Annotated in this window: 59 protein-coding genes and 1 tRNA gene (2 of these 60 only partly in view); 31 read left to right on the top strand and 29 right to left on the bottom strand. The window is 72.9% G+C overall.

Annotated elements, in window-relative coordinates:
* From ACFPCY_RS38165 to mce, 3 genes are all read right to left on the bottom strand, one after another.
* Positions 1–327: the 5' portion of an AI-2E family transporter gene (locus ACFPCY_RS38165; RefSeq protein ID WP_378263835.1), read on the bottom strand. The gene continues 1,077 nt to the left of window position 1, outside the view; 327 of the gene's 1,404 nt are visible here — the first part of the coding sequence; its start codon is at positions 325–327; its stop codon lies off the left edge, out of view.
* A 152-nt stretch (positions 328–479) separates the two neighbouring features.
* Positions 480–1,829, bottom strand: coding sequence for a DivIVA domain-containing protein (locus tag ACFPCY_RS38160; RefSeq protein WP_378263833.1), 1,350 nt, complete (start codon positions 1,827–1,829; stop codon positions 480–482).
* A 381-nt stretch (positions 1,830–2,210) separates the two neighbouring features.
* On the bottom strand, positions 2,211–2,669 hold the full coding sequence (gene mce, locus ACFPCY_RS38155) for a methylmalonyl-CoA epimerase (RefSeq protein ID WP_378263831.1): 459 nt from the start codon (positions 2,667–2,669) through the stop codon (positions 2,211–2,213).
* 83 nt (positions 2,670–2,752) lie between these two features.
* Here mce and ACFPCY_RS38150 point away from each other — a divergent pair, with 83 nt between their 5' ends.
* Entirely contained in the window at positions 2,753–3,955 is a 1,203-nt protein-coding gene (locus tag ACFPCY_RS38150; protein WP_378263829.1) for an acetyl-CoA C-acetyltransferase, read from the top strand.
* Between the two features lie 142 nt (positions 3,956–4,097).
* Positions 4,098–4,265, top strand: coding sequence for a hypothetical protein (locus ACFPCY_RS38145; RefSeq protein ID WP_378263827.1), 168 nt, complete (start codon positions 4,098–4,100; stop codon positions 4,263–4,265).
* A gap of 80 nt (positions 4,266–4,345) precedes the next feature.
* Here the strand turns inward: ACFPCY_RS38145 and ACFPCY_RS38140 are convergent, their stop codons facing one another.
* Together ACFPCY_RS38140 and ACFPCY_RS38135 are read right to left on the bottom strand one after the other, a co-directional pair.
* Complete coding sequence (locus ACFPCY_RS38140; protein WP_378263825.1) at positions 4,346–5,065, bottom strand: DUF4230 domain-containing protein; 720 nt, start codon at positions 5,063–5,065, stop codon at positions 4,346–4,348.
* An 89-nt stretch (positions 5,066–5,154) separates the two neighbouring features.
* Entirely contained in the window at positions 5,155–5,913 is a 759-nt protein-coding gene (locus tag ACFPCY_RS38135) for a DUF2127 domain-containing protein (RefSeq protein WP_378263823.1), read from the bottom strand.
* Positions 5,914–6,017: 104 nt separating this feature from the next.
* On the opposite strand from ACFPCY_RS38135, the gene ACFPCY_RS38130 reads away from it, so the two are divergent.
* The gene (locus ACFPCY_RS38130) at positions 6,018–6,350 is read left to right on the top strand and encodes a DUF3817 domain-containing protein (protein ID WP_378263821.1); all 333 of its coding nucleotides are present in this window, start codon (positions 6,018–6,020) and stop codon (positions 6,348–6,350) included.
* On the opposite strand, the gene ACFPCY_RS38125 is transcribed toward ACFPCY_RS38130, so the two are convergent.
* Together ACFPCY_RS38125 and ACFPCY_RS38120 are read right to left on the bottom strand one after the other, a co-directional pair.
* Positions 6,289–7,836, bottom strand: coding sequence for a hypothetical protein (locus ACFPCY_RS38125; RefSeq protein WP_378263819.1), 1,548 nt, complete (start codon positions 7,834–7,836; stop codon positions 6,289–6,291). The two genes, ACFPCY_RS38130 and ACFPCY_RS38125, sit on opposite strands and share 62 nt — an antisense overlap.
* Positions 7,829–8,992: an ATP-binding cassette domain-containing protein gene (locus tag ACFPCY_RS38120; RefSeq protein WP_378263817.1), complete on the bottom strand. Its 1,164-nt coding sequence runs from the start codon at positions 8,990–8,992 to the stop codon at positions 7,829–7,831. Before ACFPCY_RS38120 ends, ACFPCY_RS38125 begins: the two co-directional genes overlap by 8 nt.
* 505 nt (positions 8,993–9,497) lie before the next feature.
* Between ACFPCY_RS38120 and ACFPCY_RS38115 the strand changes: the two genes are divergently transcribed.
* Positions 9,498–10,463 (top strand): tetratricopeptide repeat protein, encoded by a 966-nt coding sequence (locus tag ACFPCY_RS38115; protein ID WP_378263815.1) that lies wholly within the window; start codon positions 9,498–9,500, stop codon positions 10,461–10,463.
* A gap of 420 nt (positions 10,464–10,883) precedes the next feature.
* Entirely contained in the window at positions 10,884–12,287 is a 1,404-nt protein-coding gene (locus ACFPCY_RS38110; protein WP_378263813.1) for an NAD-dependent malic enzyme, read from the top strand.
* Positions 12,288–12,462: 175 nt separating this feature from the next.
* Here the strand turns inward: ACFPCY_RS38110 and ACFPCY_RS38105 are convergent, their stop codons facing one another.
* On the bottom strand, positions 12,463–13,152 hold the full coding sequence (locus tag ACFPCY_RS38105; RefSeq protein WP_378263811.1) for a hypothetical protein: 690 nt from the start codon (positions 13,150–13,152) through the stop codon (positions 12,463–12,465).
* Between the two features lie 173 nt (positions 13,153–13,325).
* Between ACFPCY_RS38105 and ACFPCY_RS38100 the strand changes: the two genes are divergently transcribed.
* The 4 genes from ACFPCY_RS38100 to ACFPCY_RS38085 all read left to right on the top strand — a co-directional run bounded on the left by ACFPCY_RS38100 (position 13,326) and on the right by ACFPCY_RS38085 (position 17,228).
* Entirely contained in the window at positions 13,326–13,901 is a 576-nt protein-coding gene (locus ACFPCY_RS38100) for a YqgE/AlgH family protein (protein ID WP_378263809.1), read from the top strand.
* 17 nt (positions 13,902–13,918) lie between these two features.
* Positions 13,919–14,173, top strand: coding sequence for a DUF3039 domain-containing protein (locus tag ACFPCY_RS38095; protein ID WP_378263807.1), 255 nt, complete (start codon positions 13,919–13,921; stop codon positions 14,171–14,173).
* Positions 14,174–14,555: 382 nt separating this feature from the next.
* Positions 14,556–15,446 carry a zinc metalloprotease gene (locus ACFPCY_RS38090; protein WP_378263805.1) on the top strand — a complete coding sequence of 297 codons (891 nt, stop codon included), beginning with the start codon at positions 14,556–14,558 and terminating at the stop codon, positions 15,444–15,446.
* A gap of 36 nt (positions 15,447–15,482) precedes the next feature.
* Positions 15,483–17,228 (top strand): DEAD/DEAH box helicase, encoded by a 1,746-nt coding sequence (locus ACFPCY_RS38085; protein WP_378263959.1) that lies wholly within the window; start codon positions 15,483–15,485, stop codon positions 17,226–17,228.
* A gap of 142 nt (positions 17,229–17,370) precedes the next feature.
* Here ACFPCY_RS38085 and ACFPCY_RS38080 read toward each other — a convergent pair whose 3' ends face one another.
* From ACFPCY_RS38080 to ACFPCY_RS38070, 3 genes are read right to left on the bottom strand one after another with little or no spacing between them, the layout of a single operon-like run.
* Complete coding sequence (locus tag ACFPCY_RS38080; RefSeq protein WP_378263803.1) at positions 17,371–17,916, bottom strand: gluconokinase; 546 nt, start codon at positions 17,914–17,916, stop codon at positions 17,371–17,373.
* On the bottom strand, positions 17,913–18,491 hold the full coding sequence (locus ACFPCY_RS38075; protein WP_378263801.1) for an isochorismatase family protein: 579 nt from the start codon (positions 18,489–18,491) through the stop codon (positions 17,913–17,915). Before ACFPCY_RS38075 ends, ACFPCY_RS38080 begins: the two co-directional genes overlap by 4 nt.
* Positions 18,492–18,532: 41 nt before the next feature.
* Entirely contained in the window at positions 18,533–19,858 is a 1,326-nt protein-coding gene (locus ACFPCY_RS38070) for a nicotinate phosphoribosyltransferase (protein ID WP_378263799.1), read from the bottom strand.
* A gap of 185 nt (positions 19,859–20,043) precedes the next feature.
* Here ACFPCY_RS38070 and clpS point away from each other — a divergent pair, with 185 nt between their 5' ends.
* The 15 genes from clpS to ACFPCY_RS37995 all read left to right on the top strand — a co-directional run bounded on the left by clpS (position 20,044) and on the right by ACFPCY_RS37995 (position 31,740).
* Positions 20,044–20,340, top strand: a complete 297-nt coding sequence (clpS, locus tag ACFPCY_RS38065; RefSeq protein WP_378263797.1) for an ATP-dependent Clp protease adapter ClpS — start codon at positions 20,044–20,046, stop codon at positions 20,338–20,340.
* Entirely contained in the window at positions 20,340–20,954 is a 615-nt protein-coding gene (locus ACFPCY_RS38060; protein ID WP_378263795.1) for a DUF2017 domain-containing protein, read from the top strand. Before clpS ends, ACFPCY_RS38060 begins: the two co-directional genes overlap by 1 nt.
* A gap of 90 nt (positions 20,955–21,044) precedes the next feature.
* Complete coding sequence (locus ACFPCY_RS38055) at positions 21,045–21,989, top strand: MEDS domain-containing protein (protein ID WP_378263793.1); 945 nt, start codon at positions 21,045–21,047, stop codon at positions 21,987–21,989.
* Complete coding sequence (locus ACFPCY_RS38050; RefSeq protein WP_378263791.1) at positions 21,986–23,035, top strand: anti-sigma factor RsbA family regulatory protein; 1,050 nt, start codon at positions 21,986–21,988, stop codon at positions 23,033–23,035. The genes ACFPCY_RS38055 and ACFPCY_RS38050 overlap by 4 nt, the downstream gene beginning before the upstream one ends.
* 57 nt (positions 23,036–23,092) lie before the next feature.
* A complete protein-coding gene (locus ACFPCY_RS38045) occupies positions 23,093–23,518 on the top strand; it encodes a M67 family metallopeptidase (protein WP_378263789.1) in 426 nt (141 codons plus the stop codon).
* A 204-nt stretch (positions 23,519–23,722) separates the two neighbouring features.
* Positions 23,723–23,995 (top strand): MoaD/ThiS family protein, encoded by a 273-nt coding sequence (locus tag ACFPCY_RS38040; protein ID WP_378263787.1) that lies wholly within the window; start codon positions 23,723–23,725, stop codon positions 23,993–23,995.
* A 22-nt stretch (positions 23,996–24,017) separates the two neighbouring features.
* Positions 24,018–24,965 (top strand): PLP-dependent cysteine synthase family protein, encoded by a 948-nt coding sequence (locus ACFPCY_RS38035; protein ID WP_378263785.1) that lies wholly within the window; start codon positions 24,018–24,020, stop codon positions 24,963–24,965.
* Between the two features lie 464 nt (positions 24,966–25,429).
* The gene (locus ACFPCY_RS38030; protein ID WP_378263783.1) at positions 25,430–26,230 is read left to right on the top strand and encodes a thioesterase family protein; all 801 of its coding nucleotides are present in this window, start codon (positions 25,430–25,432) and stop codon (positions 26,228–26,230) included.
* Positions 26,231–26,469: 239 nt separating this feature from the next.
* Positions 26,470–27,291, top strand: a complete 822-nt coding sequence (gene murI / locus ACFPCY_RS38025; protein ID WP_378263781.1) for a glutamate racemase — start codon at positions 26,470–26,472, stop codon at positions 27,289–27,291.
* A gap of 50 nt (positions 27,292–27,341) precedes the next feature.
* Positions 27,342–28,091 (top strand): MBL fold metallo-hydrolase, encoded by a 750-nt coding sequence (locus ACFPCY_RS38020; RefSeq protein WP_378263779.1) that lies wholly within the window; start codon positions 27,342–27,344, stop codon positions 28,089–28,091.
* 327 nt (positions 28,092–28,418) lie between these two features.
* The gene (gene rph, locus ACFPCY_RS38015; protein WP_378263777.1) at positions 28,419–29,138 is read left to right on the top strand and encodes a ribonuclease PH; all 720 of its coding nucleotides are present in this window, start codon (positions 28,419–28,421) and stop codon (positions 29,136–29,138) included.
* On the top strand, positions 29,135–29,743 hold the full coding sequence (gene rdgB / locus ACFPCY_RS38010) for an RdgB/HAM1 family non-canonical purine NTP pyrophosphatase (protein ID WP_378263775.1): 609 nt from the start codon (positions 29,135–29,137) through the stop codon (positions 29,741–29,743). The genes rph and rdgB overlap by 4 nt, the downstream gene beginning before the upstream one ends.
* A gap of 219 nt (positions 29,744–29,962) precedes the next feature.
* A complete protein-coding gene (locus tag ACFPCY_RS38005; RefSeq protein WP_378263773.1) occupies positions 29,963–30,493 on the top strand; it encodes a hypothetical protein in 531 nt (176 codons plus the stop codon).
* A 19-nt stretch (positions 30,494–30,512) separates the two neighbouring features.
* The gene (locus tag ACFPCY_RS38000; RefSeq protein WP_378263771.1) at positions 30,513–31,040 is read left to right on the top strand and encodes a SigE family RNA polymerase sigma factor; all 528 of its coding nucleotides are present in this window, start codon (positions 30,513–30,515) and stop codon (positions 31,038–31,040) included.
* The gene (locus ACFPCY_RS37995) at positions 31,030–31,740 is read left to right on the top strand and encodes a hypothetical protein (protein ID WP_378263769.1); all 711 of its coding nucleotides are present in this window, start codon (positions 31,030–31,032) and stop codon (positions 31,738–31,740) included. Before ACFPCY_RS38000 ends, ACFPCY_RS37995 begins: the two co-directional genes overlap by 11 nt.
* A gap of 38 nt (positions 31,741–31,778) precedes the next feature.
* Here ACFPCY_RS37995 and ACFPCY_RS37990 read toward each other — a convergent pair whose 3' ends face one another.
* The 6 genes from ACFPCY_RS37990 to bcp form a co-directional block, all read right to left on the bottom strand.
* A complete protein-coding gene (locus ACFPCY_RS37990) occupies positions 31,779–32,639 on the bottom strand; it encodes an MEDS domain-containing protein (protein WP_378263767.1) in 861 nt (286 codons plus the stop codon).
* A gap of 247 nt (positions 32,640–32,886) precedes the next feature.
* Positions 32,887–33,843, bottom strand: coding sequence for an anti-sigma factor RsbA family regulatory protein (locus tag ACFPCY_RS37985; protein WP_378263765.1), 957 nt, complete (start codon positions 33,841–33,843; stop codon positions 32,887–32,889).
* Entirely contained in the window at positions 33,840–34,739 is a 900-nt protein-coding gene (locus ACFPCY_RS37980) for an MEDS domain-containing protein (RefSeq protein WP_378263763.1), read from the bottom strand. Before ACFPCY_RS37980 ends, ACFPCY_RS37985 begins: the two co-directional genes overlap by 4 nt.
* A gap of 80 nt (positions 34,740–34,819) precedes the next feature.
* Positions 34,820–35,785 carry an anti-sigma factor RsbA family regulatory protein gene (locus ACFPCY_RS37975; RefSeq protein WP_378263761.1) on the bottom strand — a complete coding sequence of 322 codons (966 nt, stop codon included), beginning with the start codon at positions 35,783–35,785 and terminating at the stop codon, positions 34,820–34,822.
* Positions 35,786–35,944: 159 nt separating this feature from the next.
* A tRNA-Leu gene (locus tag ACFPCY_RS37970) sits at positions 35,945–36,018 on the bottom strand.
* An 86-nt stretch (positions 36,019–36,104) separates the two neighbouring features.
* Positions 36,105–36,572 carry a thioredoxin-dependent thiol peroxidase gene (bcp, locus tag ACFPCY_RS37965; RefSeq protein ID WP_378263759.1) on the bottom strand — a complete coding sequence of 156 codons (468 nt, stop codon included), beginning with the start codon at positions 36,570–36,572 and terminating at the stop codon, positions 36,105–36,107.
* A gap of 129 nt (positions 36,573–36,701) precedes the next feature.
* On the opposite strand from bcp, the gene ACFPCY_RS37960 reads away from it, so the two are divergent.
* The gene (locus ACFPCY_RS37960) at positions 36,702–37,007 is read left to right on the top strand and encodes a DUF3618 domain-containing protein (protein WP_378263757.1); all 306 of its coding nucleotides are present in this window, start codon (positions 36,702–36,704) and stop codon (positions 37,005–37,007) included.
* A gap of 49 nt (positions 37,008–37,056) precedes the next feature.
* Here ACFPCY_RS37960 and ACFPCY_RS37955 read toward each other — a convergent pair whose 3' ends face one another.
* The 9 genes from ACFPCY_RS37955 to ACFPCY_RS37915 form a co-directional block, all read right to left on the bottom strand.
* Positions 37,057–38,325 (bottom strand): family 4 glycosyl hydrolase, encoded by a 1,269-nt coding sequence (locus ACFPCY_RS37955; protein WP_378263755.1) that lies wholly within the window; start codon positions 38,323–38,325, stop codon positions 37,057–37,059.
* 4 nt (positions 38,326–38,329) lie between these two features.
* Positions 38,330–39,445 carry a carbohydrate kinase family protein gene (locus ACFPCY_RS37950; protein WP_378263753.1) on the bottom strand — a complete coding sequence of 372 codons (1,116 nt, stop codon included), beginning with the start codon at positions 39,443–39,445 and terminating at the stop codon, positions 38,330–38,332.
* Entirely contained in the window at positions 39,442–40,116 is a 675-nt protein-coding gene (locus tag ACFPCY_RS37945) for an SIMPL domain-containing protein (RefSeq protein ID WP_378263751.1), read from the bottom strand. The genes ACFPCY_RS37950 and ACFPCY_RS37945 overlap by 4 nt, the downstream gene beginning before the upstream one ends.
* Before the next feature lie 105 nt (positions 40,117–40,221).
* On the bottom strand, positions 40,222–41,406 hold the full coding sequence (locus tag ACFPCY_RS37940; RefSeq protein ID WP_378263749.1) for an amino acid deaminase/aldolase: 1,185 nt from the start codon (positions 41,404–41,406) through the stop codon (positions 40,222–40,224).
* A gap of 49 nt (positions 41,407–41,455) precedes the next feature.
* Positions 41,456–42,418, bottom strand: a complete 963-nt coding sequence (locus tag ACFPCY_RS37935; protein WP_378263747.1) for a CE1 family esterase — start codon at positions 42,416–42,418, stop codon at positions 41,456–41,458.
* Positions 42,419–42,501: 83 nt separating this feature from the next.
* Positions 42,502–43,524: an ABC transporter ATP-binding protein gene (locus ACFPCY_RS37930; protein ID WP_378263745.1), complete on the bottom strand. Its 1,023-nt coding sequence runs from the start codon at positions 43,522–43,524 to the stop codon at positions 42,502–42,504.
* 7 nt (positions 43,525–43,531) lie between these two features.
* Positions 43,532–44,374 carry an ABC transporter permease gene (locus ACFPCY_RS37925; protein WP_378263743.1) on the bottom strand — a complete coding sequence of 281 codons (843 nt, stop codon included), beginning with the start codon at positions 44,372–44,374 and terminating at the stop codon, positions 43,532–43,534.
* 1 nt (position 44,375) lies between these two features.
* Positions 44,376–45,308, bottom strand: a complete 933-nt coding sequence (locus ACFPCY_RS37920) for a hypothetical protein (RefSeq protein WP_378263741.1) — start codon at positions 45,306–45,308, stop codon at positions 44,376–44,378.
* Positions 45,305–46,402 (bottom strand): ABC transporter substrate-binding protein, encoded by a 1,098-nt coding sequence (locus ACFPCY_RS37915; RefSeq protein WP_378263739.1) that lies wholly within the window; start codon positions 46,400–46,402, stop codon positions 45,305–45,307. Before ACFPCY_RS37915 ends, ACFPCY_RS37920 begins: the two co-directional genes overlap by 4 nt.
* Positions 46,403–46,699: 297 nt before the next feature.
* Here ACFPCY_RS37915 and ACFPCY_RS37910 point away from each other — a divergent pair, with 297 nt between their 5' ends.
* Genes ACFPCY_RS37910 through ACFPCY_RS37895 form a run of 4 tightly spaced genes read left to right on the top strand, consistent with a single transcriptional unit; the run spans position 46,700 to position 50,601 of the window.
* Entirely contained in the window at positions 46,700–48,133 is a 1,434-nt protein-coding gene (locus ACFPCY_RS37910; protein ID WP_378263738.1) for an aldehyde dehydrogenase family protein, read from the top strand.
* A complete protein-coding gene (locus ACFPCY_RS37905) occupies positions 48,118–49,038 on the top strand; it encodes a CoA transferase subunit A (RefSeq protein ID WP_378263736.1) in 921 nt (306 codons plus the stop codon). Before ACFPCY_RS37910 ends, ACFPCY_RS37905 begins: the two co-directional genes overlap by 16 nt.
* Positions 49,035–49,784, top strand: coding sequence for a CoA-transferase subunit beta (locus ACFPCY_RS37900; protein ID WP_378263734.1), 750 nt, complete (start codon positions 49,035–49,037; stop codon positions 49,782–49,784). Before ACFPCY_RS37905 ends, ACFPCY_RS37900 begins: the two co-directional genes overlap by 4 nt.
* Position 49,785: 1 nt before the next feature.
* Positions 49,786–50,601, top strand: coding sequence for a citrate/2-methylcitrate synthase (locus ACFPCY_RS37895; protein WP_378263732.1), 816 nt, complete (start codon positions 49,786–49,788; stop codon positions 50,599–50,601).
* Positions 50,602–50,728: 127 nt separating this feature from the next.
* Here ACFPCY_RS37895 and ACFPCY_RS37890 read toward each other — a convergent pair whose 3' ends face one another.
* Both ACFPCY_RS37890 and ACFPCY_RS37885 read right to left on the bottom strand, forming a co-directional pair.
* On the bottom strand, positions 50,729–52,228 hold the full coding sequence (locus ACFPCY_RS37890) for a UbiD family decarboxylase (RefSeq protein ID WP_378263730.1): 1,500 nt from the start codon (positions 52,226–52,228) through the stop codon (positions 50,729–50,731).
* On the bottom strand, positions 52,225–52,854 hold the full coding sequence (locus ACFPCY_RS37885) for a UbiX family flavin prenyltransferase (RefSeq protein ID WP_378263728.1): 630 nt from the start codon (positions 52,852–52,854) through the stop codon (positions 52,225–52,227). Before ACFPCY_RS37885 ends, ACFPCY_RS37890 begins: the two co-directional genes overlap by 4 nt.
* A gap of 92 nt (positions 52,855–52,946) precedes the next feature.
* Here ACFPCY_RS37885 and ACFPCY_RS37880 point away from each other — a divergent pair, with 92 nt between their 5' ends.
* The gene (locus ACFPCY_RS37880; RefSeq protein WP_378263727.1) at positions 52,947–53,393 is read left to right on the top strand and encodes a MarR family winged helix-turn-helix transcriptional regulator; all 447 of its coding nucleotides are present in this window, start codon (positions 52,947–52,949) and stop codon (positions 53,391–53,393) included.
* A 42-nt stretch (positions 53,394–53,435) separates the two neighbouring features.
* Here the strand turns inward: ACFPCY_RS37880 and ACFPCY_RS37875 are convergent, their stop codons facing one another.
* Complete coding sequence (locus tag ACFPCY_RS37875) at positions 53,436–53,915, bottom strand: Lrp/AsnC family transcriptional regulator (protein WP_378263725.1); 480 nt, start codon at positions 53,913–53,915, stop codon at positions 53,436–53,438.
* Between the two features lie 107 nt (positions 53,916–54,022).
* On the opposite strand from ACFPCY_RS37875, the gene ACFPCY_RS37870 reads away from it, so the two are divergent.
* A protein-coding gene (locus ACFPCY_RS37870; protein ID WP_378263723.1) for an MFS transporter crosses the window boundary here: on the top strand, positions 54,023–54,346 show its beginning. 861 nt of this gene lie beyond the right edge of the window; 324 of the gene's 1,185 nt are visible here — the first part of the coding sequence; its start codon is at positions 54,023–54,025; its stop codon lies off the right edge, out of view.

The following is a 54,346-nucleotide window of genomic DNA, read 5'->3' as shown; positions in this document are numbered from 1 at the left end:
CTTCAGCTGCTCGACCTGCTCCACCGCCTCCTCGGCCGACACCGGCGTCGAGACGCTGACCTCGGTCACCCGCGCCACCTCGACCGTCTCCGAGACCTTCCCGGACGCGCCGTCCGCCTCGGTGCCGGACGTGCGCTCCGAGTCCGTGCCGGACGTGCCGGACGCCTCCGTGCCGGACTTGCCGGACGACTCCGTGCCGGACGTGCCGCCGGAGTTCTTGTCCCGGTCGCTGGAGGCGCTCTCCGAAGTGCCGTTCGGAGCGGGGTCGGAAGGGGGTGCCTCGGCGGGGGCGTCCGCCCCGGCGGACCGCGGGGTGTCGTCGGGCACTCCGGCTCTCCTCTGATCCTCGTCCGGGCGGAACATGCAGGACGAAAACCATACATCGGGTAAAGCGGAGTTAACCCGGCGAAGTGCGGGAACGCCGGAGGCCCGGCGGGCGAACCGCCGGGCCTCCGGGACGAACGGGAACGACCGTCAGGTCACTCCTGCCACCAGTCCTCGTCGTCATCGTCGGACTTCTTGGCGCCGGCGGGCTTGGCGCCGGGCTTGCCGCCCTGCTGCGGCTTGCCCTGGCCGCCGCCCTGCGCGGACGGCCCGGACGGCGCCGGCGCGGGAGCGGGCTTGGGCTCGGGCGCCGGGGCGGGCACCGGCTTCTCCAGCGCGGGGGCCTCCTCGGGGCCGCCGAGCGCCGGGCCGACGCCGCCGATGAGCTGGCGCAGCTGGTTGAGGTGGCTGGTGATGCTGTCGCGCTGGCGGGTGAGCTCGTCCACCTGGCGCTGCGCGGCGGTGCGGATGCGCTCGGCCTCGGCCTTGGTCTCGGCGAGCAGCTGCTCGGCCTGGCCCTTGGCCTCGGAGATGATCTGGTCGGAGTTCTTGCGCGCGTTCGCCATGAGCTGCTTGGCGTGCGAGTCGGCCTCGCGGCGGGTCTGCTCGGCCTGCTGGGTGGCCTTGGCGGCGCGCTGCTCGGCGGACGCGGCGCGCTGCTCGGCCTCGGCGACCAGCTTCTGGGTGGCCTGCTGGGCGGCGGCGTGGCGCTCGGCGTCCTGGCGGTCGGCCTCCTCGCGGCGGGCGGCGAGCTGGATCTCGAACTCGGCCTCGGCCTGGGCCCGCTGCGCCTCGGACTCCTCCAGGATGCGCTGGGCCTGCGCGCGCATCTCGTCGGCCTGCCGCTTGGCGGTGGTCAGGATCTCGTCGCGCTCGCGCTTGGTGGACGCCCGGAGCTGGGCGACCTCGCGCTCGGTGGTCGTCCGGAGCTTGGCGATCTCGCGCTCGGCGGCAGCGCGCTTCTCGGCGACCTCGTGGTCGGCGGTGGCGCGGAGCTTGGCGACCTCGCGCTCGGTGGTGGAGGTCAGCTCGTCGGCCTCGCGGCGGGACGCGGTGCGCACCTCGTCGGCCTCGCGCTCGGCCTGGCCGCGCATGTCGTCGCACTCGCGCTGGGCGGTCGCGCGCAGTTCGGAGGCGTCGTTCTCGGCGGTGGCGCGCAGCTCGGCGGCCTCCACCTTGGCGGCGGCCTTGATCTCGTTGGCCTCGCTGCGGGCGGCCTGGACGAGTTCGGTGGCCTGTTCCTCGGCGAGCCGGAGGAGTTGCTCGATGCGGGCGCCGAGGCCGGAGTAGGTGGGGCGCTCCTGCTCCTGGAGCTGGCGGTGCGCGTCCGACAGCTCGCGCTGAAGCTGGCTGGTCTGCTCGCGAGTGGTCCGGACCTCGTTGTCGAGCTGCTTGATGTGCTCGTCGACCTGGTGCCGGTCGTAGCCGCGGAGCACCACGTCGAACTCGCGCGGGGGCGTGTCTTCAAAGAAGTTGCTGAGCTGGGCGTCGATGTCGGACTGCATGTGGCTCAATCCTGGTGTGACGGGGCTACGGGCCAAGTTCCGGGGACCGGTCGAACGCCTGCCTGAGGGGCGCTCGGCCCCAGACCTTCTCCGGCGAAAGAAGCGTACTCCGCGTGCTGTGCTGTTGGGGGCTCAACCGAACGGACTGGGAGGTTTGTCGCGTTTGTCCGGACCCTCTGAGAGGCCCGTGATGACGGGGGTTCCGGGCGTCAAAATGCACCAGAAGTGTCCGAACGGTTACAGCCCTCCACTCCGGAGGCCGCGAACCGGCCCTGTGATATCGATCACATCACGATCTCGTGGCGCGTCGCGGGCGGTCCCGTCCGCCGATCCGGCGCTCTCCTCCGCCGATCCTCCGCTTCCGTCCGCCGGCCCGGAGCCCTACTCGGCCCGTCCGGCGGTCCCCTCCGCCGGCCCGGTGCTCTTCTCCACCAGCTCGGTCAGGACGCCGTGGCAGTCCTTGGGGTGCAGGAAGGTGATCCGCGAGCCGAGCGAGCCGTGCCGCGGGCTGTCGTACAGCACCCGGACGCCCTTGGCGGCGATGCCGTCCGCCTCGTCCTGGACGTCGCCGTCGGTGCCGAACGCGACGTGGTGCACGCCCTCGCCGTTCTTGGCCAGCCACTTGGCCACCGTCGAGTCGTCCCGGACCGGGGTGATCAGCTGGAGGTAGCTGGCCGCGCCGTCGCCGGTCTCGTTGATCTTGAGCATCGCCTCCCGGACGCCCTGCTCCTCGTTGGTCTCGTAGTGCACGTCGGTGAACCCGTAGGTCTCCCGGTAGAACGCGACCGTGGCCTCCAGGTCGTGGCAGGCGATGCCGATGTGGTCGATGCGGGTGAGCATGCTTCCTCCCCGGGGCGAAGAGCGTTCGGTCCTGCTGAGTATCGTGGCAAACGTCCCGCCGTACCTTCTCGTGGAGGCCCCCTTTGTCCGTCGGTTCCGTCATCGTCGCCGGTGCCCGCACCCCCATCGGGCGGCTGCTGGGCTCGCTGAAGGACTTCTCCGCCGCCGACCTCGGCGCGCACGCGATCAAGGCCGCGCTGGAGCGCGCCGGGATCACCGGGGACCAGGTCGAGTACGTCATCCTCGGCCAGGTGCTCCAGGCCGGCGCGGGCCAGATCCCCGCCCGGCAGGCCGCCGTGAAGGCGGGCATCCCGATGAGCGTGCCGTCCGTCAACGTCAACAAGGTCTGCCTGTCCGGGCTGGACGCGATCGCGCTCGCCGACCAGCTCATCCGCGCGGGCGAGTTCGACATCGTCGTCGCGGGCGGCATGGAGTCCATGACCCAGGCCCCGCACCTGCTGCCGAAGTCGCGCGGCGGCTACAAGTACGGCTCGGTCGAGGTGCTCGACCACATGGCCTACGACGCGCTCACCGACGCCTTCGACGGCGTCTCCATGGGCGAGTCCACCGAGCGGCACAACGCCAGGCTCGGCATCACCCGCGAGGAGCAGGACGAGTTCTCCGCCCGCTCCCACCAGCGCGCCGCCGACGCGATCAAGAACGGCCGCTTCGACGCCGAGATCGCGCCGGTCGAGATCCCGCAGCGCAAGGGCGACCCGATCGTGTTCGGCACGGACGAGGGCGTCCGCGGCGACACGACCACCGAGACCCTGGCCCGGCTGCGTCCGGCCTTCGCCAAGGACGGCACGATCACCGCCGGGTCCTCGTCGCAGATCTCCGACGGCGCGGCGGCCGTCGTCGTGATGTCGAAGACCAAGGCCGAGGAGCTGGGGCTCACCTGGCTCGCCGAGATCGGCGCGCACGGCAATGTCGCCGGCCCGGACAACTCGCTCCAGTCCCAGCCGTCCAACGCCATCCGGCACGCGCTCGGCAAGGCGGGCCTGACCGTGGACGACCTGGACCTCATCGAGATCAACGAGGCGTTCGCGTCCGTCGGCATCCAGTCCATGCGGGACCTCGGCGTCGGCCCGGAGAAGGTGAACGTGGACGGCGGCGCGATCGCGCTCGGCCACCCGGTCGGCATGTCCGGCGCCCGGATCGTCCTGCACCTGGCCTACGAGCTGAAGCGCCGCGGCGGCGGCCTCGGCGCCGCCGGCCTCTGCGGCGGCGGCGGCCAGGGCGACGCGCTGCTGGTTCGAGTCCCCGGCTCCGCCGAGCTCGCCTAGCGGCTCGCCCGGCGGCCCGGGCACTCCTGCGAGCGCGGCATCGCTTCGCGATCAACCGCGCGAGGGGCTCGCCTCCGGCGTCGCCCCTCGCGCGGTTGGTAACGCGCTCGCGGCGCGAGTCTGACGCGCTCGCGCGCGCGTCGTGACGGGCCCGCGGGTGGTGTCGGGTCCGCGGGTGGTGTCGGGCCTGCGGGTGGTGTCGGGCCTGCGGGTGGTGTCGGGCCTGCGGGTGGTGTCGGGCCTGCGGGTGGTGTCGGGTCCGCGGGTGGTGTCGGGTCCGCGGGTGGTGTCGGGTCCGCGCGGGTGGTGACGGGTCCGCGCGAGTCGTGACGGGTGCGCGCGGGTGGTGACGGCCTGGCGCGCGGGGTACGGCCGGCGCGTGGTCCGCGGCTACTGCGGGGCTTGCTGGACGGTGATGGTTTTGAAACCCAGGGCGCGCAGCATGTTCTCGAGCATCGACCTGGTGTTCTGGTCCGCGCGGGTCTGGAGGCCGCTCTCCTGCGCGGCGGCCTGGATCTTCTGGGACGCCAGGACGTAGAGCTGCTGCTGGTTGTTGGGGTTCGAGCTGAAGAAGTCCCCGAACCGGTCGAACAGGCCGCGCTGCGTGGAGAACACGTAGCTGCGCTTGGGATCGAGGTTCGTGGAGTCGAGCTGGGCGTGGGGGAGCCGGACGGTGGCGGCCGTCCGGTCGGAGTTCACGCTGATGGCCCCCGAGCCGAGCTGGGAGAAGTCCACGTACGCGTTCACCGAGCCCTGCCCGACGAACAGCGTCCGCCTGCCGCGCAGCGAGCCCGGCAGGTACTCGGCCTCCTTGTCCAGGTCGACGACGACCTGGAAGTCGCCGGTGGCGGCCTGGTAGCGGTGCATGTCGCGGACGGACCGCAGCAGCGCCGGGCCGCTGCGGTCCTTGGTGTCCTCCGCGAGGGGGTTCAGCCAGTGGGGGAGCAGGTGCAGGCCGTTCTGGACGGCGAGGACGACGGCCACGGTCACCGCGACCAGCAGCAGCGCGACGCCGATCCCGCGCCGCGGGCGCTCCCGCGGCGGAGGCGGCGTCGGCCGCGGTTCGGTCTCGGTTGCGGGACCGGCGTCGTGCGGACGTGAGCGTGCCATGCCGGAGACATGCCCGGACCGGCGTGCGGCTACCGGAACGCGGGGTTATGGGTGGGTTTCGGGCGTGGCTGAACCGGTGTTCCGGACGATCACGCGTCGGCCCCGGCCGCCTCCTCGACCTCCAGCAGGGACGCGCCGCGCAGGTGCGCCTCGTGCGCCGCCTTGCCGCCCCGGACGCCGAACAGCCGCTTGGTGGCCACGATGTACACGATCAGCCCGACGTTGATCACCAGCGCGCCGATCCGCACCGCGGTGATCCGCTCGGTCAGCTCGTAGATCTCGATCGGCAGCCCGAACGAGGTGGCGACCACCGCGAAGTACTCGCCCCACCGCTGGAGCAGCCACAGCCCGACGGCCTCGATGATCTCGATCGCGGCGTAGGCGAGCAGCGCGAGCGCCAGCCAGCGCAGCGTCCGCTCGTTCAGGTCGAAGACCTTGCGGAACGACTCCACGATCTTGGAATGGTCCAGGTCCCAGCCGACCTGGTGGGCCAGCGGGCGCAGCAGCGGGATCTCCTTCTCGAAGATCCGCTGGATCGAGCCCCGGTGCGAGGAGAACCGCCACACCCCGTAGGCGGCGGCGAGCACCACCAGCCCGCGGATGATCCGCTCCACCGCGAAGAAGCGCATGATGAACGCGTCCCGCAGCTCCTTGCCGCGCTTGACCAGCGGGGCGCGGTCGGCCGGACCCGCGCCGTGCGGCTCGCCGTGGATGTAGGCGCCGCAGCGCAGGCACCGCCAGGCGTCGCCGATGGGGGTCTCGGTGTGCAGCCGCAGCTTGAGCCGCGGCTCGTCGGGCGCGTAGGTGATGTGTCCCTTGCGCGCGCAGGTCAGCAAACTCCAGTCCACGCGGTCACCCTAGAGGTGCCGGGCGCCGCGGGCCGAGCCCCCGATGTGAGCAGCGCCATAGGCCTGTCCGAAACACCCTGGTGGGGGCGGTACGTTTACTGCACGTGGACATCGTGAAGACTCTGCGGATCGTCTCCGTGGCCGAGGCCGTCTCGTTCCTGGTGCTGCTGCTGGTGGCCATGCCCCTCAAGTACGGGGCGGACGCGCCGGTCGCGGTCCAGATCATGGGGCCGGTGCACGGTGTCCTGTTCCTGGCCTATGTCGGGCTCGTCCTCGCCGGACGGCAGGCGACGGGCTGGGACACCAAGCGGACGCTGCTGGCGCTCGTCGCCTCGGTGCTCCCGATCGCTCCGTTCTTCGTCGAGCGCTACTGGCTCAAGCCGGTCGCCGACGCGGGCGCCCGTCCGGGCGAGGTCGGGGAGCGGCCGGCGGTCTGAGCGCCGCGTCTTGAGCTTCTGCGTGGCCGCGGCGGGTCTGGGGGGTCCTGTCGTGGCCGCGCAGAGGGTATTCGCGCCCCCGCCGGGCGTCCTGGGAAAGGGCGTCCGGCGCGGGGCGCCTTTCCTTTGAGCCGGTTTTCCCGTTCGCGCCGCCGTGCGGCGTCGGCGTGGTCGTGCCGCCGAGCGCCGGCGTCCCGCTCGGACGGGTTTCGAGCCTGGTGAGCCTCGCGAGCGCGCGCGCCGAGAAGTCGGACGGCCCGAGCGAGCACTTCCGGTACTCGGAGAAGTGGGCGCGCAGCCAGGAGCGGCGGTCCTCCTCGTCCCACAGGCCGAAGCGGCGGGACGCGCCCTGATCGGAGATCGCGGGCGGGCCGCCGCCGAGCAGCCACGCGTCCACGAGCGACTCGTACTCCCGGGCCGGACGCGCGCGGGCGGCGCAGGCGTCCGCGCCGACCAGGCCGTCCCGGACGTCCCGGAGCACCCCGGCGGTGAAGCCGGTTCCGAAGCCGCCCGGCAGGTACACGCGGACGAGCCCGTGGCGCACCCTCGCCGGGCCCGGATCCGGACGCTGCTCGACGCGCGTGAACGCGGCGGGCGTGTCCGCGAGCCGCGCCGCGAGCGGCGTCAGGGCCTCCTCCAGCGCCGGCAGCGCGGGCGCGAGCACCGGATGCACGCACACCCGCAGCGGCCAGTCACGGCACACGTCCGCGGCCGGGGCCGCCTGGACGGCCGTCCCGTGCGTGCCGTGCAGCCGCACCGTCACGCTCCCCACCAGCAGGAGCGCCGCCACGACCCCCAGCAGCAGGACGGCCCGCCGCGTCACCCACCAGCAGTACGCGAGGGCGAGCGCGACGGCGAGCGCCGCGGCCCAGACCGTCTGGTCCGCGAGGACGCCCGGACTCAGCCGGGTGAACAGCTCCACCCGGTCGAACGCGGCGGGCGGCAGCAGGCTCCACCAGGACGCGCCGGGCAGCCGCGCCGCCGCCCACAGCGCCGCGACCGCCGTCACGACCAGCGCGGTCGTGGGCCGCGAGACGAGCCGTCCGGCCAGGTAGCCCGCCGTGATGTGCAGGGCGAGCGCCGCCGACGCCGCCGTGAGGCCGAACAGGTCGGGCTGCCCCGCCTCCTGCCGCAGCACGGTCCGGATGACGATCACGCCGACCACGACGCCGTAGGACGCCAGCGCCACCATGATCAGCAACGTCAGGTCGAGCAGCACGCCGGTGATCGGCGACCGGGCCGTCACCACGCGCAGGTAGTCCAGCCGGCGCTCACGCGCGCCCGCGAGCGCGGCGAACCCGGCGGCCACCGGACCCATCACCCGCACGGCGTTCATCAGCGCGACGATCGAGTTGTCCCAGTAGGCGACTCCGGGCAGCAGCGTCGGCCAGGCGACGGCGATGCCGGACGCCGCGAGCACGGCGACCCCGGCGAGCGGCCGCGCCCGCCGCGCGTCCGCGCGGAGCACCCGGCTGAGCTCAGCCACCGGCGGCGCTTCCCAACGGCATCAGCCTCCTCCACCTGCCCACGCCGTTCACCTCGTCGTCCCGACGGTCGCCGTCGCGCGCGCGAAGCAGCGCGGCCTCCCGCCGGGAGAGGACCGTCTCGCGCCAGCGCAGGGGCGTCCGCCGCCGGAGGAACGCCGTCGCCTTCCGTCCGTGCGGGCCGTGAACCTCGCGCCGATGCGTTCCCGGCGCGTGCGCGTCCCGCCAGTCGGTGTCGCGGCCATGCGACCCCGTGCCTTCGGTGCCGGCCCTCCGCGCGTCCGGGGAGGGACGGTGGGAACCGGTGATGCGGATGCTCGCGACCCGGCGCGGTGGCTCGGCTCGTGCGTGCGTGCGGTGCGGCGACTCTCCGGCGGCCCCGGCGGTCCCGGCTACCTCCGTGAGGCGGCCACGGGCCAGCGAGAACACCTGGTCGCACACGCCCGTGAGGGTCTTCGGCGACGACGCGGTCACCAGGACGGTCGGCGCGAGCGAGCGCAGCACCGGCATCAGCTCCGACACCGCGCGCGCATGAGCCGCGCCCAAGGGCCGCGGATCCCGCGGGCAGGGCCGCGCCTCGGCGTCCGCATCGGACGCGTCGTCGCCATCGCCACGGCCGAAGGCGCCCAGGCGGCCGAACAGCCGCGGCAGGGACGCGCTGAACTCGCCGCGCCCGCCGTCGGGCACGGGACCGACGAGTTCGCCGATCGGATCGTCCAGCAGGACGATGTCGGGCTCGTGCACGCACGTCGCGGCGAGGCCCACGCGGAGCCGGACGTCCGGCGGGAGCAGCGCGAGTTCGGTGTCCGCCGCGTCCGCCAGTTCCATGCGTTCGAGAATCTCTCGCGCGTCCGATTCCCGGGCCCGCCGGTAGTAGGCGGCATAGCCCACGAATTGTGCGGCGGTGATGTTCGACTCCCGCCAGAAGCCGGACGGAAGATAGCCGATCCGCGCCCGCGCGGCACGCAGATCGGAGGCTTTCCCGGTGCGAAGACCGAGTATTTCGATTTCGCCGACACTGGGTCGGCGCAGCGTCGCGAACGTGGCCAGCAGCGTTGATTTGCCCGCGCCCGGCGGACCGGCAACACCGATCAGGCCCTCGGCGATACCGAGGGCCGTCGGACGGAGAAGCCACCGCCCCCCGCGGCGGACCCCCATCCTGTGAGCCACGATCGCGGATGGATCCGCGACCATTTCTGATTTCCCCCCGTTGGTTACGAACACGGCTCCCGGCCGTCCCGGCCCGCCCGCGACCCCCGTCGCCGGACGGCGTGTTTCTCCGGGGTCTCGCAGACCACCGGATGAAACTCTCGTGGACGTCGATCCGTGCACGACCCAGCGACTATAACCAGTCTTGGTGATCGGCGTCAGCTCGCTTTTGCCATTGAGGCACGGCGCTTGGAATCTTTACCGTTCGCGCCGTTGTCCGATCCGTTTCATGGAAAGTCGGACTCGGTCGTTCATGTCCGTCCTGTGGTGGTGGGGGCGCGTGCCGGACGCCCATCGCGGCTCGGTGGCGGGTCCGCCGCGGCACCGCTCGCGGGCCCGCCGCGGGTCCGCTCGCGGGTCCGTCGCGGGTCCGCTCGCGGGTCCGCGCGAACGGTGCCGGAGGACACCCGCCGCGGCTCATGCGACACGCGCGCTCATGCGGCAGGATGGACACATGCCTTCTCGGGACTTTTCGTTGTACGGGGCCGTCGACCTGGGGGCCGTCCAGGCGGCGTCGAAGCAGCGCCAGGAGCGCCAGGCCCGGGCGGCCCAGGCCGGGGACGGCGCGGCCGGGCCCGCCGCCGGAGCGGCGGCGGACGGCCCCTACGTCGTGGACGTCACCGACCAGACCTTCAACGCCGAGGTCGTGGAGCGGTCGCAGACCGTCCCGGTGCTCGTCGACTTCTGGGCCGAATGGTGCGGCCCCTGCAAGCAGCTCGGCCCGATCCTGGAGAAGCTGGCCGGGGAGGCGGCGGGCCGGTGGGTCCTCGCCAAGGTGGACATCGACGCCAACCCGCAGCTCGCCGCGTACATGCAGCAGATGGGCGTGCGCGGCATCCCGTTCGTGGCGGCGGTCGTCCAGGGGCAGCTGCTGCCGTTCCTGAACGGCGCGGCCCCCGAGGCCCAGGTGCGCCAGGCCATCGACCAGCTCTTCGAGGCGCTGGTCAAGGAGGGGCTGATCCCGGACGTCCCGGCGGGCCAGGCCCCCGCGTCCGACGCGCCCTCGGCCGACTCGCTGTACGGCCCCGCCGAGGACGCGCTCCGCGCCGGCGACCTCGACGGCGCGCGCGCCGCGTTCAACAACATCCTCGCCGCGAACCCGCAGGACGCCGAGGCCAAGCGCGGCATCGCCCTGGTCGACCTCAGCGCCCGCGTGCAGGCGCTGGACCCCCGGCAGGCCCTCCAGGACGCCGAGGCCAAGCCCGGCGACGCCAAGGCCCAGACCGACGCCGCCGACGTCGAGATGGTCTCCGGCCAGGTGGACGCCGCGTTCGCCCGCCTCGTCTCGGCCGTCCGCCGCACGACCGGCGACGACCGCGACGCCGTCCGCAAGCACCTGCTCGCGCTCTTCGAGGTCCTCCCGCCGGACGACCCGCGCCTGGCGAAGGGCCGCCGCTCCCTCCAGAGCGCGCTCTTCTGACCGCCCCGACCCGCACCGAACGCCGCAGGGCGCGTCCCTCTCCTTCGGAGGACGCGCCCTGCGTCGTTCAACGCGCCCTCCGGCGTTCAACGCGCCCCGCGGTGTTCAACGCGCCCCGCGTCGTTCGGGGCGCGCTGCTTCGGGGGCGGTAGCACGGGTGGCGGTTGGATGCATCGGGGCGGGTTCGAGTAGAACGCGCTTTTTTAACGCCGCACGTATCAAGTGGTCTTCTGACCGGGGACGGCGCGCCGAGCGCGTATCCTCGTTGGCGGTGACCGCGCCCCGCCCGCCCCATGCGACGCCCTCGACCAGGACGCCCTCGGAGTAGCGCGCTCACGCCATCCCGGATCCCGGTCCCCGGCTCCGGGCGGGACGAGAACGTAGCCGGAAGACGTAACCCGGTAGACAGGGAGCAGTGTCGTGGCCAGCGTGCCCAGCGTTTCTTACTCCATCACCGTCCGGCTGGAGGTCCCGGCCGGCGGCAAGGCCGTCAGCCAGATCACCCACGTGGTCGAGAACGCCGGGGGCATCGTGACCGCCCTCGACGTCAACACCGCCGGTCACGAGACGCTGCGCATCGACGTCACCATCGCCACCCGCGACACCGAGCACGCCGAGTCGATCTCCGCGGCGCTGGAGACAATCGACGACATCAAGATCCACAAGGTCTCCGACCGGACCTTCCTCATGCACCTCGGCGGCAAGATCGAGATGCAGTCGAAGGTGCCGCTGCGCAACCGCGACGAGCTGTCCATGGCGTACACGCCGGGCGTCGCGCGGGTCTCCCTGGCCATCGCCCGCAACCCCGAGGACGTCCGGCGCCTGACGATCAAACGCAACAGCGTCGCGGTCGTCACCGACGGGTCGGCGGTGCTCGGCCTCGGCAACATCGGCCCGGAGGCCGCGCTCCCGGTGATGGAGGGCAAGGCCGCCCTGTTCAAGCGGTTCGCCGGGATCGACGCCTGGCCGATCTGCCTCGACACCCAGGACACCGACGAGATCGTCCGGACGGTGCAGATCCTCGCGCCCGCGTTCGGCGGCATCAACCTGGAGGACATCTCCGCGCCGCGCTGCTTCGAGGTCGAGGCCCGGCTGCGCGAGCTGCTGGACATCCCGGTCTTCCACGACGACCAGCACGGCACCGCGATCTGCGTGCTCGCCGCGCTCACCAACGCGCTGCGCGTGGTCGGCAAGGACATCGGGACGGTCCGCATCGCGATGTCCGGCGCGGGCGCGGCGGGCAGCGCGATCCTGAAGCTGCTGCTGCACGCCGGGGCGAAGAACGTGGTCGTCTGCGACTACTACGGGGCCGTCCACCTCGGCCGCGACGACCTGGACGACTCGCTCCGCTGGATCGCCGAGCACACCAACGCCGACGGCTACAGCGGCGACCTGAAGGGCGCGGTCGCGGGCGCGGACGTGTTCGTCGGCGTCTCCGCCCCCGGCATCCTCACCGGCGCCGACATCGCGACCATGAACGACGACGCGATCGTGTTCGCCCTCGCCAACCCCGAACCCGAGGTGTCCCCGGACGAGGCGCGCGAGCACGCCGCCGTCGTCGCCACCGGCCGCAGCGACTACCCGAACCAGATCAACAACGTGCTGGCCTTCCCCGGCGTGTTCCGCGGCCTCCTGGACGCGCAGGCCAACGGCGTCACCCAGGACATGCTCCTCGCCGCCGCGCAGGCCCTCGCCGAGGTCGTCACGCCGGGCGAGCTCGGCCCGAACTACATCGTCCCGAGCGTCTTCCACCCGGAGGTCGCCGGACGCGTCGCCGGAGCCGTCCGCGAGGCCGCCGGAGGCCGCCCCCGCACCGAGGCCTGACCCTCACCGCTCACCGCCGCCGGCCAGCTCACGCGCCGGCGGCCAGCTCACGCGCCGGCGGCCAGCTCACGCGCCGGCGGCCAGCTCACGCGCCGGCGGCCAGCTCACGCGCCGGTGGCGAGGCCGCGGGCCGGTGGCCAGGGCGCGGGCCGGTGGCCAGGGCGCGGGCCGGGGGTTACTTGGCGGTCTTGTCGCCGAACATCGGGTCGCGGCGGCGGGGCCAGATGCCGCCGTACCAGAGGATGATCGCGCCGGTGACCAGCGCGCCCGCGCCGGTCGCGACGCGCGCCCAGATCATGGCCGAGTCCGCGCCGGTGTGCGGGAGCTTGGTCGGGGTCTCGGTGGGCGTCGCGGCCGTGCAGCGCGCCGTGACGGACTTCTGCTTGACCGTCTGGTGCGCGGCGTCGTTGACCACGACGAGCGTCTTGCGGCCCTGCTTCAGGCGCAGCGTGCTGGTCCGGGTCGCGCCCGCGGCGACCTTGGCCGTCACCGGGGTGGAGTTGTCGTCCCGCTCGATCGAGTAGCTCTGCTCCTGCGAGCTGTCGTTGCGGACGGTCACGTCCAGCGTCCGCCCCGGGCAGGCGACCGAGCCGAACGTGACCGCGAGCGGCTCGGCGCCGGTCGGGGTGGACGTCGGGGACGTCGTCGAGGTCGGTGTCGTCCCGTGCGTGGGGGAGGTCCTGCCCTTGCCCGGCGTGCCCGTCCCGCTGCCGGACGGCAGGGTGGTCGGCACCGAGCTGGAGTTGGAGACGGGCCGGTTGGAGGCCCGGGACTCGCCCGAGCCCCACTTCATGAGTGCGGGCACGGCGATCAGCGCCCCGATGACGAAGAAGACGGCGGCGATGACGACCCTCGGCAACTGCATCGTGACCTCCGGCCAAGCGGCCCGACGGGACCGCGCCCCGCGACACGGCCGTAATCTAGAGCATGCCTAAACCCTGGACCATTTTTCTTCATATCCCCCCGGCCGGGTTCCCGTAACAGGGCAACCGGAGGGGGGATGTGCCGCCGGGGGCCGCGGCGACGCATGATGGTCCAATGGAAGACGGCATCACGGTGGGGACCCTGCTGGTGGCGACCCCCCAGCTCGACGACCCCAACTTCCGCCGCACGGTCGTGCTCGTGGTCGAGCACGACGGCGACGGCGGGACCCTCGGCGTCGTCCTCAACCGGCCGACGGAAGTGCCGGTCGACCGGGTGCTCCCTCCCTGGGCGGAGCTGGTGACCGTCCCCTCGGTGGTGTTCCAGGGCGGTCCCGTGGCGCTGGACAACGCGCTCGCCCTGGCGCGCCTCCCCGGCGAGGACGAGCCGCTCGGCTGGCGGGCCCTCGACGGCGACCCGTCGGTGGCCAGAGTCGGCCTCGTGGACCTCGACGCGCCGCCCGCGCTGCTCGCGCCCGAGCTGCTCCAGCTCCGCGTGTTCGCCGGGTACGCGGGCTGGGGCGCGGGCCAGCTGCTCGGCGAGATCGAGGACGGCGCCTGGTACCTGGTCTCCGCGGAGGCCGGCGACGTGTTCGCCGCCGAGCCCGAGCGCCTCTGGCAGCAGGTGCTGCGCCGCCAGGCCGGCGACCTGGCGTTCGTGTCGACCTTCCCCGACGACCCCACCCTGAACTGACGGCTAAGGTGAGTGACGTGAGCACGAAGATCCTTCCCGAGAGCGACGTACGGCCGGACCTCTCGCACGGCGACGGCGACCACGAGCGGTTCGCGCACTACGTCAAGAAGGCCAAGATCACCGAGAGCGCCGTCACCGGCACCCCGGTGGTCGCGCTGTGCGGCAAGGTCTGGGTGCCGAACCGCGACCCCAAGAAGTACCCGGTCTGCCCGGAGTGCAAGGAGATCTACGAGTCGATGAAGTCCGGCGGCGACGGCGAGGGCGACAAGTAGTCCGGGGTCCGCGCGCGATCTTCACCGTGATCCCCTGGCCGATCGGGGCATGATCGACCAGGGGATCACGACTTTCCGGTTCGGGGGATGAGGCATGAGGCGGGCTTTCGCGCTGTCGGCGTGCGTTCTGTCGGTCACGTTCGGTACGGTCGCGAGCACGGTGGGTGAGGCCGGTCGCGGAGTTCGAGGGGAGGCGCGGATGAGAACGGCGGCGTCGTCCCGTCCGACCTGCGCCACCCCGCGCGACGCGCCGGCACGCGCCGCCCGCGAGCGTCCGGCACGCGCCGCCCGCGAGCGTCCGGCGCGTGGCGCCCCCGAGCGTTCGGCAGGCGCCCGCGAGCGTGAGGGGCTGGTGCGTGGTGCACCGGCGCGTGATGGGTTGGTGCGCGGTGCAGCGGGGCGGGACGGGTTGCTGCGGGGTGCTCGGGGACGGGACGGGCAGGCGCTCGGGCGCGGGCGCGTCCTGGCGATGGAGGACGACCTTCGGCGCAGGCTGACCGCGCGGTTCGGGACGTCCGATCTGGGCGCGGTGGACCGGGCGGCGCGGCGTCCCGGCCCGATCAGCGTGCCGGTGCGGATCCACGTGCTGACGTCCGGCAGGGACGGCGCCGTGTCGGAGGCCGTGCTCCGCAGGCAGGTCGGCGCGCTGAACGCGGCCTACGGCGGACGCGACGGCGGCCACGCCACCGGCGTCCGGTTCCGGCTCGTCTCCACCGACCGGACGAACCGTCCGCAATGGTTCCACGAGCCGGAACGGCTCGAACGGCAGTTCAAGCGCGCCCTGCGCAGGGGCGGCGCCGGGACGCTGAACCTCTACACCGCGTCCGTCGGCTCGGACGTGCTCGGCTTCTCGACGTTCCCGCAGGCGTATCGCAAGAAGCCCGTCCTGGACGGCGTGGTCGTCGACTACCGCACCCTGCCGGGCGGCTCGTTCCGGCACTTCGCCGCGGGGAAGACGGCCGTCCACGAGACCGGGCACTGGCTCGGGCTCTACCACACCTTCGAGAACGGCTGCGAGCAGCCGGGCGACGAGGTCGGCGACACCCCGTTCGAGGCGGAGCCGTCCGAGGGCTGCCCAGTGGCGAAGGACACGTGTCCGCAGCCGGGCGGCGATCCGGTGCACAACTTCATGGACTACGGCTGGGACGAGTGCATGCACGAGTTCACCGCAGGTCAGGGGCGTCGCGTGCGGGCCGTGTGGGCCGCGTACCGGGAGCGCGCCGGGGGGCCGGACCGGGGACACGGGGCGCGATCTGTCGGTGGGGCTCGGTAGCCTTCGATGACCGTGAGCACCTTCGCCGCATCGAGCATGCCCCCCGCGTTCCCCGAACGGGCCGCGTGGGGGACCGCGTCGTCCCTGCGCGCCTGGCAGCAGCAGGCCCTGGAGGTCTACTTCGGCCCGGACGGAACGCAGCCCGGTCCGCGCGACTTCCTGACCGTCGCCACGCCCGGCGCGGGTAAGACGACCTTCGCGCTCCGGCTCGCCCGCGAGCTGCTGGACCGCCGCATCGTCCAGGCCGTCACCGTCGTCTGCCCGACCGAGCACCTGAAGCGGCAGTGGGCCGAGTCCGCCGCGCGGGTCGGCATCAAGATCGACCCGGAGTTCCAGAACGGGCAGGGCGCGGTCGGCCGCGAGTTCCAGGGCATCGCCGTGACGTACGCGACCGTCGCGGCGCGCCCGGCGCTGCACCGCAACCGCACCGAGATGAAGAAGACCCTGGTCGTCTTCGACGAGGTGCACCACGCGGGCGACGGCCTGTCCTGGGGCGACGCGGTGCGCGAGTCGTTCGAGCCCGCGACGCGGCGGCTGTCGCTGTCGGGCACGCCGTTCCGCACCGACATCAACCCCATCCCGTTCGTCCAGTACGAGGAGGGGCCGGACGGCATCCGCCGCAGCCGCGCCGACTACACCTACGGCTACGGCCCGGCGCTCGCCGACGGCGTCGTCCGCCCGGTGATCTTCCTCGCCTACTCCGGCGAGATGCGCTGGCGCACCCGCGCGGGCGACGAGCTCGCCGCGACCCTCGGCGAGCCCCTCACCCAGGACCAGATGGCCCAGGCCTGGCGCGCCGCGCTCGACCCCAAGGGCGACTGGATGCGGCAGGTCCTCGTGGCCGCCGACAAGCGCCTCACCGAGTTGCGCCGCGCCATCCCGGACGCGGGCGGCCTGGTCATCGCGACCGACCACGAGGCGGCCCGCGCCTACGCCCGGATGCTGCGCGAGATCTCCGGCCAGGGCGCGACGATCGTGCTGTCCGACGACCCGACCGCGTCCAAGAAGATCAAGGCGTTCAGCGAGACCGAGGACCGCTGGATGGTCGCGGTCCGCATGGTGTCGGAGGGCGTGGACATCCCGCGCCTCGCCGTCGGCGTCTACGCGACCTCGACCAGCACGCCGCTGTTCTTCGCCCAGGCCATCGGGCGCTTCGTCCGCGCCCGGCGGCGCGGCGAGACGGCGTCGGTGTTCCTGCCGTCGGTGCCGACGCTGATGGGGCACGCGGCCGAGATGGAGACCGAGCGCGACCACGTGCTCGACCGGCCCGTCCGGGAGGACGGCCTCGACGACGACCTGCTCGCCGAGGCGAACCGCGAGCGCAAGACCCCGGACGTCGTCGGCGACGAGCTGCCGTTCGAGACGGTCGAGGCGTCCGCGACGTTCGACCGCGTCCTGTACGACGGCGGCGAGTTCGGCATGCAGGCGCAGCCCGGCTCCGCCGAGGAGGAGGAGTTCCTCGGCATCCCCGGCCTGCTGGAGCCCGAGCAGGTCACCCAGCTGCTGCGCAAGCGCCAGGCCGAGCAGATCGCCAGCGAGCGCAAGCGCAAGACCGGCGACCCGCGCGCCGACCGCACCGCCGCCGAGGACCTGCACGCCCTCCGCAAGGAGCTGAACGGCCTGGTCGGCGCCTGGAGCCACCGCACCGGCCAGCCGCACGGGGTGATCCACTCCGAGCTGCGCCGCACCTGCGGCGGCCCGGTCCTCGCCCAGGCCAGCGCCGAGGACGTCCGCAGGCGTATCGACAAGATCCGCGACTGGGCCGCCCGCCGCCGCCACTGATCCCGCGCCGCCCGCCTGCGCACCGAGGCTCGGTGTCACGCCGAGGTGTCACGCTGAGGTGTCACGCGAAGGCTCGGCACGCAGGCGTCGCCTAGGGCTCCCCGCGGGGTCGGCGCGGAGGTGTCGCGCCGGGGTGCGGCGGTCAGGGGCGGAGGGCGGCTACTACCGTGTCCACCAGTTTCTCCACGGACCAGGCCGTGGGCAGGACGAGGACGTGCTCGTCCGGCGCCGGGCGCTCCAGGATCCTGAACTGCCCGTCGAGCATCTCGGGCTTGAAGAAGTGGCCGATGCGCGCGGACATGCGGCGCGCGATGAGGTCGCGGTCGCCGTCCAGGAAGACGGGGAGCACCTCGGGACGGCCGCCGGTGAGTTCGGCGCGGTAGGCGCGCCTGAGGCCCGAGCAGGTGACGACGCCGGGCCGCTCGGCGACGTGATGGACGTCGATCCAGGTGCGGATCGTGCGCAGCCACGGCATCCGGTCGGCGTCGGTGAGCGGGATCCCGGCGGTCATCTTCGCGATGTTGGCGGGCGAGTGGAACTGGTCGGCGTCGGCGAAGTCCCAGCCGAGCTCCTGCGCCAGCAGCCGCCCGACCGTGGTCTTGCCGCTGCCGGCCACGCCCATGACCAGCACGATCGGGGCGGCGGGCAGGGGACGGCCCCAGGCGGCGCGCGCGTCGTCCGGCGTCATGGGCGCACGACGGGTTCCCCGGCGAGGACGACCCCCGCCGAACGGAACTCGGCCACCGCGCGGTCGGTGGTGTCCTTGGCGACCCCGGCGGTGAGGTCGAGCAGCACGCGCGTGTCCAACCCCTCGCGGACGGCGTCCAGCGCGGTCGCCCGGACGCAGTGGTCGGTGGCGATGCCCACCACGTCCACCGCGGTCACGCCGCGCTCGCGCAGCCAGTCGCCGAGCGGGACGCCGTCGTCGTTCACGCCCTCGAACCCGCTGTAGGCGGCGGACTCGCGGCCCTTGCTGAACACCGCCTCGATCGGCGCGAGCGTCAGCGCCTCGTGGAAGTCGGCCCCGGCCGTCCCGATGACGCAGTGCGGCGGCCAGCTGTCCACGAAGTCGGGTTCCGCGGAGAAGTGCGTGCCCGGATCCAGGTGGAAGTCGCGCGTCGCGACGATGTGGGCGTACTCGTCGCCGTGCGCGGCGAGATGCGCCGAGATCGCCGCGGCGACGTCCGCTCCGCCGCCCACCGCGAGCGACCCGCCCTCGCAGAAGTCGTTCTGCACGTCCACGATGACCAGTGCCTCGGCCATGATCGCTCCTCGCTGTCCGTCCCTCTCCGAACGCTACCCGCTCAGCGGCGCGGGCCACCGTCGACGAACTCGGTCGGCAGGGCGGGTTCGCCCCGGGAGAGCTGGAGCGCGGTCGGGGGCAGCTCGGCGAGGGCGGCGACGTGCCGGTCGCGGGCGGCGGCCAGCGGCTCGCGTCCGACGATCTCGCCCTTGGCGACCAGCGGCACCTGGAGCAGCCGGTCCCGCCCGGCGGGCTGCGGCTCGCCGGTGGTGACCACCTCGGCGCAGGCGACGCCGTGCCCGTCCAGGCGGCGCACGGCCGCCTTGCGCCCGCCGCGGCTCGGCTTGCCCGTGGACCGCTTGGCGACCGGACGCATCGGGGCGTCCGCGCCGGGGCCGTCCGCCCGCGCGACCAGCTTGTAGACCAGCGACGCGGTCGGCGCGCCCGACCCGGTGACCAGGGACGTCCCCACGCCGTAGCCGTCCACGGGCGCGGCGGCGAGCGCGGCGATGCCGTACTCGTCCAGGTCGCCGGTGACCATGATCCGGGTGCCGGTCGCGCCCAGCTCGTCGAGCTGGGCCCGGACGCGCCGGGCGACCACGCCGAGGTCGCCGCTGTCGATCCGCACCGCGCCGAGCGACGGCCCGGCCAGCTCCACCGCCGTCCGGACGGCCCGCTCGACGTCGTAGGTGTCCACGAGCAGCGTCGTCCCCTCGCCGAGGGAGTCGAGCTGCGCCCGGAACGCGTGCCGCTCGCTGTCGTGCAGCAGCGTGAAGGCGTGCGCGGCGGTCCCGGCGGTCGGCACGCCGTAGCGGCGCCCGGCCTCCAGGTTGGACGTGGTGTCGAACCCGGCGACGTAGGCGGCGCGCGCGGCGGCGACGGCGGCCTGCTCGTGCGTCCGCCGCGACCCCATCTCGATCAGCGGGCGCTCCTCGGCGGCGACCGCCATCCGGGACGCCGCCGACGCGATCGCGCAGTCGTGGTTGAGGATCGACAGGATCACGGTCTCCAGCACGACCGCTTCCGCGAACGTCCCCTCCACGGTCAGGATCGGGGAGTTCGGGAAGTAGCAGTCGCCCTCGGCGTAGCCCCGGATGTCGCCGGTGAAACGGTAGGCGGCCAGCCACTCGGCGGTCGGCTCGTCCACGACGTCCCGGTCCCGGAGGAACGCGAGCGTCTCGTCGTCGAACCGGAACGCCTCCACCGCGTCGAGGAGGCGCCCGGTGCCCGCGACCACGCCGTACCGCCGTCCGGCGGGCAGGTGCCGGGCGAACACCTCGAACACCGCGCGCCGTTCGGCCGTCCCCGACCGCAGCGCGGCCGTCAGCATGGTCAGCTCGTACTGGTCGGTGAGCAGCGCGGTCGTGCCGAAACTTCCGAAGTCCACAGCGCAAACCCTACTGATCGGCCGGAACCCGCCCTTCGCCGGGCGGCCCGGCCGGCCGCGCGACACGCCCGTTCCGTCCCGCCCGCGGGGGACACGGGGGCGTGGTCCACGGGTGAGGGGCCGACGAACTAGCATTCTCGGGAAGGGCGGCGTTCTGGACCGGGGGAGAGGAAGACGGCGAAGCCATGAGCAGTGCACCCGCACCGGTCGAACTCGACCGGCCGGACATCGCCGAGGACGTCGGCTCGGACCGGCCGTGGCTGGCGATCGTCTGGAACGACCCCATCAACCTGATGTCCTACGTCACCTACGTGTTCCAGACCGTCTTCGGCTATCCGAAGGCGAAGGCGGAGAAGCTGATGATGGACGTCCACCACAAGGGCCGCGCCGTGGTCGCGAGCGGCACCCGCGAGGAGATGGAGCGGGACGTCGAGGTCCTGCACTCCTACGGCCTGTGGGCCACCGTGAAGCGGGACGACTGATGAAGGTGCGCAAGGGACGGCGCGACACGGTCCGGATCCGGTTCGAGCCCGAGGAGGCCGCGCTCGTCCGGACGCTGATGGAGCAGCTGCTCGACCTGCTCGGCGAGCCGCCCGCCGCCGACGACGAGCTGGCCGCCGTCGGGATCACCGACCGGTCGAGCATGCCCGAGGACCCCGTCCTGGCGCGGCTGTTCCCCGACGCCTACCGCGACGACGGCGAGGCGGCCGGGGAGTTCCGCCGCTACACCGAGATGGGCCTGCGGGACGGCAAGCGCGAGGCGGCCGGGATCGTCCTGGCCACTCTCGGCGAAGCGTTCGTCTCGGACGGCTCCGGCGGGACGGCCCCGCTGCCGGAGACCTCCGGCGCGTCGGTCGCCGGCGCGTTCACCGCGGACGCGTCGCCCGCCGACGTGGAACTGACCGCTGACCAGGCACAGGCCTGGCTGCGGGCGCTGAACGACGTCCGGCTCGCGCTCGGCACGCGGCTCGACATCTCCGAGGAGTGGTACGAGGAGGCCGAGCGCCTCGACCCGTCCGATCCGCGGCTGCCGATGTTCGCCGCCTACGACTGGTTGACGATGCTTCAGGAAAGCCTCGTCCGGGCCGTCTGGTAGGGCTACCGTGGCAGGGTAGGGCAGCTCCACGGCGGGCCCTCCGGGCCTCGCCGGCGGGCCGCCGCCCCGACCCCCCGGGAGGCCGTGACCATGTCCACGCTGGGAAACGACGGCCCGGCGCAGCCGGCGACCGGTCCCGAGTCCGAGGCCGTCGGAGTCGGCGCGATGAGCTTCGGCGACCACCTCGCGCTGGCCTTCGCCGGGGACGAGGAGCGCTACGCGGTGCTCGCCGCCTACGTCCGGGACGGCCTGAAGCTCGACCACAAGATCATCTACCTGGCCGACCAGGAGAACGCCGACGACGTGATCGAGCGGCTCGCGACCGCGCCGGCCTTCGTCGAGCTGGGCGTGGACGTCCGCACGGCCGCGGCGGAGGGACGGCTGTCGCCGCGCCCGGTGATCGAGGCGTTCATGGCGTCCGGACGGTTCGACCCCGACGCCACCGTCGACCTGCTCGGCGCGGAGATCGACCTCGCGCTCGTCCAGGGCTTCAAGGGCGTCCGGATCACCGGCGAGACCTCGTTCTCGCTGCGCGGCTGGCCCGGCACCGAACGGTTCCGCGAGTTCGAGCACAAGTGCCAGGGCGCCTTCCAGGCCCCCGGCACCCGCGCGATGGCGATCTGCCAGTACGACCGCCGCTGGTTCGGCGACGAGCAGCTCCGCCTGCTGCTCGCCTGCCACGACGGCCTCGTCCGCCCGGACGACCTGCACGACGACGGCATCCTGCGCATCGCCCCGACCTTCACCCCGCCCGGGCTCGCGCTGCGCGGCGCGGTCGAGGAGTCGACCCTGCCCGCGCTGCGCGCCGCGCTCGACGTCGCCGCGCGCCGCGACGGCCACCTCTGCCTCGACCTGTCCGGCCTGGCGTTCTGCGACACCGAGGGCCTGCGCGCCATCCTGGACGCCCGCCACGCCGGCGACGGCCTCGACCGCCAGCTCGTCCTCCGCGCCGTCCCGGGCTACCTGGCCCTCATGCTCCGCATCGCCGGATGGGACCGCCTGCCCGGTGTCTACCTGGAGGAGGCGACGGCGTGAACGGCGGTCCCACCCGCCACAGCCCCGCTCCCCGAAGCGGCGAACGCCGCACCTCGCACGGCCCCCTCGACCACCGCGCCCTCCTCTTCGACTCCGACGAGGAGTTCCGCGAGGCCGCCACCGCCTACCTCACCGAAGGCGCCGAGGCCGGCGACGTCCTCGTGGCCATCCTCTCCCCGGCCCGCCGCGCCCTCCTCGTCCCTCCGTCCGACGCGTCTGCGTCCGGCGCGGAACAGGATTCCGGGGAGGACATCCAGCCGAGGCTTCCCGGCGGGGCGCGGGTCGAGTTCCTGGACTCGGCGGAGTGGTACAGCGGCCCGATGAAGGCGCTCGCCGCCTTCCACGAGCGCGGACGGACCGACTGGTGGCGGCGCGGGCGGCTGCGCGTCCTGGCCGAGCCGCCGTGGACGGGCCGGAACCCGCTGGAGATCGTCGAGTGGGAGCGGCACGAGTCGCTGCTGAACGTCGTGTTCGAGACGACGCCGACGGTCCTGACCTGCGCCTACGACCTCAGGGCCGTCCCGGAGGGCGTGCTGGCGGACGTGGCCCGCACCCATCCCGCGTTCGCGGACGGGACGAGCGTGTGGCCCAGCCCGTCCTACGCCGACCCCGCCGACTTCTACGACGAGTGCAACCGGAGCCCGCTTCCGCCGCCGCCCCGCTCCGCCGAGCACCGCCACTTCACCACGGGCGGGCTTCCCGACCTGCGCTCCTTCCTCACCGGGCAGGCCGAGCGCTTCGACCTGCCGCAGGACCGGCGGCTGCCGTTCGTCCTCGCCGCGAACGAGGTCGCGACGGCGGTGATCCGCTACGGCGGCGGACGGGGCGAGCTGTGGGTCTGGGCCACCGGCGACGAGATCGTCTGCGAGATCGCCGACCCGGCCGCGCGGGTCGAGGACCGCTTCCTCGGCCACCTGCCGCCGCGCCTCGACCGTCCCGCCGAAGCCGCGATGTGGGCCGTCCGCTGCCTCTGCCACATCGTGGAGATCCGCTCGGACGACGCGACCGGCACGCGGTTCCGCCTCCACACCCGCCTGGCGGCCTGAACCACCGCCGGGGGGCGGGGCCGGACGGGCCCGCGCGCGCCGGGTAGCCTTCGGCGCATGCTGACGATCGAGCAGGCCCTGGTTGACCAGATCGTCGCGCACGCGCGCGCGGACCACCCGGACGAGGCGTGCGGCGTGATCGCCGGTCCGATCGGCTCGGACCGTCCCACCAGGTTCGTCGCCATGACCAACGCCGAGCGCTCGCCGACGTTCTACCGCTTCGACTCGATGGAGCAGCTCAAGGTGTGGCGGGAGATGGACGACCGGGACGAGGAGCCCGTCGTGATCTACCACTCGCACACCGCCACCGAGGCCTACCCGTCGCGCACCGACGTGTCCTACGCGTCCGAGCCGAACGCCCACTACGTGCTGGTGTCCACGCGCGACGCCGACGAGGTGGAGTTCCGGTCGTACCGGATCATCGACGGCGAGGTGGCCGAGGAGGACGTCACCGTGGTCGAGAGCTACTCCCAGGTAAAATGAGCGCCATGTGGACGACGAGCGGGCCCCGCAGCGGGTGTCGCGGCGCGGTGCCCCCGGTGCAGAGCTTTCTGTTCGGGCACTCGCGCGCCGAGGTCGTCTACGACTGTCCCCCATCGCGCCTCCGCCCGGAATAACCCCGCGCCCCGTCCGGCTGTCATGCCGTGGACGGGGCTCGCCCAGCACGACACCAAGGAGACTCTCGCGATGGCGATCGAGGTTCGGATTCCCACCATCCTGCGCACCCTCACCGACGGCTCGAAGGCCGTCGAGGGCAAGGGCGGCACGCTCGGCGAGCTGTTCGCCGACCTGGACGCCCGCCACCCCGGCCTGCGGGACCGGCTCGTGGACGGCGGCAAGCTGCGCAAGTTCGTCAACGTCTACCTGAACGACGAGGACGTGCGCTTCCTCGGCGGCCTGGAGACGCCGGTCTCGGACGGTGACAACGTCACCATCCTGCCCGCCGTCGCCGGCGGCTGAGCGGCCGAACGCGTTCCGTGCCATGCGCTTCGACTCGCTGCTCGACTCGCTGGGGCACACGCCGCTCGTCGGCCTGCCCCGGCTGTCCCCGTCCCCGGAGGTCCGCCTCTGGGCCAAGCTGGAGGACCGCAACCCGACCGGCTCGGTGAAGGACCGTCCCGCCCTCTGGATGATCAGCCGGGCGGAGAAGGACGGCCTGCTCACACCGGGCTGCACCATCCTGGAACCGACGTCCGGCAACACCGGCATCTCGCTCGCCATGGCCGCTCGGCTGCGCGGCTACCGGATGATCTGCGTGATGCCGGAGAACACCTCCGAGGAGCGCCGCCAGATCCTCCGCATGTGGGGCGCGGAGATCATCTCGTCGCCGGCCGCCGGGGGGTCCAACGAGGCCGTCCGGGTGGCCAAGGGCCTGGCCGCGGAGAACCCGGACTGGGTCATGCTCTACCAGTACGGCAACGACGCCAACGCCCGCGCCCACTACGAGACGACGGGCCCGGAGATCCTCGCCGACCTCCCGTCGGTGACGCACTTCGTCGCCGGCCTCGGCACCACCGGCACCCTCATGGGCGTCGGCCGCTACCTGCGCGAGCAGGTGCCGGAGATCAAGATCGTCGCGGCCGAGCCGCGGTACGGCGAGCTGGTCTACGGCCTGCGCAACATCGACGAGGGGTTCGTCCCGGAGCTGTACGACGAATCCGTCCTGACCACCCGCTTCTCGGTCGGCTCCGCCGACGCCCTGCGCCGGACCCGCGAACTCCTGGACCAGGAGGGCATCTTCGCGGGCCTCTCCACCGGCGGCGCCCTCCACGCCGCCCTGGGCATGGCGCGCAAAGCCGTGAAGGCCGGCGATCCGGCCGACATCGTCTTCATCGTCGCCGACGGCGGCTGGAAGTACCTTTCCACCGGCGCCTACGAGGGCACCTTGGAGCAGGCCGAGTCCCGCCTGGAAGGGCAGCTCTGGGCCTGACCCGTCGCCGACTCGTCGAAAGGGGCGGACGACCTTCGGGTCGTCCGCCCCTCTCTTTGCGGGACGGCGCTTGAGGTGGCGTTGCGGGGCAAAGGGGGGCGAGCTCGCCGCGCCGATCGAGTTTTACGAGGTGAGCGCGAACATTCCAGTTCACAGCTGGGTCACAACCTCCGTTAGGGACGGGCCGTTCGACGAAGCTGGATCGTCGTGGGGCGCGTGGGGCATCGCACGTTCGGGGGCGCGGTGAGGCGACGGAGAAGCGAACGCTGGGTGCGATGCGTCCGGTCCGGGGAAGCCGCTCGGGGCGGAGGGACCGGTGAAGCTCGCGGGGCCGGAGGAGCCGGGCGGGGCGGGCTCTCGCGGTCGGCGCCGGACGGTTCCCGGGGAGCGGGCGCGCGGGCTTCGGCGCGGATCGGTACGCTCGTTCTCGAATGTGGTTCTAGAAAGCCCCCGGGAGGACGCGGATGAGCAGGTTCGGGGACGCGACGGCGGTCGAGCGGATCGGCGACGGCCGGTACCGCGCCGAGCTGGACGGAGGGTTCGGCTTCGCCCAGGCGCTCAACGGCGGGTACCTGATGGCCGTGCTCGGGCGCGCCGCGGTCGAGGCGTCCTCGCACGCCCACCCGGTGTCCACGGCGACGTCCTTCCTGCGCGTCGCCAAGCCCGGCCCGGCCGAGATCGTCGTGGAACGCCGCAAGAGCGGGCGGACGGCCGAGATGGCCCGCCTCACCCTCGTCCAGGACGACGCTCCCGTGGTGGACGCCCTGATCACGACCGCCACGCTCGACCCCGACACCGAGCCCGTGTGGACCGGGGAGCAACCCGTCCCCGCCCTCCCGCCCGTCGAGTCCTGCCTCGGCATGGACGGCGGCCCCAAGGATCCCGGCGACCGCGGCTTCGCCGACCGCGTGGACATGCGGTTCGACCCGTCCACCATGGGCTGGCTGGACGGCCGTCCCAGCGGACGCCTCGAAGCCCGCGCCTGGTTCCGCCTGCACTGCGGCTACGAGCCCGACGCGTACGCGATGGCCCTCGCCGTGGACGCCCTCCCGCCCGTCGCGCTCAACCTGGACGCGAAGGGCTGGTCGCCGACCGTCGAGCTCACCTGGCACCTCCGGGCCGTCCCCGCGCCGGGCTGGCTGGCCGTCCTCGGCTCCGGCCGCCTCTCCGCGGGCGGCTGGTTCGACGAGGAGGTCGAGGTCTGGGACTCCACCGGCCGCCTCGTCGCCCAGTCCCGCCAGCTCGCCCGCACCGGCCGCGCCTGACCCCCGCCACGCCTGACCCCCGCCACGCCTGGCCCCCGCCACGCCTGGCCCCCGCCACGGCGCGTGCGGCGCAGGGGTGAGTGAGTGCTTACTCTGAGTTGGTGAACGCTTACTCACCGCTGAGCGGGTAAGTAGGCCGACGGCGTGGTTTTCGTAGGTGGAAGTGTGACGGGGCGGACGTTGTGATGTCGGCCGCATGACGGCCGAGTTACGGTCGGGAGCGCCTAGCCTTGGGGACCATGTCAGACGCGCCGATCGGTATCTTCGACAGCGGTTTCGGAGGGCTCACCGTGGCCCGGGCCATCCTGGACCAGTTGCCGAACGAGCCCGTCGTCTACCTCGGCGACTCGGCGCGCCAGCCGTACGGCGAGCGGTCCATCGCCGAGGTCCGGGCGTTCGCGCTGGAGATGCTCGACCGGCTGGTGGACGAGGGCGTGAAGGTCCTCGTGATCGCGTGCAACAGCGCGTCCGCCTCGATGCTGGCCGACGCCCGCGAGCGCTACGACGTCCCGGTGGTCGAGGTGATCCGTCCGGCGGTGCGGCGGGCCGCGGCGGCCACCCGGAACGGGCGGGTCGGGCTGATCGCCACGCGCGCGACCGTGACCAGCCGCGCCTACGAGGACGCGTTCGCCGCCGCCCCGCACATCGAGCTCGTCAGCGCCGCGTGCCCCCGGTTCGTCCCGCTGGTGGAGGCGGGCGTGACGGCGGGCGACGAGGTGATCGAGGTCGCGCGCGAGTACCTCCGGCCCATCGTGGACGCCGGATGTGACTCGCTCATCCTGGGCTGCACGCATTACCCATTGCTTGCCGGAGTCGTCTCGTATGTCGTCGGGGACGGGGTCACACTGGTCTCAAGCGCCGACGAGACCGCCAAGGACGTGTACCGCGTGCTGCACGATCGTGGACTGGCCCGGCCGGACGGGGCCGGACGGCCGGAACACCGGTTCCGGGCCACCGGCGATCCGGACGTGTTCGCGGCCCTGGGCCGCCGCTTCCTCGGCCCGGAGATCGGCGCGGTGGAGACCGTCCGCGCCGGGGACGTGGACGTTCTGACCTACTGACGCCCCTGGCGGGGTACGGAATCCTCGGGAAGACACAAGGAGGAGTGAGCGTGCGGGTCACTGTGATCGGCTGCTCGGGCAGCTTTCCGGGGCCGGACAGCCCGGCGTCCTGTTACCTGGTCGAGGCGGACGGGTTCGCGATGCTGCTGGAACTCGGCAGCGGCGCGCTGGGCGTGCTGCAGCAGTTCCACTCGCCCTACGAGATCGACGCGGTGCTGCTCTCCCACCTGCATCCCGACCACTGCATGGACATGTGCGGCTTCTACGTGGCCCGCAACTACTGCCCGGACGGCCGCGCCCCCCGCATCCCCGTCTACGGTCCCGCCGACACCGGTCCGCAGATGTCCCGCGCCTACGGCCTGCCCACCGACGACGGCATGGACGAGGCCTTCCACTTCCACCCGCTTCCCGGCGGCTCCTGGGAGATCGGCCCCTTCACCGTCTCCGCCGTCCAGACGCCGCATCCGGTCGAGGCCTACGCCTTCCGCATCGAGGCGGGCGGACGCGTCCTCGCCTACTCCGGCGACACCGGCGAGTCGTCCGATCTGGTGGACATCGCCCGCGGCGCGAACCTGTTCCTCTGCGAGGCGTCCTTCCTGGACGGCCCGAACCTCCCGCCGGATCTCCACCTGACGGCCCGCGAGGCGGGCGAACACGCCACCCGCGCCGGCGTGGACCGCCTCGTCCTGACGCATCTCGTCCCGTGGAACGACTCCGCCCGCTCCCTGGTCGAAGCCAAGGGCAGCGGTTTCGGCGGCCCGATCGAACTGGCCCGCGTAGGCGCCGTCTACGACATCTGAGGCCGCCCCGCCACCCCGCACGCCCAGCCACCCAGCGCGCCCCGAACCCCTGCACGCCCAGCCATCCCGCACGCCCCGAACCCCTGCGCGCCCAGCCACCCACCGCGCGCCGAACCCCTGCACGCCCAGCCGCCCAGCACGCCCAGCCGCCCTGCACGCCCAGTCCCCCTGCACGTCCCGTGCATCCCGCACGTTCCGCCGCTGTGACGGTTGTCCACCACGCCTCGACCAGGGCTCCGGATGACCGGCCGCGCTCGCGGTGGACGTGCTCCAGCCCGAGGTGGGACGGGGACTCGGCGGGTGGGGCGGGGCACTAGGGTGGTGGGCATGGCACGTCCTGACGATCGCGCGGCAGACCAGCTCCGAAACGTTCGCATCCAGCGCGGCTGGCTCGATCACGCCGAAGGATCGGTGCTGGTCGAGTTCGGCGCGACGCGGGTGCTGTGCGCCGCGTCCGTGCAGGACTCGGTGCCGCGGTGGCGGCGCGACAGCGGCCTCGGATGGGTGACCGCCGAGTACGCGATGCTGCCGCGCGCCACGCACACCCGCGGCGACCGCGAGTCGGTCAAGGGACGCCTCGGCGGCCGGACGCAGGAGATCTCCCGGCTGATCGGGCGCTCGATCCGCGCCTGCGTGGACTTCAAGGCGCTCGGCGAGAACACCGTCCAGCTCGACTGCGACGTCCTGCAGGCGGACGGCGGCACCCGGACGGCCGCCGTCACCGGCGCCTACGTCGCGCTCGCCGACGCCGTCGCGTGGATGCGCGAGCGCGGCCTGGTCAAGGGCGACCCGCTGGTCACGTCCGTGGCGGCGGTCAGCGTCGGGGTCGTCGACGGCGAGCCGCGCCTCGACCTCGAGTACAGCGAGGACGTCCGCGCCGAGACCGACATGAACGTCGTCTGCACCGGCGACGGACGCTTCGTCGAGGTGCAGGGCACCGCCGAGGGCGCGCCGTTCGACCGCGCCGAGCTGGACGCCCTGCTCGACCTCGCCGCCGGCGGCTGCGCCGAACTGACCCGGTTGCAGGCCGAGGCGCTCGGCCGATGAGCCGGATCGTCCTCGCCACCCGCAACCAGGGCAAGATCGCCGAGCTGCGCCGCATCCTGGACGGGATCGACGTGGTGGGGCTCGACGCGTTCCCGGACGCGCCCGAGGTCCCCGAGACCGAGCTGACGTTCGCCGGCAACGCGCTGCTCAAGGCCCGCGCGATCGCCGCGCACACCGGCCTGCCCGCCGTGTCGGACGACTCGGGCCTGTGCGTGGACGCGCTGAACGGCATGCCCGGCGTGCTGTCCGCCCGCTGGTCCGGACGGTTCGGCGAGAAGACCGGCGACAAGGACCGCGCCAACCTCGACCTCGTCCTCGACCAGCTCGCCGACGTCGGCGACGGCGACCGCGGCGCGCACTTCTTCTGCGCCGCCGCCCTCGTCGTCCCCGGCCGCGCCGAGCACGTCGTGGACGGTCGCATGCACGGCACCATCATCCGCGAACCGCGCGGCACCGGCGGTTTCGGCTACGACCCCATCTTCCTTCCGGACGGCGAGACCCGCACCAGCGCGGAGCTCTCCCCGGCCGAGAAGGACGCCGTCAGCCACCGCGGCCGCGCCTTTCGCGCCCTGGCCGAGATCCTTCCCCGCGCCCTCTCCGCCTGACCGGCCCGAGGCCCGAGGCCCGAACGTCCGCGGCCGGAGGCCCGAGGGGCCCGAGGGGCCCGAGGCCCGAGCGTTCGCTCACGCACCGCCCCCGCATCCGTTGTGCGGGGGTTTCTGCTTGGGGGCGTGGGGTTTTCGCGGAAAATGTGGGGCTGTGACAACCGGGGGCGGGGGAGCGGGGGTTGTAGCGGGTGTAGTTCGACTACCCCGAGGAGCAGCATGATCAAGATAGCTGGCGGGCGGCGCGCGGCCGCGGCGATCGTGGCCGGGCTCGGCGGCGCGGGCGTGCTCGCCGCCGGGATCTGGCTGGGCACCGGCTCGGACGGTCCGTCGCGGGCGGCCACCGTGTCCGCGAACGACGTGGCGCGTGCGGGCGCCCCGCCGATGCCGGCGCCGAGCGGACCGCCCTGCGCCTCGTCCAAGCCCTCGCGTCCCGGACATCCGAAGACGGCGGCGCCCGCGCCGACGAGGTCGGGGCACCCCCGTCCGGTGCCGCCCACGGCCGCTCCCACGCGGCCGGGACATCCCGGGCCGACGTACCGGCCCGGACGGCCCCCGAAGACGGCGGCGCCCGCACCGGTGTTCTGCCCGTCGCCCGCGCCGCCTCCGACGAGGTCCACCGCGCCGAAGCCGCACCCCACCTCGCCGGGGAAGGCCGCGCCGAAGCCGTACCCCGCCTCGCCGACGGCGGGCGCCCCCGGTGCGCACCCCGCGCCGCCGAAGACCGCGCCGGGGACGGCCGGGCACTAGGAGAGCGGTCCTGTCCACGTTGAGCACCCGGGAGGCCCGCGGGACGGCGGACACGTTCGAGGAGTTCGTGAACGCCACCGCGGGCCGACTGCTGCGCACCGCCGTGTTCCTCGTCTACGACCGGCACCTGGCCGAGGACCTCCTCCAGGTCGCCTACGAGCGGGTCGCCAAACGCTGGCGGCGGCTCGCGGACGGCGATCCGGAGGCGTACGCCCGCCGCGTCCTGGTCAACCTGGCCATCGACGAGAGCAAGCGCCGCGCGCGCCGCCGCGACCTGCCCGCCGGGAGCGTCGCCGATCTCGACCGCATCGCCGGACGCGCGCCGCAGCCGGGCGGACCGCCCGGCGACGGCGAGCTGGAGGAGGCGCTGCGCGCTCTGCCCGCCCAGCAGCGCGCCGTGGTCGTCCTGCGCTACTGGTGCGACCTCGGCGAACGCGAGATCGCCGACACTCTCGGGATCAGCCGGGGGACCGTCAAGAGCCACACCGCGCGCGCCATGACGGCGCTGCGCGCGCACGTCCGGGAGGGCCGCACGCATGGACGATGAGCTCGGCGCCGCCCTGCGCGACCACTTCCGCCGCGCCGCGGACGACATCCGGCCGGACGCCGCACTGCTCCGCCGCCTCCGCGAGACCGCGCCCGCCGCCTCCCACGAGGCCTCACCCCGCCGCGTCGTCCCCTTCCTCCGCCGCTCGGCGCCGAGCGGTCCGGGCGCCGGCGGCCCGTCCACCACGGCCGGACGGTCCGGGAACGCCACCGCGGATCCGGACGGCTTCGGGGGCCTGGCCGGAACAGGAGCAACCGGAGGGAACGTAGGAACCGGAGGGAACGTGGGAACCGGGGCCGCCAGGCTGCGGCGAGGCTGGTGGGCCGTCGCCGGCGTCGCGGCCGCCGTGCTGATCGTCACGCTGGTGATCACGCTGGGGCCGGGCGTGCAGGAGAAGACGCGGCCCGCCGACCGGGTGGTGCCCGCGTCCGGCCCCGGCACGCCGGGCCCCGCGTCCACGCCTTCGCCGAGCACGCCGCCCGGGCGGGGCGAACCCGCGCCGAAACCGACGACACCGCCCGCGAGATCCGGGGCGCCCGTTCCGGGCGGCGAGGCGCCGACCGCGTCGCCGCCCCACCGGACCGCGCCACCGCCGAGCGCCCACCAACCGGGCGCACCGCCATCCGGACCGCGCACGCCGACCCACCCCGGAACGCCGCCCGGAACGCGGCCGACCGGCACCTCGACGCCCGGCCCCTGAGGCGCGCCCTGACCTCGCCCGCGGTACGCCGGGCGGGGTCAGCAGGTGCCCAGGCGCAGGCCCGGAAGCATGTGCCAGCCCACGGTCTCCATGATCGTGCGGAGCTGGACGGGCATGCTGTCGAGCACCAGCGGGCCGGTGTTGGAACGGCGGGCGGCCACGTCGGCGAGCATGTTCAGGGCGCCGAGGTCGATGAAGCCGAGCCCGGCGAGGTCGAGGTGGATCTCCTCGCCGTGGCTCGCGGTCAGGACGGTGTTCAGCGACTGGTCCAGCACCATGTGGCGGGACGCGTCGAGCTCGCCGAGCAGCGACAGGCCCACCGGATCGAAGGTGCGGACGATCTGGAGCACCGAGTCGGCGAACTCCGGGTTCGGCGTCACGACCGTCGAGTGCGTGGCGGCGAGCGCGGCCCGGGCGTCCACCGTGAGGCGGCGCCGGTCGATCTGGCAGATCGCCGTCACGCGCGTGCTCGGGCACACCGCCCGCTCGATGTGCCGCTCGCAGCGCAGCAGCTGGGACAGGCCGTCCGGCAGGTCCAGCGCCCAGGTCATGTCGGCGGTGACCCGGATCGTCCCGAAGTCGCCGCCCTCGGCCCCGGCGATCTCGCCGGCCAGCGCCTCCAGCACCGCGCCGGGGTCGAAGCGGCCGTCCGGACGGCGCGCGTCCTCCAGCGGCACGACGGTGAGCAGGTCGGCGTCCGGGGACGCGCCGGTCATGCCCGGCACGTCCACGTCGTCCGAGCCGGCGAGGTAGATGACCTTGTGACTGGCGTCCAGCCCGTCCCGGACGAAGGAGCCGACGACGTAGCGCTGCTCGTCCTCACCCGAGTACGCCAGCCAGGCGTGGTCGCCGGGCCGCAGCTCACGGACCGGCCTGCGGGCGGAGCTGAGGGTCTCCATAACGCCTTCCACCGCGGCCACTTCCGGATGCGTCCAGAGTACGACCAGCGAGCCACGTCACGTAGCCGAACCCTCACCCTGTTTTCCCGGTATCTGACAACCGGACGACCCGGACCGACCGGTGCGCACTCCAAGAACGACCCGCGCACCCGGACGAACCGGCCCATCGACCACACCTACCCGCCGACCCACCAACCCGCCGCCTACCCGCCACCGGCGCGACGGCGACCGGGCGGCGACCGGACGGCTACCGGCGCAGGCGCATCCGGACGAACGTCCCGTCCCAGCCCGCGCGCACCTCCACCAGGTCGACCAGCAGCCGGACCGTCCACAGCCCGAAGCCGTTGTCCAGCGCCGTCCGCGGCGGGACGAACCCGACCAGCGGGCTGAAGTCGCGCCAGTAGCCGTTGTCGCCGACCTCGCACACCAGGTCCGCGTCCTCGGTCCACAGCCGCACCCCGACCGGCGGGATACCGTGCCGCAGCGCGTTCGCCGCGACCTCGTTCACGGCCGTGACCAGGTTCTGCGCGTCCTGCCGGGACAGGCCGTGCCGCTCGGACCGGTCGCCGACCCATCGCCGCAGCTCGTGCAGGTCGTGGCTCGCCACCGGCAGGTAGTCCGACTCGCGCGGCGTCGGGAACACCCGCGCGCGGTCGGCCTCGGCGGAGAACGCCTCGGGCTCGGTGAACCGCTCGTTGCGCGTCTCGGTCGAGCCCTGGACGAGCCGTGGATGCGTCCGCCGCGCGTGCTCCAGGATCCGCGGCGGCAGCGTGTAGGTGTCGTAGGGGCACAGCGCCGACGCGCCGGTGCCCTTGAACACCTCGTTGATGAGCGACTCGTACCGCGCCCACTCCAGCGTCTCGCGCTCGGTCCACTCCCTGCGCCAGACGGGCTCGGCCAGCGCGTGCACGCGCTTCGGGTCCTTGGCCTTCACCAGCTCCAGGTAGCTGCGCAGCGTCCGCACCGGATGCGAGTAGAACATCGACGCGTCGATGAACATGTCGTCCGCGCATCCGGGGAAATGGTCGCGCAGCGCCGTCAGCCGCGGCTCGGCCACGACCACCACGACCTCGCGGCCGTCGTCGTCGAGCCCGTCCCGGACGAACGGGACGGCGCGCGAGAGGAAGTCGTCCAGGCCGCCGAACAGGAAGGCCCGGTGCTCCAGCGGTCTCGCCTCGGTCACTGCCGTCGCCCGGGAGGTCATGAGGCGGTCCCTCCCGCCCGGACGCCCGGCCTGAGTCTCGGCAACCGGTTCCAGCCGACCATCGTGATGACGTTCTCCACGTCCGGGCGCAGGTGGTCGAGGATGAGCGCGCCGCCGGCCGGCAGCGCGGCGGCGTGCTGCGCCAGCAGGTTCAGGCCGCCGATGTCGATGAAGTCGAGGTCGGCGACGTTCAGATGGATGTCACCGCTGCGGCTGCCCATCGCCCGCAGCAGATGCTCCGACAGGTGCGAGTGCCGCGACGCGTCCAGCTCGCCGCGCAGCTGCAGCCCGAACGGGCCGTAGATGCGGCGGATGGTCAGGATGCCGTCGTCGAACTCGGCGTCCACCCGGACCAGCACCTCGTGCGTCTCGCGCAGCGCGCTGAACTGCCGCGCCCCGCACTTGCGCACGTCGATCTGGCAGACGCCCATCGCCATCGTGCTCGGCGAGATCGCCTGGTCGAGCCGGTCCTCGCAGCTCAGCACGGTGTCCGAACCGCCCGGCTCGGTCATCAGCCAGGTCGAGTCCATCGTCACCCGGACGGCCCGCCAGCCCTCGCCGAACGCCGACTCCTTCTCCCGGTGCAGCGTGTCGGCCAGTTTCGCCGGCTCGAACGCGCCGGTGCGGCTCAGGCACGCCTCCCGCCGCGTCAGCACGCGCAGCTGCCGCGACGACTTCAGCTTCACCAGGTCGAGCGAGCACCGCGCCAGACCGGGCAGCCGCTCGGCCGGCTCGTCGGTGATGTAGACGACCTTCTCCTCCGTCGCCAGGCCCGCCCGGACGTAGGGACCGACGACCCGGTCGCGCTCCTCGGCGTCGGCGTAGCCGAGCAGGCCGTGGTCGCCCGGCCGTACCTCGCTGACGGGACGTTCGTAGAACCAGGGGGTGGTCTCCATGGCCTGCCCATCCAGGTTGTCGCGGACGCGTCCAGCGTACGCCCGATGGCGGAAAAGGGAAGCCCTTTGCATAAGGTCCCTCACGCTGTGTTTACAGGGAGGGATGCGGGAACCGCCGGAATCTGCAGCCTCAGCCGTACGACCGTCCCCTCCCGGCCCGTCCTGATCTGGACGATCGAGCACAGCAGCCGCACCGCCCACAGCCCGAACCGGCTCGCCCCGCCCGCGGGCTTCGGCGGGATCAGCCCGAAGCCGGTGCGCTCCGTCCAGTGCCCGTGGTCGGTCACCTCGCACACCAGCTCGCCCGGTTCCAGCCACAGCCGCAGCGTGATCGGCGGACGGCCGTGCCGCAGCGCGTTCGTCACCACCTCGGTCACCGCGACCAGCAGCCGCTGGAGGTCGTCCTCGGGCAGCGGCGTGCGGCGGGCGAAGTCGGTCACGTACGCCCGGATCCAGTACAGGTCGGCGACCTGGATGTCGAGGTCGAGCGAGTCGTCCGGTGGCGGGGGCAGCGGCTTGGCGTCGAGCCGCGCGTTGTACGTCCACGGCTCCTGGTAGCCGGGGTTGGGCTGCGTCGCCTCGCCGCGCATCGTCTCCGGATGCGTCTGCCGGGACGCCGCGACCACCCCCGCGGGCAGCGACCGCGAGTAGGCGCACAGCAGCGCCGCCCCCGTCTCCGCGAACGCCGCGTTCGTGATCGCCTCGACCCGCTGCCACTCCAGGAGCTCCAGCTCCCCGCGCCGCGCCCACGCCGGCTCCCCGAGCACCCGCAGCCGCCGCTTCTGCCATGCCGCGGTCTCGGCCATCCCCACCGTGTCGGCGAGGTACCGGGCCGGATGCGCGTACCACTTGTCCGACTCGAAGAACTCCACGCCCGCCGCGTCCGCGCCGAGCTTGTCCCGCAGCAGCATGTGCATCGCCAGCGTCGTGACCGCGAGGACGCGGTCACCGTTCTCGATGCCCTCCCGCAGGAACGGCAGCGCGCCGTCCAGGAGGTCGTCCGCGCGGTCGTACGGAAGCACGCGATGGCTGAAAGCTTGGCTCACGGTGCCCCACCCGGTCAGTGTCGGCCGCTCCGCCCCACACACTCCCACGGGCGGCTCTCACCCTCACCCTAGGCGCGCCCGCCCCTCTTGCCGAGCCCCCGTTTTCAAACTGTGAACGCGGGAGGGGCGGCCGGCCGGCCGCCCCTCATCGCGAAACCGTGGGGCCGGCGAGACTCGAACTCGCACTGCGCAGGACCTAAACCTGCTGCCTCCTGCCATTGGGCTACGGCCCCGGCGTTTTTCGGTTGTCGAGCCTACCAGCGTAGGTGCCGGTCTGAGAGTGGCAGTTCGGGCGTGTACTTGCAGGGCTACGACGGGATCACAGGGCGAGTTCGCGGCGGATGCGGTCCACGTGGCCGGTGGCCTTCACGTTGTAGTAGGCGTTCTCGATCTTGCCTTCGGGGGTGATGACGAAGGTGGAGCGGATGACGCCGACGACGGTCTTGCCGTAGAGCTTCTTCTCGCCGTAGGCGCCGTAGGCCTTGAGGACCTCGGCGTCGGGGTCGGAGAGGAGGGGGAAGGTCAGGCCCTCCTTCTCGCGGAACCTGGCGAGCTTGGCGGGCTTGTCGGGGGAGATGCCGACGACGGTGGTGCCGGCGGCCTCCAGGTCGGGGAGGCTGCCCTGGAAGTCGACCGACTCCTTGGTGCAGCCGGGGGTCATCGCCGCGGGGTAGAAGTAGAGGACGACCCTCCTGCCGCGCAGGGAGTCCAGCGAGACCGGCTTTCCGTCGGCGTCGGGAAGCTCGAACGCCGGCGCGTCATCGCCTGGCTGCAACCGCTCGGACACCTGTTCCGCCTTTCGTTCGGGACGCTCGGCTCCAACCTACCGGCTGGGGTGGCGCGGGCGTTTCCCGGATGGACCTGCAACACTGTTCGGATCATGCGACTTCGGCGGCAGAGACGATAGGACTAGGGAATGGCTGACAGGTCCAGCGACCCGCAGGCGCTCCAGCGGGAGATCGAGCGGTCCAGGCAGGAGCTCGCGCGCACGATCGACGAGCTCGCGGACCGGGTCAACCCGAGGAACGTCGCGCAGCGGGGCGCGGAGCGGCTGAAGGAGGAGGCCGAGCAGGTGCGCCGGACGGTCGACACGGCGATCCGGCTGCCCGGCGAGGACGGTGAGCCGGGTCCGATCAACCCCAAGGTCGTAATGGTCGGCGTGGGCGTGGTGGTCGGGCTGACCGTCCTCGGGCTGATGCGGCGGCGTTCCAAGCGTCGCTGAGCTTTCGGGGAGGCGCCGGTCCGTGATTCGTGGACCGGCGCCTTTCGCGTCAGAACTGGGGGAGGTCGGCGGCGTGCGCGGCGAGGCCCTCGTCCAGGATCTTCTCGGCGGTGTGCTTGCTGCGGACGAACGGGTGCGCCATCAGGGCCTGGAGGGCGAGGCGGCGCGATCCGGTGACGGCGGCGTCGGCGGCGAGCCGTTCGTAGGCGTGGACGGCCTGGGTGAGGCCGCGGACGGGCGCGGGCAGCGGGCCCATGGTGAGGGGGACGGGTCCGGACCGTCCGACCAGGGCGGGCACCTCGACGATCGCGTCGTCGGGGAGGTCCGGGAGGGCACCGCGGTTCGGGACGTTGACGATCTCGCGGCGGTGCTCGTCGTGGTGGAGGGCGCAGATGACCTCGACGGCGAACTCGCCGTGCTCGCCTCCGCCGCGTTCGCGGGACGGGTCCGGGTCGGGCTTGTCCGCTTCGCCGGCGACCTGTGCGTAGTAGTCGGGGAGCATGGCCATGATGTCCTGCGCGCGCGTGGTGCCCTTGGCGCGGAGTTCCGCCACCACGTCGTCGTGGAAGAAGTAGTACTTCGCGTAGGAGTTCGGTAGGAAGCCGAGGGCTTTGCCGAGTTCGGCCATGCGGGACGGGTCGCGCCACGGTGTCGCGCCGCCGCCGGGGATTTCGAGCGTTTCGAGCTTGGCGGCGAGGTCGATCTCGACGCCGTCGAGGCGGACGCGTTCGGCCCAGGTGGCGTGGTTGAGTCCGGTCCAGTCGACTTCGAGGCGGTCGAAGGGCAGGCCGAGCAGGCCGGCCCACATCTCGGTGTCGCCGACGTGCTGGTCGCACAGGCCGATGATGTTCGCGCCGGTGTGCCGGGTGACGGCGTCGGTGACGATGTTGGTGGGGTTGGTGTAGTTGACGATCCAGGCGCCGGGGTCGACGGCGGCGGCGATCTCCAGCAGGACGGGGACGGAGCGGCAGGCCATGAGGAAGCCGCCGGGTCCGGCGGTCTCCTGGCCGACGACGCCGTGCGCGAGCGGGATCGACTCGTCCAGGTGGCGGGCGGCCATGCCGCCGGGACGGAACGTGGTGAACACGTAGGACGCGCCGTCCACGGCGGGCTTGAGGTCGGTGTGCGGGGTGACGGTGAAGGACGCGCCGCGGGCGGCGAACATGGTGCGCGCGAGGCGGGTCATGACGTCGAGGTGGGCGGCGTCCACGTCGTGGAAGGCCAGCTCGGTCCCGGCGAGGGAGCCGGCGCGGTGCAGCAGGCCCCGGATGACGCCGGGCATGTAGCCGCTGCCCGCCCCGATGATCGCGATCTTCACTGGGTCACCTCAGCGTGGGTTCGGCGCGGGTCACCGAGTCGGGGCCGCGCCCGATCTCGGCCTCGGGGATGTGCGGGACGACGAAGGCGTACTTCTCCAGGTCCTCGGCGGGGACCTCGCCGGACTCGCCGAACGCGGCGATCTCGCCCCAGCAGGGCGCGCCGAGCGAGCCGGAGTGGTGCCGGACGGACAGGCCCGCGACCAGGTTCGCGAACCGGAGCCGCTGCTCCAGCGGCCAGTCCTTGAGCGTGGCGAACACGAACCCGGCGGCGAACACGTCGCCGGCGCCGGTCGGGTCGAGCGCCCGGACGGGCAGCGCGGAAGCGGCGGCGCGCTCGGTCCCGGACGCGGCGATCGCGCCCGCCGAGCCGAGCTTCACCACGACCGTGCCGACGCGTCCGGCGAGGACGTCGAGCGCGGCCTCGGGCGTGGACGTGCGGGTGTAGGCCATGGCCTCGACGGCGTTGGGAAGGAAGACGTCCACGTCGTCCAGGCGGTCCAGGACGTGGCTGGACCAGGTCTCGGTGGGGTCCCAGCCGAGGTCGGCGAAGACGAGCGAGCCGTTCGCGCGGGCGGCGAGCGCCCACTGCGGCACCGGGCGGTCGATGTCGACGAAGCAGGTGCGGGCGGGCGGGGGCTCGGCGACGAGGGAGTCGGCGGGCAGGTCGAGCGGCCGGGTGTAGGTGACCATGCTGCGGTCGGCGTCGTAGGCGAGCGACACGGTGACGGGGGTGGGCCAGCCGCGGACGCGCAGCGAGGACGACAGGTCCACGGCCTCCTGCTCGGCGAGCGTCCGCCACAGGTAGGCGCCGAACATGTCGTCGCCGAACGCGGCGGCGAGGCCGGTGCGCAGGCCGAGCCGGCTCATCGCGACCGCGATGTTCGCGATGCCGCCGGGCGCGGAACCGAGGCCGTCGGTGACCAGCTCGGTCCCGGGCGGCGGCAGGCCGGGCAGCCCGGTGAAGATCATGTCCATGAAGACCTGGCCGGCCAGGAAGACGTCCAGCCCGCCGCGCCCGGTGCCGACGCCCGGGCCGCGCTCCCCGCACGGGTCCGGGGTGCCGGCGCCGCTCCCGGAAGGAGGGGCGGACGTTTCGAGAGGGGTTCCCGGGGCGGTCATGCGAGGTCCGGCGCGGTGGAGTGGAAGCGGGCGACGACCGCGGCGGTGACGACCTGCGTCTGCGGCGAGAGGTCGAGGGCCTCGGGTTCCCCGGCGCCGCCGGGCGCCGCCGCGGCGTAGGCGCCGCGCGCGCCCTCGGCGAGCATCCAGGAGTCGTCGTGCCTGGTCAGGCCCTCGTCGGAGAGTTCGATCAGGTCGGTGAGCGACGCGCCGAGGGCGGCGGCGTAGCGGCGGGCGCGGGCGACGGCGGCGTGCGCGGCGAGTTCGGCTGCGCGCGCGTGCACGGGGGAGTCGTGGCGCAGCGCCCAGTGCGGGCCGTCCACGGTGGTGCGTTCCAAGTCGGCGAGGCGGGTGACCAGCTCGCCGAGGACGGTGAAGTCGGCGACGGTGGCCTTGGTCCAGACCGTCCCCTGGTAGGCGCGGATGTCGCCCTCGCGCCGCCGGTACTTCACGAGCGGGGTGATGTAGACGTCGCCGGTCTCGGTGCGCTCGACGGCGTCGCCGTAGGACGCGAGCAGGTCGAGACACCGCCGGTTGTGGGCGGTGAGCTTGTCGAGCGCCGTCCGGCGGTCGCCCTCCTGCACCCGCACGTGGACGGACAGGCGCGCGATCTCCGGCGGGGCCTCCAGCACCGCCTCGCCGCGCACGCTGATGACCGGAGCGTGGCTCATAACGGCCAACTTAACCGGTACAGCACCGCCGAGGGGTGTGTCTCGCGTTACAAGAACACGGTCGTCGCGGAGAGTGAAGTCGCGCCGTGGCCACGAGTCCGGGCCTTACAGGAAGGTCTTGCCCTCGCCGCGGTAGGTCGGGACGGTCGCGACGGTCCGCTCGCCGTCGATGAGGTGCAGTTCGGCGAAGCGCTCGCACAGCTCGCCGGCCTTGGTGTGCCGGAACCAGACGCGGTCGCCGAGCGACAGCAGGTCGGCGGCGTCGCCGTGCAGCGGCGTCTGCACCTCGCCGGCGCCCTCCAGCGAGTTGAACGACAGCCCGGTCGGCAGGTAGGGGCGGGGGAGGCGCAGGTCGTCGGCGGTGCCGGACGCCAGGTACCCGCCGCCGAGGCAGGTCACGACGCCGGGTCCGGGACGCCGGACGACGGGCAGCGCGAACAGCGCGGCGGGACGGCCCCGGAAGTTGGAGTAGTAGTCGAACAGGTGCGGCTGGTACAGCCCGGATCCGGCGGCGACCTCGGTGACGGCCTTCTCCCGGACGGTGTTCTCGACGCTGCCCGTCCCGCCGCCGTTGACGAACTCCAGGTCGGTCAGGTCGCGGACGGCCCGGACGATCGCCGCCCGCCGCTTCGCCAGCTCCAGCCGGGACCGCTTCTGCATGGCCTTGACGACGCGCGACCTGGCGGCCTGCCCGGGCACCGAGTCGCCGACGCCCGCGATCTGGCCTTCGTAGGCCATCAGCCCGACGAGCCGCAGGCCGGGCCGCTTGAGCACGGTCTCGGCGAAGTCGCGGACCTGCTCGGGGGAGTGCAGCGGGGACCGGCGCGGCCCGATCTGGAGCATGCCGTTGAGCACGCGGTAGGACGCGTCGATGTCGATGCAGACGCGGATCGGGCGTCCGGCGCCGTGCCGCTCGATCAGGTCGAGGTGGTCGGCGGAGTCGACCATGAGCGTGATGGCCGAGGCGGCGTGCTCGTCGGCGGCCAGCTCGCGCAGCGCGGCGCGGTCGGCGGTCGGGTAGGCGACGAGGATGTCGTCGCTGACGCCCTCGCGGGCGAGCCAGAGGGCCTCGGGGAGGGTGAACGCCATGATCCCGGCGAAGCCGTCCATGGCGAGGACCTCGTCCAGGATCGCCCGGCAGCGCACGGACTTGCTCGCGACGCGGATCGGCTTGCCGGCCGCGCGGCGGACCAGGTCCGCGGCGTTGGCGCGCAGCGCGGCGAGGTCGACGATCGCGAACGGGGCGTCGAGCCCGGCCGTGGCGGCGTCGTAGCGGTCCCGGAGGTTCATGGCCCCACAGTGCCACAAATCGGTCATATATGAAACTGCTTCATGTAATTCATGATCGTCCGTGCGCGGCGAAGAACTCCCAGAGCATCGGGGCCGCGCCCTTGGGCCAGGCGTGGCCGCCGCCGATCACCTTGCACAGGGCCAGCGCCACCCCGTCCCGCGTGCTGGACGAGCACTCCACGTTCCCGCTCTGGGCCGTCAGCGTGGTCGCCTTCGGCCGGGGCAGCTTGTCATGAGCGCGCCAGAAGTTCACCGCGAACGAGACAGGAGGATACGGCCGGTCGTCGTTGATGTCGCGCCGTCCGCCGCCGTCGAAGGGCACGTTCTTGTCGGCCGTCCCGTGGAAGATGATCGTCGACACCGGACGGGACGGGTCGCACTCGGTCACCAGCGCCCCCTCGACCACGCCGATCGCCGCCACCTTGTCGGCCGCGTCGCAGCCCATCTTGTACGCCATGCCCGCGCCGTTGGAGAACCCGGTCACGAACACGCGCTTCGGGTCGCTGAGCCCGGCCGAGTTCAGCCGGTCGATCAGCTTGGTCAGGAACCCCACGTCGTCGATCTTGCCCATCTTCGCCGCGCCGCAGCAGTCGCCCGCGTTCCAGGTGGTGAGGAAGCCGTCCGGGTAGGCGACCAGGAAGCCCTTGTCGTCCGCGACCGGGTCGAAACCGGACAGCGACTGCATCTGCGCCATGGTCGCCAGCCCGCCGTGCAGCGCGATCACGAGCGGCAGCGGCTCGGCGGGGCGCCCGTCCTTCCACCTGCGGTCGCGGAGCGCGGGCGGGACGTGCAGCAGGAACTCGCGGTGGCCCGGCGTGCCGACGTCCAGCTTCTGCTTGTAGGTGCCGGACGCGGTGGGGATGCCGTCCACCTCGCGGGGCGCGGCGGCGCCCGGCGACCCGTGGCCGGGCTTGCCGGACGGCCCCGCGTCCTTCGGATCGTCCGAGCAGCCGGCGAGCCCGGCGGCCAGGACGAGCAGAGCGGCAAGGACGATCAGCACATTCCGGCGCATACGGCCGAACCTAACCGCCTCGCGACCACCGAAACTACTTACGCGTATGACAAGCGCGACCGCCCGGAGGAGCCCCGATCGGATCAGGCCGGGAACACCTGGACGTGGTCGGGCGCGACGCGGACGAAGACCTCCTGGCCGTCGCTCAGGCCGGCGGCGGAGCGGGACGGGACGTCCGCGAACACGGTCGTCCCGTCGTGCGTCGCGTAGACGCGGGTGACCGCGCCGAGGAAGACCTTGACGTCCACGGTGGCGGCGAGGCCGGGGCCGTCCGCGCCGATCTCGACGTCCTCCGGACGGAACAGGCACAGCGCGCGGTCGCCGGACGGCGCCTCGACGTCGAACGCCTCGCCCCACGCGACGCGTCCGTCCGCGACGGGGAGTTCGAGCGTGTTGCGGTTGCCGACGAAGCCCGCCGCGAAGCGCGTGGACGGCGCGGCGTACACCTCGGGCGGCGTCGCGCACTGCTCGATCCGGCCCGCGTTCATCACCGCGACCCGGTCCGAGATCGCGAGCGCCTCGGACTGGTCGTGCGTGACGAACACGGTCGTGATCCCGACCTGGTGCTGGATGCGCCGCACCTCGTCCCGCAGCCGGGTGCGGACCTGCGCGTCCAGCGCGGAGAGCGGCTCGTCCAGCAGGAGCACCTCGGGGTCGGGGGCGAGCGCGCGGGCCAGCGCGACGCGCTGCTGCTGCCCGCCGGAGAGCTGGTTCGGCAGCTTGTGCCCGTGCTCCTCCAGGCCGACCAGCGCGAGCAGCTCCTCGACGCGCGCGGCCGCGGCCCGGCGCTCGCGCCGCCGGACGGTCAGCGGGAACGCGATGTTCTTCGCCGCCGACAGGTTCGGGAACAGCGCGTACGACTGGAACACCATCCCGATCGGCCGCTTGCGCGCGGGCATGCGCGTGACGTCCGCGCCGCCGATGGAGATCGTCCCGGCGTCGGCGTCGTTCAGCCCGGCGATGCAGCGCAGCAGCGTCGTCTTGCCGCAGCCGGACGGTCCGAGCAGCGCGAGCATCTCGCCCTTGGCGACCGACACGTCCACCGCGTCCAGCGCGACGTGCGGGCCGTACCGCTTGGTGACGCCGTTCAGCACCACGTGGGACATGGGGTTGTCAGCCTTTCTCAGCGGAGGACGACGTGCGGGCGAGCGCCAGCGTGGACGCCGCGGCCCGGCCGCGGCCGAGCCACACCACCAGCGCGGACAGCGCGAACAGCAGCCCGAACGTGAAGATCGTGATGACCGCGAGCGCGTTCGGGTCGTTGCCGGTGCGCGAGGTGAACACGCGCGCCGACCAGAGCGGGAGGGTCTCGTAGCGCGTTCCGACGAGCACCTTCGCGAGCGCGAACTCGTTCATCGCGGTGGCCGCGACGAGCAGCGAGCCGGAGACGATGCCGCCCCGGATCGCGGGCAGCACCACCCGGACGAGCGTGACCATCGGATGCGCGCCGCACGTCGCGGCGGCCTCGCTCAGCCGCCGCGCGTCGGCGGCGAGCAGCGCGTTCTCCACCGCCCAGTACAGGAACGGGAAGGCGATCGCGGCGGTGGCGGCGGCGAGCAGCCAGAACGTGCCGAACAGCTGGGGCACCGTGTCCTTGACGACGAGCTGGAGCCCGGCCGCGATCACCACCCACGGGATCGCGAAGGGGATCACCGTGACGGTCTGGACCACCGATCCGATGCGCGGGTTGTGCACCACCGACCAGTACGCCGCCGGGACGACCAGCAGCACGTCGATCGCGAGCGTCACCGCCGACAGCAGGAGCGACCGTCCGAGCGCCCCCGACACCTCCGGACGCGAGAACACCTCCACCCACCAGTGCAGCGTGTACCCGGACGGCAGGACGGTGTCGCCCCACTTCGTCGCCAGCGAGTACAGCAGCGCCGCGACCAGCGGCAGCGCGAAGTACAGCGCGAGCAGCGCCAGGAACACCCGCGAGCCGAGCCTGCTTCTCATGTCACAACCACCTCGTCGCGCGGCGGATGGCCAGCCGGTAGAGCACGGTCGACACGACCGCGAGCAGCATGAGCAGCACCGACAGCACGGCGGCGCGCTCCAGTCCGAACACCGACGACTCCAGCGTCGCGCCGATCTGCAGGGTGATCAGCTTCACCGACTGCGGCCCGGACGCGAGCGCGTACGCGACGGCGTAGATGCCGATCGTCCAGGTGAAGATGAGCAGCCAGCCCGCCGCCGCGAACGGGGCGAGCACCGGCGCGCCGATCCGCCGCCAGAACTGCCACCGGGTCGCGTGGCAGACCTGCGCGGCCTCCCACCAGTCCTCTTTCAGGACGGCGACGGCGGGCAGCGTGAGCAGCACGAACATCGGGATGTTGAAGTACAGGTAGGCGATGTTCATGCCGGTGAACGAGCCGGTCGCGGGGAACGACACGTCCAGCAGGTGGGTGAGCATCCCGGTCGTGCCGATCAGCGCGACGAACCCGAACGCCAGCCCGATCCCGGCGAAGTTCGACGCGACGTTCATCAGCGCGAGCCAGGTCGCGCGGCCCGCGACGCGCATCCGCGAGATCAGCCACGCGGCGGGCATGCCGAGCGCCGCCGCGAGCGTCGCCTGGAGCGCGCCGAGTTCGAGCGAGTTGGCGATGGCCTCGCGGTCCACCGGGTTGTCGGCGACCTTCTGGATGTTGTCCATGCCGAACCCGCCCGACCGCAGCGCGAACGTGTCGTGGACGAGCCGCAGCGCGGGCAGCACGAGCATGCCGAGCGTGAACACGAGCAGCGGCAGCGCCGGGAGCCACCCGGCGAGCAGCCGCAGGAGCCACCGGCCGAGCGCGGCCGGGCGGCGTCCTCCGAGCGCGGCCGGAGGCCGGGACGCGCCGCTCGCGCGGGCGTCGCCGGCCACCGTCGGGGAGACGCGCGGGGTCGTCAAGCCACGACCTTCGCTTCCCACTGCCGGACGATGTCCTCGGGATTGATCTTCGAGTACTCGACCTCCTTGACAACCGAGTACTGCTGCTCGGGCAGCCAGTTGGTCTTCGCGTCCGCCGGGACGGTCAGGTCGCCGTTCACCGCCCGCACCGGGTGCGCGCCGGACTTGGCGAACTCGATCTGCGCCTGGTCGCTGAGGACGAAGTCCAGGAACGCCTTGAGGAAGTCGCCCTTGGCGGTGTTGTACCTGTTGACCATCAGCCCGGACGGCGCCCAGATCGAGCCGTCCTGCGGCACCTGGACGGTCAGGTGCACGCCCTTCCTGCCCAGCTCGCCCTTCTGCGTGACCCCGTTGAAGTCGTAGTTGATCTGGATGGGCGCCTCGCCCTTCTCCAGGGTGTCCTCGCTCATCTTCGCGTCCGACAGGTTGCCGGACTTCTTCAGCTTGGCGAAGAAGTCGAAGCCCGGCGCGAGGTCGTCGATGCTCCCGCCGTGCGCGACGGCCGCCGCGACCAGCATCGCCTGCCCGGTTCCCGAGGCGGTCGGGTTCTTGATCGCGACCTGCCCCTTGTACTCGGGCTTCAGCAGGTCGTCCCACTTCGTCGGCGGGTTCTTCACCTTGTCGGTGTTCACCACGAACGCGGGCACGCCGTAGAACGTCGCGACCCAGCCGCCGTCCTTGGCCTTCTGCCAGTCCTTGAGCTTGCCCGCCGACGGCGGCGTGTACTTGGGCACGACGCCCTTCGCCTCGGCGACCGGCCCCCACATCAGCCCGATGTCGCTGGCCGTGCCGACCGGGTTCTTCTGCTCGGCGTCGAACTTCTGGATCTCGTCCGCCGAGGACATGTCGGTGTCCTTGTGGTCGCACGTGGCGTTGTACTTCGCGCAGAAGGCCTTGATGACGCCCTCGTAGTTGGCCCAGTCGGGGGCGAGGCCGTAGGTCGGCAGGCTCTTCCCCTGCTCGGCGATCTTGGCGGTGTCCGGGGCCTTCGCCCAGTCGTAGCCGTCGGCCGCGCCGCCGGATCCGCCGCAGCCCGCCAGGCCGAACAGCCCGGCAGCCGCCACCACGGCGACGAACGCGCGGGGAGTTCTCATCGTCAAGCCTCGTTTCGTCAGACGGGGGAGGGGCGGGCACGGATCCCCGCCGTGTGGGCATGTCTAACCCCCGCGTTTCGGGGGCGCCATCGGCTTATGGCTATGAGGGCTATAGGCAAGGCCGATCGCATATCCCTTGACCTGCGCGGACCAATTCTCCGCAACATCCGCTTAACCTGCCGTCCGCCAAGGATTAACGTTGCTTCTTCGCAGGTCGTGGGCGTGATAGCCGTGATCTATGAGGGCCATCGCGAAGTGCCCATTGTGACCGGCGCGGCGGCCGGGGACCCTGGCCGCATGGCGCAGCACCATGACACGAGCAATTACATCGACGGGAAATGGGTGCCCCCCGAGAGCGGGCGCACCCGGCCCAATGTGAATCCCGCCGATGTCTCCGACCTGATCGGGGACTTCGCCGAGTCCGGCGGCCCGGACGTCGACAACGCGGTGGACGCGGCGTCCGCCGCCCTCCCGGCGTGGAAGGCGCTCGGCCCGCTCCGGCGCGCCGAGTACCTGCGGACGGCCGAGCGGCTGATCGAGGAGCGCGCCGAGGACTTCGCGCAGGCGGTCTCCCGCGAGCAGGGCAAGCTCCTGTCCGAGGCGCGCGGCGAGGTGAGGCGCGCGCTGGCGATCATCGACTTCACCGCCGGGGAGGCGCGCCGGCTGAACGGCGTGACCACGCCCGCCGAGGAGCCGCGCACGCTCTCCTACACCTTCCGCGTCCCGCTCGGCGTGGTCGGGCTGATCACGCCGTGGAACTTCCCGCTCGCGATCCCGATGTGGAAGGTCGCCCCGGCGCTGCTCGCGGGCTGCACCGCGGTGCTCAAGCCGTCCCCGTTCACGCCGCTGTCGGCCGCGCTGCTCGTGCGGGCGTTCGCGGACGCCGGGGTCCCGCCGGGCGTGCTCAACCTCGTCCAGGGCGACATCGCGGCGGGCGAGCGGCTGGTCGACAACCCGGCCGTCGCCGGGATCAGCTTCACCGGGTCGCTGCCGGTCGGCCTCGCCATCCAGAAGGCCGGCGCGGGACGGCTCCTGCGCACGCAACTGGAGCTCGGCGGCAAGAACGCCGTCCTCGTGCTGGACGACGCCGACCTCGACAAGGCCGTGAAGGCCGTCGTGCACGGCGCGTTCGGGCAGGCCGGGCAGCGCTGCTCCGCGACGTCCCGGGTGATCGTGGACCGGCGCGTCAAGGAGGACTTCCTCGGGCGGCTCGTCGCGGCGGTGGCGCGGCTCCGCCCCGGCGCCGACGTCTGCCCGGTCGTGAACGAGCAGCGCATGAACGCGTGCCTCGCGGCGATCGAGGGCGCGGTGAAGGCGGGCGCGTCCGTCGCGATCGGCGGCTCGCGCGCGACGGACGGCCTGCCCGACGGCTACTACGTCGAGCCGACCGTCCTGCGGGACGTCCCGTGGGACGCCGAGATCGCCCAGGAGGAGATCTTCGGGCCGGTGCTGTCGGTGATCGACTGCGACGGGTTCGACGACGCGATGCGCATCTCCAACTCGGTGAGGTACGGCATGTCCGGCACGATCTTCACCCGCGACATGGGCAAGGCGTTCGAGGCGCTGGAGCGGTTCGAGGCCGGGATGCTGCACGTCAACCGGCCCGGCGTCGGCGCGTACGCGCACCTGCCGCACATGGGCGCCAAGCTGTCGCAGTTCGGCCCGCCCGAGTGCTCGCCCGAGGTCTGGGACTTCTACACCGAATGGCGGTCGGCGTGCATAACCTACTGACCGCCGACAAGGTGATGACGGCCGAGGCGGCGGTGGCGCGGTTCGTCCGCCCCGGCTCGGTCGTCGGGATGGGCGGGCAGAACATCAACCGCTGCCCGATGGCGCTCGTCCACGAGGTGGCCCGGCAGGGCGCCGGCGACCTGACCGTCGTCGGCTGCAACCTGTCGCTGCCGCTGGACATCCTCGTCGCCGCCGGACTCGTCGTCCGCACCGAGCAGGGCTCGGGCAACCTGGAACGCTACGGGACGCTGTTCGCGTGGCGGCGCGCCGTCGAGGCCGGGCGCATCGACGTCCGTGACCACAGCCACCTGACGATGGCGACGCGGTTCGCGGCCGGGGCGATCGGCGTCCCGTTCCTGCCGACGCGCAGCCTCCTCGGCTCGGACGTCCTGACCGCGCTCGTCGAGGACGGCGTCGCGCAGGTGCTGGACGACCCGTGGGGCGGCGGGCCCGTCGTCCTCGTGCGCGCGCTCCGCCCGGACGTGTCGCTGATCCACGCGCACCGCGCCGACCCGTTCGGGAACGTCGTCATCGAGGGCGTGACCAGCCACGAGATCGACATGGTCCGGGCGTCCGCCGCGACCGTCGTCTCGGTCGAGGAGATCGTCCCGGAGGGCGCGCTGAACGCCCGTCCCGAGGAGGTCACGATCTCCGGCGCGTACGTGTCGGCCGTCGTCGCGCAGCCGTTCGGCGCGTTCCCGACCTCGGTGTACCGGGCCTACGACTTCGCCGAGGACGAGATCAAGGCCTACCAGGCGCTCGCCCGCCGCGGCGGCGACGCCCACGCGGCCTGGCTCGCCGAGAACGTCCTCGGCCCCGCCGACTTCGACGCCCACCTGCGCCGCGCCGATCCCGAGGGGACGCGCCGCGCCGCGCTCACCGAGGCCATGAGGAGCTACGTTTGATCCCCTTTCCCCGAGAGATCCTGGCGGTCGAGGGCGCGCGGCAGATCGCCGACGGGGACGTGGTGATCGTCGGGACCGGGCTGCCGCTGCTGGCCGCGACCCTGGCCCAGCGCACCCACGCCCCGAACGCCAGGCTGGTCATCGAGTCCGGCGTGGTGTTCCCCAAGGTCGTCCCGACGCCCGTGTCCGTCGTGGATCCGCGGCTCATGCACGGCGCGTCCCGGCACGGCTCCCTGTTCGAGGCGCTCGGCGGGCTCGTCCAGCGCGGGCTCGTGCAGACGGGCTTCCTGGGCGGCGCGCAGATCGACCGCTACGCCAACATCAACTCGACGCGGGTCGCGGGCAAGCGGCTGCCCGGCTCGGGCGGCGCGAACGACATCGCCTCGCACTGCGCGAAGGTCGTCGTCCTCACCGACCACGAGCGGCGCCGCTTCCCCGAACGCTGCGACCACGTCACCTCGCCGGGCTTCCTGTCCGGTCCCGGCGAGCGCGCGAAGGCGGGCCTGCCGCCGCTGGAGGTCAAGGTCGTCACCGACCTCTGCGTCATGGAGGCGGCCGACTCCGAGCTGACCGTCACCGCCCTCATGCCGGACGCGACGCCGGACGCCGTCCGCGCCGGGACCGGGTTCGAGGTCGGGTTCGTCCCGTCGCCCGCGACCGTCGCGCCGCCGACCACCGAGGAGCTGAGCCTGCTGCGCGAAGTCCTCGACCCCCACTGCGTGTACTTCCCCGAGAGGAGACGATGAGATGAGTGAGCAGAAGCCCTTCGCCTGGGAGACCGGGATCGCCTGGAAGAACAAGAACCGCATCGTCATCCGCGGCTACGACGTCAACGAGCTGACGGGCAACATCTCGTTCGCCGAGCACTTCCACCTCGTCCTGCGGGGTGAGCTGCCGACGCCCGAGGTCGCGCGGATGACCGACGCGATCATGGTGAACATGGCCGAGCACGCCATGTCGCCGTCGTCGGCCACGGTCCGGTTCGCCACGTCCGGCGGCGCGGAGCTGAACGCCGCCGTCGCCGCGGGCGTCGCCGCGATCGGACGCCTGCACGGCACCGCCGACCGTCCCGCCGACATGTTCCGCGGGGTCGCCGAGCGGGCCGAGCGCGACGGGCTGTCCGACGCCGAGGCCGCCGCGAAGGTCGTCGCCGAGATGCGCGAGCGCCGCGAGCGGATGCCCGGGTTCCACCACGCCCAGCACATCCGCGACCCGCGCACCGAGCGCCTCCTCGGCCTGGCCGACGAGCTGGGCGTCTCCGGCCGCCACGTCGCGATCGCGCGGGCCATGGAGGACGCCACCGAGGACGTCTTCGGACGCCGCGTCTGGCTCAACGGGCCGGGCTCCATGGGCTGCGTCGGGCTCGACATGGGCTACGAGCCGCTCCAGCTCAAGGCCATGTTCATCGTCTGCCGCTCGCTGTCGCTGTGCGCGCACTCGATCGAGGAGGCCACGCGCGAGAAGGGCTGGCGCGCGTCCGCGAACAGCGCCATGGTCCAGCCGCTGTCGCTGGAGATGCAGGGCCCCGACCACTACGACGGTCCCGCCGACCGGCACCTGTGACGCCCTCCCGCCGGGGCGCGGTGGACGCCGCGTCCCGGCGGCCGGCCCGTGGTGGCCGGCATGTGGCGGCCGGCACGTGGTGGCCGGCCTGTGTTGGCCGGCGGGTGGTGGATCAGCTCGCGGTGGGTCAGCTCGCGGTGGGGAAGCCGTAGTCGGTCCACCGGTCGAGGACGCGGCGGCGGACGTCGGCCGGGTAGGAGTTGCGGAAGCAGGCGGTGACGCCGCGCTCGGTGTCGGTGAACTGCCTCGGCGTGAGGCAGCTCAGCACGGACTTCCCGCCCTTTCCGGTCCGGATCTCCTCGTCGGTCAGGTACGGCACCATCGGGATGCCCGGCGCGTCCGGGTAGACGTACTCGCCGGTGCCGGGGTGGTAGCGCGTCGCCATCGCCCACGCGACCTGGTCGATGTCGGTGATGTCGATGTCGTCGGCGACGAGGATCACCTTCGGCACGAGCCAGCCGGTGTGCGAGCCGAACAGCACGCCGGCCACGGCGTCGGCCAGCCCGCGCTCGCCCAGGCCCGTCCGGGCGAGCCCGGCGGTGTCGACGGCGACGACGATCCAGCAGGTCGCCGCCTCGTAGGAGCACCACGCGAACGAGACCGGCAGGCCGGCGGAGCGCAGCACGTCGAGGCTCGTCGCGGAGATCATCGTGCCCCAGACGGTGTGGTTCTCCTCCGGCGGCAGCCCGGCCGCGCAGACGGGCAGGATCGCGCCGTCCCGGTGGGTGATCGTCTCGACGTGGAAGACCGGCTGCGGGCGGCCCTCGGGGAACGCGTAGCCGTGGTACTCGCCCATCGGCCCCTCGGGCGCGGTCTCGTCCGGGCTGATCCACCCCTCCAGGACGATCTCGGCGTTCGCCGGGACGAGCAGCCCGCCCGTCTCCGTCCGGACGACCTCGACCGGGCTGCCGGTGAGCGCGCCGACGTAGCCGTCCTCGCTGACGCGGGCGGGGAGCGGCATGCCCGCGGCGGCGAGGGCGGCGGGCGGCGCGCCGAGCACCATCGCCCACGGAGTGCGCTCGCCTCTGTCGCGCCACATCTGGTGGATCATTCCGATGTGCTGCTGCGGCATCGCCGGGCCGACGAGGGTGTCCGGACCGTTCAGCATGGTGCGGGCGACCGACCAGCTCGTCCAGTCGCCGTCGGGCGTGCGGACGACGTGGAAGCCGTACGTGCCGAAGTAACGGCCGCCGTCCTGCTGGTGGAGGAGCGGGACCGGAAAGCGCGTCAGGTCCACCGCGTCGCCGGTCAGGACGTTCTCCTTGCACGGCCCGGACGGCACGACTCGCGGTGCGACCGGCTCGGCGTGCATGGCCCGGACGAGATGCTCCACGATGTCCTGCGGGGACGCGTCGCGCGGCAGGCCGAAATGTGTGGCGAGACGTCCGTAAGTGCCGAGCGCCTTCGGGCTGAGCCCGGCGGGCGCGCCGAGGATCCGGAATCCGGCGTCGCCTTCGGTGAGGTCGCCGAACAGCGGCGCGGGGCTCCGCGTCTCGTAGACGCGGCGCGTGATGGCGCCGACCTCCAGCGTCGGGCTCACCGGCGTGCGGATGTCCACCGCGTCTCCGGCGGCGAGCAGTTCGTCCACGAAGTCGCGGAAGTTGAGCGAGCTACCGCGTTGCGTCATGTCAGACGGCCTTTCTCAGCGAAGGGGGACCCGGAAGCGGGTGCCGGGGCGGGTGCGGGGGCGGGTGCGGTGAAGCCCTGCCAGCGTTCGGCTGTGGGCAGGTCCAGGCCGAACTGGTCGAGGACGCGCGCGACGATGTGCTCGACGATCCCGTCGATGGTCTCCGGGTGGTTGTAGAAGGCGGGCATCGGCGGCATGACGACCGCGCCCGTCCGCGTCAGCTCCAGCATGTTCTCCAGGTGGACGGCGGACAGCGGGGTCTCGCGCGCCACCAGGACGAGCCTGCGGCGTTCCTTGAGCGTCACGTCCGCCGCGCGGGCGATCAGGCCGTCGCCGTAGCCGGTGCGGACCGCGGCGAGCGTCTTCATGCTGCACGGGACGACGACCATGCCGTCCGTGCGGAACGACCCGCTGGAGATCGGCGCGCCCTGGTCGTCCGGGCCGTGGGACGCCGACGCGAGCGCCGCCACCTCGCGGACCGGACGTCCGGTCTCCTGTGCGAGCGTCACCCGAGCCCACCGGCTGACGACCAGGTGCGTCTCGACGTCCAGCTCGCGGAGCGCCTCCAGCAGGCGCACTCCGATCGGCGCGCCGGTCGCCCCGGTCATGGCCACGACAAGCCTCATCCGCATCTCCTCCCGATTAGGACGTGTACGTCCTATGTGTCGAAGATATAGTACGTGTACGTCCTAACTTGCCCGGAGGAGTCGGAACTGCCATGAGCCAGGAGAAGGCGGACGCGTCGCTCGTGCGGGCCGCGATCGAGGGCGTCGGCCCGCTGGCCCGCCGCCTCAACCAGGCGCACGCCCGCCTGTGGCACGAGCGGGTGGACCAGGAGCTGACCGGGCCCCAGTTCACCGTCCTGAGCCTGCTGTCCACGCACGGCGACATGGACCAGAGCACGCTGGGCGCGCTCGCCCACCTCGACAAGTCGACCGCCGCGCCGCTGCTCGACCGCCTGCGCCGCCGCGGCCTGGTCGAACTGGCCAAGGACGACGCGGACCGGCGCCGCAAGCTCGTCCGGATCACGGCCGAGGGCCGGGACCTGGCCGCTCGCCTGGCCCCCGAGGTGATCGCCGTGGGCGACAGCATGCTGGGTTCCCTGACTCCCTCGGAGCAGCGCCAGTTCCTGACGCTGCTCGCGAAGGCCGTCGCGAACCCTTAGCGGAAGGGCCTTCGGTATCGAAAGGAACGCGCCGGCTCGCCGTCAGCGGGTCCAGCCCTTGGAGGGGGTGACGGGGCGGGACTCGGCGGGGCGCGGGTCTACGGCCGTGGCTTCGTAAGGGGTGGACAGGACGATGTGGCTGTTCATCTCGCCGTGCTCGCCGAGCCGCTCGAAGAGGCCCTCCAGGTGCGGGAACGAGGCGACGCGCACCTTCAGCATGGTGCACCAGGCGCCGCTCAGCTTGTGGATCTCGACGACCTCGGGGAGGTCCTCGGCGGTCGTCGTCTTGAGCAGGCAGCGGCCCGGCGTGCAGCGCATCTGGACGAACGCGGTGAGCGGCAGGCCGGCGGCCGCGGGGTCGATCTCGGCGCGGTAGCCGGTGATCACGCCGGCCTCCTCCAGGCGGCGGACGCGCTCGGCGACGGCGGGCGGCGAGAGGTTCACGCGCGCGGCGAGCCGGTTGAAGGACAGCCGGCCGTCGCGCTGGAGCTCGGCGATGATCCGCCGGTCGGTCTGGTCCATCTGGAAGGTCCTTCGGCCGGAAGACCTTTCAAACTAACGGCGGGACGGGACGAACGCCATGGAACGCCCCTTCATCGCGAAGCCCGCCTTTTCTAGCGTTCTGGGGCATGACGCGGATGATCGGGTTGTGCGCGGGCGTCGCGCTGATGAACGCGACCATGGCGGTGGCCAGTACGGCGAGCACCCTGGTGGCGGGCGACCACCTCGGGACGGGCTGGGGCGCGGTCCCGCCCACGGCCGACGTGATCGGGACGGGCGCGGGCGCGATCCTGCTGACCCGGCTCTTCCGGCGGCACGATCGGCGCGCGGTGCTGGGGCTCGGCTACACGGTGGCCGCGCTCAGCGGCGCGCTGGGCGCCGTGGCCGCCGTCCAAGGGAACGTTCCCGTGCTGACGCTGGCGATGCTGCTCCTCGGCCTGGGCAACGCCGCG

Origin of the sequence: Actinomadura gamaensis, from assembly GCF_042652125.1 — a bacterium.
GTDB classification, from domain to species: domain Bacteria; phylum Actinomycetota; class Actinomycetes; order Streptosporangiales; family Streptosporangiaceae; genus Spirillospora; species Spirillospora gamaensis.
The sequence above is the reverse complement of the archived record's forward strand: the minus strand, read 5'-3'. Positions and strand labels throughout refer to the sequence as shown.

Excerpts from the sequence above, each read along its gene's own strand:
- ACFPCY_RS38160 (WP_378263833.1), bottom strand. The coding sequence starts at position 1,829 with ATGCAGTCCGACATCGACGCCCAGCTCAGCAACTTCTTTGAAGACACG.
- mce (WP_378263831.1), bottom strand. The coding sequence starts at position 2,669 with ATGCTCACCCGCATCGACCACATCGGCATCGCCTGCCACGACCTGGAG.
- ACFPCY_RS38140 (WP_378263825.1), bottom strand. The coding sequence starts at position 5,065 with ATGGCACGCTCACGTCCGCACGACGCCGGTCCCGCAACCGAGACCGAA.
- ACFPCY_RS38120 (WP_378263817.1), bottom strand. The coding sequence starts at position 8,992 with ATGGGGGTCCGCCGCGGGGGGCGGTGGCTTCTCCGTCCGACGGCCCTC.
- ACFPCY_RS38115 (WP_378263815.1), top strand. The coding sequence starts at position 9,498 with ATGCCTTCTCGGGACTTTTCGTTGTACGGGGCCGTCGACCTGGGGGCC.
- ACFPCY_RS38105 (WP_378263811.1), bottom strand. The coding sequence starts at position 13,152 with ATGCAGTTGCCGAGGGTCGTCATCGCCGCCGTCTTCTTCGTCATCGGG.
- ACFPCY_RS38100 (WP_378263809.1), top strand. The coding sequence starts at position 13,326 with ATGGAAGACGGCATCACGGTGGGGACCCTGCTGGTGGCGACCCCCCAG.
- ACFPCY_RS38085 (WP_378263959.1), top strand. The coding sequence starts at position 15,483 with ATGCCCCCCGCGTTCCCCGAACGGGCCGCGTGGGGGACCGCGTCGTCC.
- ACFPCY_RS38080 (WP_378263803.1), bottom strand. The coding sequence starts at position 17,916 with ATGACGCCGGACGACGCGCGCGCCGCCTGGGGCCGTCCCCTGCCCGCC.
- ACFPCY_RS38075 (WP_378263801.1), bottom strand. The coding sequence starts at position 18,491 with ATGGCCGAGGCACTGGTCATCGTGGACGTGCAGAACGACTTCTGCGAG.
- clpS (WP_378263797.1), top strand. The coding sequence starts at position 20,044 with ATGAGCAGTGCACCCGCACCGGTCGAACTCGACCGGCCGGACATCGCC.
- ACFPCY_RS38060 (WP_378263795.1), top strand. The coding sequence starts at position 20,340 with ATGAAGGTGCGCAAGGGACGGCGCGACACGGTCCGGATCCGGTTCGAG.
- ACFPCY_RS38055 (WP_378263793.1), top strand. The coding sequence starts at position 21,045 with ATGTCCACGCTGGGAAACGACGGCCCGGCGCAGCCGGCGACCGGTCCC.
- ACFPCY_RS38045 (WP_378263789.1), top strand. The coding sequence starts at position 23,093 with ATGCTGACGATCGAGCAGGCCCTGGTTGACCAGATCGTCGCGCACGCG.
- ACFPCY_RS38040 (WP_378263787.1), top strand. The coding sequence starts at position 23,723 with ATGGCGATCGAGGTTCGGATTCCCACCATCCTGCGCACCCTCACCGAC.
- ACFPCY_RS38035 (WP_378263785.1), top strand. The coding sequence starts at position 24,018 with ATGCGCTTCGACTCGCTGCTCGACTCGCTGGGGCACACGCCGCTCGTC.
- ACFPCY_RS38030 (WP_378263783.1), top strand. The coding sequence starts at position 25,430 with ATGAGCAGGTTCGGGGACGCGACGGCGGTCGAGCGGATCGGCGACGGC.
- murI (WP_378263781.1), top strand. The coding sequence starts at position 26,470 with ATGTCAGACGCGCCGATCGGTATCTTCGACAGCGGTTTCGGAGGGCTC.
- rph (WP_378263777.1), top strand. The coding sequence starts at position 28,419 with ATGGCACGTCCTGACGATCGCGCGGCAGACCAGCTCCGAAACGTTCGC.
- rdgB (WP_378263775.1), top strand. The coding sequence starts at position 29,135 with ATGAGCCGGATCGTCCTCGCCACCCGCAACCAGGGCAAGATCGCCGAG.
- ACFPCY_RS38005 (WP_378263773.1), top strand. The coding sequence starts at position 29,963 with ATGATCAAGATAGCTGGCGGGCGGCGCGCGGCCGCGGCGATCGTGGCC.
- ACFPCY_RS37995 (WP_378263769.1), top strand. The coding sequence starts at position 31,030 with ATGGACGATGAGCTCGGCGCCGCCCTGCGCGACCACTTCCGCCGCGCC.
- ACFPCY_RS37990 (WP_378263767.1), bottom strand. The coding sequence starts at position 32,639 with ATGGAGACCCTCAGCTCCGCCCGCAGGCCGGTCCGTGAGCTGCGGCCC.
- ACFPCY_RS37985 (WP_378263765.1), bottom strand. The coding sequence starts at position 33,843 with ATGACCTCCCGGGCGACGGCAGTGACCGAGGCGAGACCGCTGGAGCAC.
- ACFPCY_RS37980 (WP_378263763.1), bottom strand. The coding sequence starts at position 34,739 with ATGGAGACCACCCCCTGGTTCTACGAACGTCCCGTCAGCGAGGTACGG.
- ACFPCY_RS37960 (WP_378263757.1), top strand. The coding sequence starts at position 36,702 with ATGGCTGACAGGTCCAGCGACCCGCAGGCGCTCCAGCGGGAGATCGAG.
- ACFPCY_RS37950 (WP_378263753.1), bottom strand. The coding sequence starts at position 39,445 with ATGACCGCCCCGGGAACCCCTCTCGAAACGTCCGCCCCTCCTTCCGGG.
- ACFPCY_RS37945 (WP_378263751.1), bottom strand. The coding sequence starts at position 40,116 with ATGAGCCACGCTCCGGTCATCAGCGTGCGCGGCGAGGCGGTGCTGGAG.
- ACFPCY_RS37940 (WP_378263749.1), bottom strand. The coding sequence starts at position 41,406 with ATGAACCTCCGGGACCGCTACGACGCCGCCACGGCCGGGCTCGACGCC.
- ACFPCY_RS37935 (WP_378263747.1), bottom strand. The coding sequence starts at position 42,418 with ATGCGCCGGAATGTGCTGATCGTCCTTGCCGCTCTGCTCGTCCTGGCC.
- ACFPCY_RS37930 (WP_378263745.1), bottom strand. The coding sequence starts at position 43,524 with ATGTCCCACGTGGTGCTGAACGGCGTCACCAAGCGGTACGGCCCGCAC.
- ACFPCY_RS37925 (WP_378263743.1), bottom strand. The coding sequence starts at position 44,374 with ATGAGAAGCAGGCTCGGCTCGCGGGTGTTCCTGGCGCTGCTCGCGCTG.
- ACFPCY_RS37915 (WP_378263739.1), bottom strand. The coding sequence starts at position 46,402 with ATGAGAACTCCCCGCGCGTTCGTCGCCGTGGTGGCGGCTGCCGGGCTG.
- ACFPCY_RS37910 (WP_378263738.1), top strand. The coding sequence starts at position 46,700 with ATGGCGCAGCACCATGACACGAGCAATTACATCGACGGGAAATGGGTG.
- ACFPCY_RS37895 (WP_378263732.1), top strand. The coding sequence starts at position 49,786 with ATGAGTGAGCAGAAGCCCTTCGCCTGGGAGACCGGGATCGCCTGGAAG.
- ACFPCY_RS37890 (WP_378263730.1), bottom strand. The coding sequence starts at position 52,228 with ATGACGCAACGCGGTAGCTCGCTCAACTTCCGCGACTTCGTGGACGAA.
- ACFPCY_RS37885 (WP_378263728.1), bottom strand. The coding sequence starts at position 52,854 with ATGAGGCTTGTCGTGGCCATGACCGGGGCGACCGGCGCGCCGATCGGA.
- ACFPCY_RS37880 (WP_378263727.1), top strand. The coding sequence starts at position 52,947 with ATGAGCCAGGAGAAGGCGGACGCGTCGCTCGTGCGGGCCGCGATCGAG.
- ACFPCY_RS37875 (WP_378263725.1), bottom strand. The coding sequence starts at position 53,915 with ATGGACCAGACCGACCGGCGGATCATCGCCGAGCTCCAGCGCGACGGC.